58 protein-coding genes and 1 tRNA gene (1 of these 59 running past the window's edge) are annotated in these 56,875 nt (G+C 62.8%); 22 read left to right on the top strand and 37 right to left on the bottom strand.

The annotated features are described in order from the left end of the window. The first annotated feature begins 11 nt into the window (after window positions 1-11). The 4 genes from moaA (at window position 12) to ACODSO_RS04805 (ending at window position 3,161) form a co-directional block, all read left to right on the top strand. Window positions 12-1,025: a GTP 3',8-cyclase MoaA gene (gene moaA, locus ACODSO_RS04820; RefSeq protein ID WP_489035414.1), complete on the top strand. Its 1,014-nt coding sequence runs from the start codon at window positions 12-14 to the stop codon at window positions 1,023-1,025. Continuing rightward, window positions 1,026-2,222 (top strand): molybdopterin molybdotransferase MoeA, encoded by a 1,197-nt coding sequence (locus ACODSO_RS04815; protein ID WP_489035413.1) that lies wholly within the window; start codon window positions 1,026-1,028, stop codon window positions 2,220-2,222. Between the two features lie 409 nt (window positions 2,223-2,631). Continuing rightward, the gene (locus ACODSO_RS04810) at window positions 2,632-2,865 is read left to right on the top strand and encodes a hypothetical protein (RefSeq protein WP_489035412.1); all 234 of its coding nucleotides are present in this window, start codon (window positions 2,632-2,634) and stop codon (window positions 2,863-2,865) included. Next, entirely contained in the window at window positions 2,865-3,161 is a 297-nt protein-coding gene (locus tag ACODSO_RS04805) for a hypothetical protein (protein WP_489035411.1), read from the top strand. The genes ACODSO_RS04810 and ACODSO_RS04805 overlap by 1 nt, the downstream gene beginning before the upstream one ends. A gap of 107 nt (window positions 3,162-3,268) precedes the next feature. On the opposite strand, the gene ACODSO_RS04800 is transcribed toward ACODSO_RS04805, so the two are convergent. From ACODSO_RS04800 to ACODSO_RS04790, 3 genes are all read right to left on the bottom strand, one after another. After that, window positions 3,269-4,333: a hypothetical protein gene (locus tag ACODSO_RS04800; protein ID WP_489035409.1), complete on the bottom strand. Its 1,065-nt coding sequence runs from the start codon at window positions 4,331-4,333 to the stop codon at window positions 3,269-3,271. Between the two features lie 84 nt (window positions 4,334-4,417). Further along, the gene (locus ACODSO_RS04795) at window positions 4,418-5,326 is read right to left on the bottom strand and encodes a hypothetical protein (RefSeq protein WP_489035408.1); all 909 of its coding nucleotides are present in this window, start codon (window positions 5,324-5,326) and stop codon (window positions 4,418-4,420) included. Further along, window positions 5,326-5,586 (bottom strand): hypothetical protein, encoded by a 261-nt coding sequence (locus ACODSO_RS04790; protein ID WP_489035406.1) that lies wholly within the window; start codon window positions 5,584-5,586, stop codon window positions 5,326-5,328. Before ACODSO_RS04790 ends, ACODSO_RS04795 begins: the two co-directional genes overlap by 1 nt. A gap of 175 nt (window positions 5,587-5,761) precedes the next feature. Between ACODSO_RS04790 and ACODSO_RS04785 the strand changes: the two genes are divergently transcribed. Beyond that, entirely contained in the window at window positions 5,762-5,995 is a 234-nt protein-coding gene (locus tag ACODSO_RS04785; RefSeq protein ID WP_489035405.1) for a hypothetical protein, read from the top strand. A 146-nt stretch (window positions 5,996-6,141) separates the two neighbouring features. Here ACODSO_RS04785 and ACODSO_RS04780 read toward each other — a convergent pair whose 3' ends face one another. Continuing rightward, window positions 6,142-6,417, bottom strand: a complete 276-nt coding sequence (locus tag ACODSO_RS04780) for a hypothetical protein (protein ID WP_489035403.1) — start codon at window positions 6,415-6,417, stop codon at window positions 6,142-6,144. A 312-nt stretch (window positions 6,418-6,729) separates the two neighbouring features. On the opposite strand from ACODSO_RS04780, the gene ACODSO_RS04775 reads away from it, so the two are divergent. Beyond that, window positions 6,730-7,455 (top strand): DUF8168 domain-containing protein, encoded by a 726-nt coding sequence (locus ACODSO_RS04775; RefSeq protein WP_489035402.1) that lies wholly within the window; start codon window positions 6,730-6,732, stop codon window positions 7,453-7,455. Window positions 7,456-7,506: 51 nt separating this feature from the next. On the opposite strand, the gene ACODSO_RS04770 is transcribed toward ACODSO_RS04775, so the two are convergent. The 4 genes from ACODSO_RS04770 to ACODSO_RS04755 form a co-directional block, all read right to left on the bottom strand. Beyond that, window positions 7,507-8,157, bottom strand: a complete 651-nt coding sequence (locus ACODSO_RS04770) for a hypothetical protein (RefSeq protein WP_489035401.1) — start codon at window positions 8,155-8,157, stop codon at window positions 7,507-7,509. Between the two features lie 73 nt (window positions 8,158-8,230). After that, window positions 8,231-8,548 (bottom strand): hypothetical protein, encoded by a 318-nt coding sequence (locus ACODSO_RS04765; protein ID WP_489035399.1) that lies wholly within the window; start codon window positions 8,546-8,548, stop codon window positions 8,231-8,233. Window positions 8,549-8,900: 352 nt separating this feature from the next. Next, window positions 8,901-10,892, bottom strand: coding sequence for a hypothetical protein (locus ACODSO_RS04760; protein WP_489035397.1), 1,992 nt, complete (start codon window positions 10,890-10,892; stop codon window positions 8,901-8,903). Window positions 10,893-11,696: 804 nt separating this feature from the next. Then, complete coding sequence (locus ACODSO_RS04755; protein WP_489035396.1) at window positions 11,697-12,047, bottom strand: helix-turn-helix domain-containing protein; 351 nt, start codon at window positions 12,045-12,047, stop codon at window positions 11,697-11,699. Between the two features lie 128 nt (window positions 12,048-12,175). On the opposite strand from ACODSO_RS04755, the gene ACODSO_RS04750 reads away from it, so the two are divergent. The 3 genes from ACODSO_RS04750 to ACODSO_RS04740 all read left to right on the top strand — a co-directional run bounded on the left by ACODSO_RS04750 (window position 12,176) and on the right by ACODSO_RS04740 (window position 15,005). Beyond that, on the top strand, window positions 12,176-12,619 hold the full coding sequence (locus ACODSO_RS04750) for a helix-turn-helix domain-containing protein (RefSeq protein WP_489035395.1): 444 nt from the start codon (window positions 12,176-12,178) through the stop codon (window positions 12,617-12,619). 347 nt (window positions 12,620-12,966) lie between these two features. Further along, window positions 12,967-14,073 (top strand): site-specific integrase, encoded by a 1,107-nt coding sequence (locus ACODSO_RS04745; RefSeq protein WP_489035455.1) that lies wholly within the window; start codon window positions 12,967-12,969, stop codon window positions 14,071-14,073. Between the two features lie 245 nt (window positions 14,074-14,318). Continuing rightward, the gene (locus ACODSO_RS04740) at window positions 14,319-15,005 is read left to right on the top strand and encodes a hypothetical protein (RefSeq protein WP_489035393.1); all 687 of its coding nucleotides are present in this window, start codon (window positions 14,319-14,321) and stop codon (window positions 15,003-15,005) included. A 384-nt stretch (window positions 15,006-15,389) separates the two neighbouring features. Here the strand turns inward: ACODSO_RS04740 and ACODSO_RS04735 are convergent. Both ACODSO_RS04735 and ACODSO_RS04730 read right to left on the bottom strand, forming a co-directional pair. Further along, window positions 15,390-15,465: transfer RNA gene (locus ACODSO_RS04735), tRNA-Thr, on the bottom strand. Window positions 15,466-15,531: 66 nt separating this feature from the next. Continuing rightward, window positions 15,532-16,227 carry an SDR family oxidoreductase gene (locus ACODSO_RS04730; RefSeq protein WP_489035392.1) on the bottom strand — a complete coding sequence of 232 codons (696 nt, stop codon included), beginning with the start codon at window positions 16,225-16,227 and terminating at the stop codon, window positions 15,532-15,534. An 84-nt stretch (window positions 16,228-16,311) separates the two neighbouring features. On the opposite strand from ACODSO_RS04730, the gene ACODSO_RS04725 reads away from it, so the two are divergent. Then, window positions 16,312-16,827: a CGNR zinc finger domain-containing protein gene (locus ACODSO_RS04725; protein ID WP_489035391.1), complete on the top strand. Its 516-nt coding sequence runs from the start codon at window positions 16,312-16,314 to the stop codon at window positions 16,825-16,827. Window positions 16,828-16,914: 87 nt separating this feature from the next. Here the strand turns inward: ACODSO_RS04725 and ACODSO_RS04720 are convergent, their stop codons facing one another. The 6 genes from ACODSO_RS04720 to ACODSO_RS04695 all read right to left on the bottom strand — a co-directional run bounded on the left by ACODSO_RS04720 (window position 16,915) and on the right by ACODSO_RS04695 (window position 23,515). Next, the gene (locus ACODSO_RS04720) at window positions 16,915-18,102 is read right to left on the bottom strand and encodes a DNA polymerase III subunit delta' (protein WP_489035389.1); all 1,188 of its coding nucleotides are present in this window, start codon (window positions 18,100-18,102) and stop codon (window positions 16,915-16,917) included. A 37-nt stretch (window positions 18,103-18,139) separates the two neighbouring features. Further along, window positions 18,140-18,661 (bottom strand): DUF3558 domain-containing protein, encoded by a 522-nt coding sequence (locus ACODSO_RS04715; RefSeq protein WP_489035388.1) that lies wholly within the window; start codon window positions 18,659-18,661, stop codon window positions 18,140-18,142. After that, window positions 18,662-19,216, bottom strand: a complete 555-nt coding sequence (locus ACODSO_RS04710; protein WP_489035387.1) for a DUF3558 family protein — start codon at window positions 19,214-19,216, stop codon at window positions 18,662-18,664. A gap of 165 nt (window positions 19,217-19,381) precedes the next feature. Next, complete coding sequence (gene topA / locus ACODSO_RS04705) at window positions 19,382-22,393, bottom strand: type I DNA topoisomerase (RefSeq protein ID WP_489035386.1); 3,012 nt, start codon at window positions 22,391-22,393, stop codon at window positions 19,382-19,384. Window positions 22,394-22,558: 165 nt separating this feature from the next. Next, entirely contained in the window at window positions 22,559-23,146 is a 588-nt protein-coding gene (locus tag ACODSO_RS04700; RefSeq protein WP_489035384.1) for a hypothetical protein, read from the bottom strand. 165 nt (window positions 23,147-23,311) lie between these two features. Continuing rightward, complete coding sequence (locus ACODSO_RS04695; protein WP_005248460.1) at window positions 23,312-23,515, bottom strand: cold-shock protein; 204 nt, start codon at window positions 23,513-23,515, stop codon at window positions 23,312-23,314. Window positions 23,516-23,962: 447 nt separating this feature from the next. On the opposite strand from ACODSO_RS04695, the gene ACODSO_RS04690 reads away from it, so the two are divergent. Beyond that, window positions 23,963-26,341 (top strand): DEAD/DEAH box helicase, encoded by a 2,379-nt coding sequence (locus ACODSO_RS04690; protein WP_489035380.1) that lies wholly within the window; start codon window positions 23,963-23,965, stop codon window positions 26,339-26,341. 115 nt (window positions 26,342-26,456) lie between these two features. Next, the gene (locus ACODSO_RS04685) at window positions 26,457-26,999 is read left to right on the top strand and encodes an FAS1-like dehydratase domain-containing protein (RefSeq protein WP_489035378.1); all 543 of its coding nucleotides are present in this window, start codon (window positions 26,457-26,459) and stop codon (window positions 26,997-26,999) included. A 152-nt stretch (window positions 27,000-27,151) separates the two neighbouring features. Here the strand turns inward: ACODSO_RS04685 and ACODSO_RS04680 are convergent, their stop codons facing one another. Genes ACODSO_RS04680 through ssd form a run of 7 tightly spaced genes read right to left on the bottom strand, consistent with a single transcriptional unit; the run spans window position 27,152 to window position 31,745 of the window. Continuing rightward, window positions 27,152-27,469, bottom strand: a complete 318-nt coding sequence (locus ACODSO_RS04680) for an Rv3654c family TadE-like protein (RefSeq protein WP_489035376.1) — start codon at window positions 27,467-27,469, stop codon at window positions 27,152-27,154. Between the two features lie 20 nt (window positions 27,470-27,489). After that, on the bottom strand, window positions 27,490-27,780 hold the full coding sequence (locus ACODSO_RS04675) for a TadE family type IV pilus minor pilin (protein ID WP_489035454.1): 291 nt from the start codon (window positions 27,778-27,780) through the stop codon (window positions 27,490-27,492). Between the two features lie 20 nt (window positions 27,781-27,800). Then, window positions 27,801-28,001 carry a DUF4244 domain-containing protein gene (locus ACODSO_RS04670; RefSeq protein WP_068379066.1) on the bottom strand — a complete coding sequence of 67 codons (201 nt, stop codon included), beginning with the start codon at window positions 27,999-28,001 and terminating at the stop codon, window positions 27,801-27,803. Window positions 28,002-28,061: 60 nt separating this feature from the next. Further along, the gene (locus ACODSO_RS04665) at window positions 28,062-28,640 is read right to left on the bottom strand and encodes a type II secretion system F family protein (RefSeq protein WP_489035375.1); all 579 of its coding nucleotides are present in this window, start codon (window positions 28,638-28,640) and stop codon (window positions 28,062-28,064) included. Further along, window positions 28,637-29,434 (bottom strand): type II secretion system F family protein, encoded by a 798-nt coding sequence (locus ACODSO_RS04660; protein WP_489035373.1) that lies wholly within the window; start codon window positions 29,432-29,434, stop codon window positions 28,637-28,639. Before ACODSO_RS04660 ends, ACODSO_RS04665 begins: the two co-directional genes overlap by 4 nt. Further along, window positions 29,431-30,612, bottom strand: coding sequence for a TadA family conjugal transfer-associated ATPase (locus tag ACODSO_RS04655; RefSeq protein WP_489035371.1), 1,182 nt, complete (start codon window positions 30,610-30,612; stop codon window positions 29,431-29,433). The genes ACODSO_RS04660 and ACODSO_RS04655 overlap by 4 nt, the downstream gene beginning before the upstream one ends. Next, the gene (gene ssd, locus ACODSO_RS04650; RefSeq protein WP_489035370.1) at window positions 30,609-31,745 is read right to left on the bottom strand and encodes a septum site-determining protein Ssd; all 1,137 of its coding nucleotides are present in this window, start codon (window positions 31,743-31,745) and stop codon (window positions 30,609-30,611) included. The genes ACODSO_RS04655 and ssd overlap by 4 nt, the downstream gene beginning before the upstream one ends. A gap of 324 nt (window positions 31,746-32,069) precedes the next feature. On the opposite strand from ssd, the gene ACODSO_RS04645 reads away from it, so the two are divergent. Then, window positions 32,070-32,903 (top strand): HAD-IB family hydrolase, encoded by an 834-nt coding sequence (locus ACODSO_RS04645; protein ID WP_489035369.1) that lies wholly within the window; start codon window positions 32,070-32,072, stop codon window positions 32,901-32,903. 416 nt (window positions 32,904-33,319) lie between these two features. On the opposite strand, the gene ACODSO_RS04640 is transcribed toward ACODSO_RS04645, so the two are convergent. From ACODSO_RS04640 to ACODSO_RS04620, 5 genes are all read right to left on the bottom strand, one after another. Continuing rightward, entirely contained in the window at window positions 33,320-34,075 is a 756-nt protein-coding gene (locus ACODSO_RS04640; protein ID WP_489035368.1) for an oxidoreductase, read from the bottom strand. Window positions 34,076-34,103: 28 nt separating this feature from the next. Further along, window positions 34,104-35,819: a dipeptide ABC transporter ATP-binding protein gene (locus ACODSO_RS04635; protein WP_489035366.1), complete on the bottom strand. Its 1,716-nt coding sequence runs from the start codon at window positions 35,817-35,819 to the stop codon at window positions 34,104-34,106. Continuing rightward, the gene (locus ACODSO_RS04630) at window positions 35,816-36,778 is read right to left on the bottom strand and encodes an ABC transporter permease (RefSeq protein ID WP_489035364.1); all 963 of its coding nucleotides are present in this window, start codon (window positions 36,776-36,778) and stop codon (window positions 35,816-35,818) included. The genes ACODSO_RS04635 and ACODSO_RS04630 overlap by 4 nt, the downstream gene beginning before the upstream one ends. Beyond that, the gene (locus ACODSO_RS04625) at window positions 36,771-37,697 is read right to left on the bottom strand and encodes an ABC transporter permease (protein WP_489035363.1); all 927 of its coding nucleotides are present in this window, start codon (window positions 37,695-37,697) and stop codon (window positions 36,771-36,773) included. The genes ACODSO_RS04630 and ACODSO_RS04625 overlap by 8 nt, the downstream gene beginning before the upstream one ends. Window positions 37,698-37,854: 157 nt before the next feature. Beyond that, entirely contained in the window at window positions 37,855-39,483 is a 1,629-nt protein-coding gene (locus tag ACODSO_RS04620; RefSeq protein ID WP_489035362.1) for a peptide ABC transporter substrate-binding protein, read from the bottom strand. 432 nt (window positions 39,484-39,915) lie between these two features. Here ACODSO_RS04620 and acs point away from each other — a divergent pair, with 432 nt between their 5' ends. Beyond that, window positions 39,916-41,859: an acetate--CoA ligase gene (gene acs, locus ACODSO_RS04615; protein ID WP_489035361.1), complete on the top strand. Its 1,944-nt coding sequence runs from the start codon at window positions 39,916-39,918 to the stop codon at window positions 41,857-41,859. Between the two features lie 69 nt (window positions 41,860-41,928). Here the strand turns inward: acs and ACODSO_RS04610 are convergent, their stop codons facing one another. Next, entirely contained in the window at window positions 41,929-43,296 is a 1,368-nt protein-coding gene (locus ACODSO_RS04610; protein WP_489035452.1) for an MFS transporter, read from the bottom strand. 235 nt (window positions 43,297-43,531) lie between these two features. On the opposite strand from ACODSO_RS04610, the gene ACODSO_RS04605 reads away from it, so the two are divergent. After that, complete coding sequence (locus ACODSO_RS04605) at window positions 43,532-44,044, top strand: phage holin family protein (protein ID WP_489035359.1); 513 nt, start codon at window positions 43,532-43,534, stop codon at window positions 44,042-44,044. 24 nt (window positions 44,045-44,068) lie between these two features. Next, complete coding sequence (locus ACODSO_RS04600) at window positions 44,069-45,004, top strand: alpha/beta fold hydrolase (RefSeq protein WP_489035357.1); 936 nt, start codon at window positions 44,069-44,071, stop codon at window positions 45,002-45,004. Here ACODSO_RS04600 and marP read toward each other — a convergent pair. The 4 genes from marP to nth are packed head-to-tail and all read right to left on the bottom strand — an operon-like array spanning window position 45,001 to window position 48,339. Further along, window positions 45,001-46,191, bottom strand: coding sequence for an acid resistance serine protease MarP (marP, locus tag ACODSO_RS04595; RefSeq protein WP_489035355.1), 1,191 nt, complete (start codon window positions 46,189-46,191; stop codon window positions 45,001-45,003). The genes ACODSO_RS04600 and marP overlap by 4 nt on opposite strands. After that, a complete protein-coding gene (locus ACODSO_RS04590; RefSeq protein WP_489035354.1) occupies window positions 46,188-46,982 on the bottom strand; it encodes an NUDIX hydrolase in 795 nt (264 codons plus the stop codon). The genes marP and ACODSO_RS04590 overlap by 4 nt, the downstream gene beginning before the upstream one ends. Continuing rightward, a complete protein-coding gene (locus tag ACODSO_RS04585) occupies window positions 46,979-47,656 on the bottom strand; it encodes a TlpA family protein disulfide reductase (protein ID WP_489035352.1) in 678 nt (225 codons plus the stop codon). Before ACODSO_RS04585 ends, ACODSO_RS04590 begins: the two co-directional genes overlap by 4 nt. Next, entirely contained in the window at window positions 47,653-48,339 is a 687-nt protein-coding gene (nth, locus tag ACODSO_RS04580; protein ID WP_489035450.1) for an endonuclease III, read from the bottom strand. Before nth ends, ACODSO_RS04585 begins: the two co-directional genes overlap by 4 nt. A 161-nt stretch (window positions 48,340-48,500) precedes the next feature. On the opposite strand from nth, the gene ACODSO_RS04575 reads away from it, so the two are divergent. After that, window positions 48,501-48,752, top strand: coding sequence for a hypothetical protein (locus ACODSO_RS04575; RefSeq protein ID WP_489035350.1), 252 nt, complete (start codon window positions 48,501-48,503; stop codon window positions 48,750-48,752). Between the two features lie 255 nt (window positions 48,753-49,007). Then, window positions 49,008-49,682, top strand: a complete 675-nt coding sequence (locus ACODSO_RS04570) for a Crp/Fnr family transcriptional regulator (RefSeq protein ID WP_019662947.1) — start codon at window positions 49,008-49,010, stop codon at window positions 49,680-49,682. Here the strand turns inward: ACODSO_RS04570 and ACODSO_RS04565 are convergent. Then, a complete protein-coding gene (locus ACODSO_RS04565; protein ID WP_489035348.1) occupies window positions 49,679-50,458 on the bottom strand; it encodes an MBL fold metallo-hydrolase in 780 nt (259 codons plus the stop codon). The two genes, ACODSO_RS04570 and ACODSO_RS04565, sit on opposite strands and share 4 nt — an antisense overlap. 17 nt (window positions 50,459-50,475) lie before the next feature. On the opposite strand from ACODSO_RS04565, the gene ACODSO_RS04560 reads away from it, so the two are divergent. Continuing rightward, on the top strand, window positions 50,476-51,333 hold the full coding sequence (locus ACODSO_RS04560) for a Gfo/Idh/MocA family protein (RefSeq protein WP_489035346.1): 858 nt from the start codon (window positions 50,476-50,478) through the stop codon (window positions 51,331-51,333). Window positions 51,334-51,345: 12 nt separating this feature from the next. Here the strand turns inward: ACODSO_RS04560 and ACODSO_RS04555 are convergent, their stop codons facing one another. After that, window positions 51,346-51,801, bottom strand: a complete 456-nt coding sequence (locus ACODSO_RS04555) for a RidA family protein (protein ID WP_489035344.1) — start codon at window positions 51,799-51,801, stop codon at window positions 51,346-51,348. 2 nt (window positions 51,802-51,803) lie between these two features. Further along, the gene (gene sp36 / locus ACODSO_RS04550; RefSeq protein ID WP_089244091.1) at window positions 51,804-51,971 is read right to left on the bottom strand and encodes a Sp36 family protein; all 168 of its coding nucleotides are present in this window, start codon (window positions 51,969-51,971) and stop codon (window positions 51,804-51,806) included. Between the two features lie 87 nt (window positions 51,972-52,058). Between sp36 and bagA the strand changes: the two genes are divergently transcribed. Both bagA and bagB read left to right on the top strand, forming a co-directional pair. Then, complete coding sequence (gene bagA / locus ACODSO_RS04545; protein WP_068379133.1) at window positions 52,059-53,066, top strand: ATPase BagA; 1,008 nt, start codon at window positions 52,059-52,061, stop codon at window positions 53,064-53,066. Next, window positions 53,063-54,193 (top strand): ATPase BagB, encoded by a 1,131-nt coding sequence (gene bagB, locus ACODSO_RS04540; protein WP_068379136.1) that lies wholly within the window; start codon window positions 53,063-53,065, stop codon window positions 54,191-54,193. Before bagA ends, bagB begins: the two co-directional genes overlap by 4 nt. 35 nt (window positions 54,194-54,228) lie before the next feature. On the opposite strand, the gene ACODSO_RS04535 is transcribed toward bagB, so the two are convergent. Beyond that, window positions 54,229-54,552, bottom strand: coding sequence for a WhiB family transcriptional regulator (locus ACODSO_RS04535; protein WP_068379139.1), 324 nt, complete (start codon window positions 54,550-54,552; stop codon window positions 54,229-54,231). Between the two features lie 328 nt (window positions 54,553-54,880). Between ACODSO_RS04535 and ACODSO_RS04530 the strand changes: the two genes are divergently transcribed. Further along, window positions 54,881-56,875, top strand: partial view of a penicillin-binding protein gene (locus ACODSO_RS04530; RefSeq protein WP_489035449.1) — the 5' portion only. The gene runs 363 nt beyond the window's last position; the window shows 1,995 of its 2,358 coding nt (coding positions 1-1,995); it begins with the start codon at window positions 54,881-54,883; its stop codon lies beyond the right edge, outside the window.

Raw genomic sequence — 56,875 nt, 5'->3', positions numbered from 1 at the left:
GACGGTGCCCCGTGACAGCCCTCCTCGACGCCAGGGGACGTCCACTTCGGGATCTGCGGATCTCGTTGACCGATCGATGCAACTTCCGGTGCGTCTACTGCATGCCGCGGGAGACGTTCGGGCCTGACCATATGTTCCTCCCCACAGAACGCTTACTCAGCTTCGACGAGATCGAACGGGTCACTCGCGCCGCGATGCGCCTCGGTGTGCGCAAAGTGCGATTGACCGGCGGCGAACCGCTGCTGCGCGACGGGATCCATGCCCTGATCTCCTCTCTGAAGTCTCTCGACGGGCTCGAGGTCGCGATGACGACCAACGGCGCGCTGCTCGGAAGGCATGCCGACGGACTGGCCCGCGCAGGTCTCGATCGGGTCACGGTGAGCCTCGATTCCACCGATCCCGAGACCTTTCGCCGCATGAGTGACACCAGAGTTCCGGTAGAGCGGGTGCTCGACGGCATCGAGTCGGCCACGACCGCCGGCCTGGGCCCGGTCAAGGTCAACGTCGTCGTGCGACGCGGCGTGAACGATGCCTCGGTGCTCGACCTGGCTCGGACATTCCGAGGATCGCCGGTGACGGTCCGATTCATCGAGTACATGGATGTCGGGTCCACAAATCGATGGCGGCATGATCAGGTGATCGGCGCAGCGGAGATAGCGTCGACGATCGATGCGATGTACCCACTCGAGCCACTGCCCCCGAGGTACGACGGTGAGGTCGCGCGACGGTACCGGTACCGCGACGGCGGCGGCGAGATCGGGATCATCGGTTCGGTCACCCGTCCGTTCTGCGGCGACTGCACACGCGCCCGTTTGTCGGCCGACGGCCAGGTCTACACATGCCTGTTCGCCGGATCAGGTACCGACCTGCGGGGTCTGATGCGATCCGGTGCCGACGACGCGACAGTCGAGGCCACCCTGCGTCGTCTATGGTCCGCGCGCGTGGACCGCTACTCCGAATTGCGTTCGCAATCAGACGGTCCATCTCGCGGCGAGAAGGTCGAAATGTCCTACATTGGAGGGTGAATGAGATCGGTAGCCGAACACCGTCGGCAGATCGCAGCACTCGGCATCACCGCTCGGTCGCGGTCTGTCGAGCTCTCCGCTGCGATGGGGGCTGTGCTCGGCGAGGCGGTGCGAACCTCCGGACCACTTCCGGCATTCGATGTCTCCGCCGTCGACGGATTCGCCGTTCGTCACGATGACCTCCGGGTCGACGCCGAGCTGTCGGTACGTGGAACGTGCGTTGCCGGCCCGATCGCGACGGCGATCTCGGTGTCACCGGGCCAAGCTGTGCAGATCATGACGGGAGCTCCCGTACCTCCTGGCGCCGACACTGTCGTACCGGTAGAGGAGACCAGTGGATTCGTCGAAGATTTCGCAACTGCCCGGGTACGAATTCGAACTTCGCCGAAGCGGGGCGCCAACATTCGCGCACGTGCCAGCGACATCGGTGCAGACGAAGTCATCCTATCCAAGGGGACCTCGCTGTCGCACAACCACATCGGTGCACTGTCCGCACTCGGCCTGACGCAAGTCCAGATCCGATCCTGCCTGCGGGTCGCGGTCGTCCCCACCGGAAACGAGCTGGTTCGGCCTGGCACACCGCTACGCGCCGGACAGATCCACGAGTCGAACGCCCCGATGATCGTCGCCGACCTGCAGCGGTGTGGAGCCGAGGTCCGTCGCGAAGACGTCGTGGGTGACGACGTCGAATCGCTGCGCGCGACGCTGGGCCGATGCGCCGACTGGGCGGACCTCATCGTGACAACCGGCGGAGTCAGCGCCGGTACCGAGGATGTAGTTCGTTCGGCGCTCGACGGCGCGTACGCGGAGTTCGTGTCGGTTGCGATGAAACCTGGAAAACCCCAGGGAGCAGGTCACTTCGACGGCGTTCCGATCATCTCCCTGCCTGGCAACCCGGTGGCTGCTTTCGTGTCCTACGAGATGTTCGTCCGCCCATTCGTCCGGGGAGCGCTGGGCTGCGACACCGTCGACCGCCCGACCTGTGAGGTGGTGCTGGACTCCCCCACCATCGCCGGCCGCCCAGGAATGACGCAGTTCCGCCTCGGTCGGCTTCAAAGTTCATGCGTCGTCGTCTCAGGTTCGGCGTCCTCGGGCTCGATCAGTTCGATGGCGTCGAGCGACTGTCTCGTCGTCGTCGGCGAAGGCGGTATAACGCATGGGTCAGCGGCGACGGTCTGGATGACGGGTGTCGGCTGAGACGTGTGCAAACAGCGACAGCGGCTATGCCGTGGACATAGCCGCTGTCGCGGGCCTAACTGAGCCGCCTAAGAGAATCGAACTCTTGACCTTTTCATTACGAGACAGCCATATGTCGTACAACGCAGTGAAGTCCTTTGCACGCCTGACTACACTTTTCCCAGTTCAGGACCGGTTTAGGGTCTGTGCGATGCAACCGCGTACAACGACGTTTGATGTCACACTCGATGACACATCGACACCCTGCCGTACGCGCGTCTGAGCGCGAGTGTGGACGCCTATCGAACGCGTGACGTGTTCGCGTATGTCGTTGCACCACAGAAGGTCTACACGCTGACCTGCGGCCTTTTGGACTCGCGCCTGAAGTCTCTTACGTTGCTGTGGAACACCACCCGACCAGGAGGACACGATGGCAACCGCCAAGAAGATCGAAACCTTGACCACACGCGAGGTAGCCGACACGTTGGGCACCACACCTCGCGAGCTGCGCGTGTTCCTGCGTGCGAGCAAGGACTACGAGGCGTGTGGTGCTGGGTCGCGCTACGTCTTCGTTGCAGCCGACCTCACCACCATGAAGACTCGGTTCATGACGTGGACCAAGGAACGCGCCGCGAAGGCCACCGCCGAGGCTGATGCCAAGTGATGCCCGACTACCCACTCGCGATGCGTTGGCTCCCGGACAACGGGTCCGAGCTGACCGACGAACTCGTCAACGCCTACAAGCTTGAGGGTTACGACCGCACACCCTCGAACCTGGGTCGCTCGTTCTTGTTCAACGACGCGGGCCTGATCTGGACCGACGACGAAGAGGCACTGGGCATGTACCTCACCCCCGGCGCTGACCCCACCGCGTACACGACCGCCTACCTGATGACGCGCATCCTCAAGCAGATGGGCTTCACCGCTACGCAGACGTTCGACCGTATGACCAACGCTTGAACTAGAACGCCCACATCGCACAATCGGTGTAGGCATTCTTGTGAGCGCCTCAGGTCGTTCGTAAGGGCCTGAGCGTCACACGTCGCATGATCGTGCCCGTGACCGTGTCAGTAATCCGGCGATTCGTCGAGCTCATCCCCATACTTCGCCCGAAAGTGCATCTCTTCAAAGTCAGTGTCGGAGGGCTCCCATGTGTCCGCCTCTGGGGGGTCGACCTCCGGTTCCAACTCCTCGTCGTCATCAAGGCCGAAATACTCCAGCTCATCTGGATTCAGACGCAGGTTGCACACCGAACAGCTAAAGGCCATTGGCAAGAAGATCCGCTCAAGATGAGTAGGTACGTCGCCGTCCCCCCAGACGACTGCCCCCCGAGTTACCTCACCCCCCAGCCATCCGGGAAACCCGCAAACCGGGCAGGGCTTCTCGACCGACAGCTTATAAATGCCGTTGACACGCAACGCAATAGACCTTAGGAACTGCGTAGATGTCGACTCCGGTAAACCGGCTGTGAGTGACTCAAGATGCGCGCGTGCCCGAGCAATCTTAGATTCAATCCGTTTTGCGAGGTCGTTCACTGCCGCATCCACGAGTCTATTCGCCACATCGAATGCATGTTCGCCCCAAAACATTCGACGAGTCTGCGATGGCTGCACGAGTGGTTGCAGATGGTCGATGACTCGAACCATGACAGGCAAGGCAGCCGACAAGTCGTCGACGTCGACCATCCCGAAGTGAAGCGCAGAGTTTCGCACGTTCAGGACCCCGCGGTCGATTTGATCTCGCCACACCATTGTTGGCTGAAGCTTTTTGACGATCGTCATGACGTCAGACGCGCTGCGAGTCTTCACGTACGACGGCTTCACTTTGGTCAGGTGGGCATTACCGCCCATGATCAGCAGTGAGTCGACATCACCCTTGTCTGCGAGCAACGATGGCTGCACGGATGCCAAGTACGCCTTGGCCATCAGCTCGACGGCCGACCCGACCGATGCCGCCGCCACCTGACATTCGAAGGGATCACTTGATGCAAACAGTTCGATGGCGCGCCTCGCGTGTAGCTTGGCGCTACCAGCGAGATTTAGCGACAGCTGCCCGTACGGAACGAGCTTCCCGCCAAGGGGCCAGTATCCATCGCTTGTCCCACTGCGTTCATCACACGCACCATTGCTCACCCCCTAAGTGTCTCCTACGGCGATGTCATCACCTACGCACACCCCATCCGACGTGCACCGAAGACCCCGCCATCTGATGTGCAATCAGCCAATTTTCGGCGCCTGATAATCAGATCCTATGCACAGCTCATTCCACAATCGATCAGGCCAGAGTTTATAAAGGTACTTGTCTCTATCTTTTTCAAAGGTGCAGAATTCACGACTGACAACCTGTGAGCCTTCAACAACTTCTACTGGACCTCGGTGCCACTGAATAGTCATATCTTTTTCTTTTTCCTCGATGACGAAGCCTGTTCTCGCTCCACCAGACTCCATATCGATGTTCTCCGCAGGCAACCAATGATCACTAGAAGCAGTCAGAGCTTGCAAAACTGAGAACACAACGAGCGCACCACCGAAAAGCACAAGTCGTGGCGCCCCGATCTTCCTCACGAAATAACTGAGCACAAGCGCAAGAATGACGAGTATCCCAAGCCCGATCGCAACCCAGTTAGCTGCGAACCGGTTCATTAGGATAAAGCCAACAAATGTAGAGGCGATTCCCAGACCTAGGGACCAAGCGGGAAGGTTTTCCCCAGGTACATCAAAAAGTACTCGCTCGATTATCACTAAGCCCGCGTAGAAAAGCCCAACGGGAAGCAGAGAGAGAATCGTTACTATTGCGATCTGAACAACATCCAGATTAGTAACGAGCACTCTCAAGGAGATCGGGTCTCCTCCAGAGACGTAGAAGATGCGATAGCAGGCAAGCGCAAGCGGTGTCACACCAATCAGCCAAACGATGTTCTCGCGCACCCATGGCCATTGCAGAACCCTCGACCACTCGTGCGTATCGATACTTGCCTTGGCGACGCCAACATCAACCGGCACGGTCGGCCCGGCATTGTCGCTTGACTTATCCCTGCCGCCGAACCATTCGTCAAGCTTCTTGATCGCCAGGAAAAGTATTACAAGATCGAGGAGTCGACGAACCCACCGAGGTCGGTCGCCCACTACTGCCCCGCATCCTCTTTGAATACCTGACCTGCAAGACGGTTCATAACCTCAAGGCGCTGCTGATAGGGCAAGCGCGCCCAGTCGTTAAAGATGCGCTCCATGTTGGATGTATCGCAACGACCCGCCTGCATCCGCGAGTAGAAGGTCTTCTTCTCCTTCACACCGCCCCTGACGTCCTGGGCGTCGTTGAACACTTGATCGGGGTCCCAGGGATTCTGCGTCACGTTGCGGCCAACTCGTTCCAAGCTCTCGATCACAATGCTGGCCCTCCCGTTAATGTGGACTTAGCTACACATCAGTAGCACATCGCCTGGGCTGACACTCGCGCAGCGAGCTTCTGGACTACGTTCGACTTGCGAACAGCCCTCCAGTTCTTCTGTTGCACAACAGTTTTCTTACGGACTCGGGTCCGAAGTCTCTTAGAATTGGGGTATGACGAACGCAACGACCACCCTGCCCGATGCCACCTCCTACGTCGCCGATCTGCTGGCTGACGCTCGTGGTCTGTCCGATGTCTTGATGGCCGCCCACACCTTCGAGGCCCATGAAGCCGCTGAAGACCTCGCGATGTCATGTGGTGACATGCTCGACACGTACGGTCTGAACATCGAAGCCGCGATCTGCGCCACGCTCGCCCTGATGCTCGATCACGATGTCATGTTCTGATCGATACAACTAAGCCCCACACCGCCGAATCCTGCGAGTGGGGCTTCTTGGGCTCTCAGTTCGTCCGTGTGCTTTTCACTGTGCATGTCATCACGCGACGCTTGCTCGGATCGTTGCGGCGTCTCTCAGACACCGGTACGCCGTCTCTATACGTCCTCGATGCGCACGCGTTCGCTTAGCACCTCCTCACGCACCGCACGTTCGATGTCGCACAAGTGAATCGCGATCCAATCCAACTCCTTCGCTTCGTCTCGCGTCAGCGGAGCGTTCGCCAGTAGCTTGCCTGCGGCATCGAGAAGTTGGTACGTCTGGCGCATCAGGTCGTTGAACCGTGCGCTTCGATTCGGTAGGTCCTGCCACTGCATCCCGTTCGCCCCGCTCTCCATGTGCGGAACAGAATGCACCTGCGAAACGACAGCCACAACGCGACCTGTGGATGAACCTGTGGATAGATTGTGGATAGCTGTGCACAGCGGTCGCGGTTCTTGTGCGCAACCTGTGTATAGACAGATCAGTTTGGCCTTGACCAGCAGCTCAAGGCCTGTGTATCGAATTACATTCGTGTGAGTAACGCCTGTCTCGGCGTGTCGTGAGGGAATGCATCTCGGGCGTGTTGACTGATCATGGTCAGAACACACACATTCTGACGTGCGACGGACCACAGTAGATCTGATCTGCAATCAGATTGTCGGTCTGACTGAGTATGGTCAACTCGAATCGACAAGAGGATAACCATGACAGGTACCCAACAGAGCGAGAACCACGTCGTCCACTTCGTTGGAATCGTGCATCCTCAATCTGGCTCATGGTATTTCGATGGCCCGATCGAGTTAACACGTGATGGTGCGGCGGTGACAATCACGATTATGAACTCGACCTTCCGCGCGAGTGTCAGAACTCAGGCGATTGCGGACCTCGACTCCCTGTGGAACCAGACGGCGTCTGACGTTCGCACTGCGCTTGATTCGCTGTCGTACCTACGCGCTGCGCCTATCAACATCGAGCTCGTCGGTGGCACCATGGACGACCGCGCGCACATCGGGATTGCCCTTGCGTGGGATGCGCTAGCGGCTAACGCTGAAGGCCACTTCGACGGGTCAACCACCGGTCCTGTTCTCAAAGCTGCTTATGCGGACGCCCAGGTAAGGCACGCGCTCGCAGACCTGCGAATGGCGCTCGAGTATGTGGACGACACGGGGTTTTACTGCTATCGGGCTATCGAGAGCATCCGTCAGTGTTACATCGCAGAAGGCCAGGGAGATGAGGGCTCCGCACGGCGGATGTCGTGGTCACGGATGCGCGATGAGCTATCCATCGAACGATCCGAGATCGACGTGGTGACGGACCTTGCTAAGCCAAGACGCCATGGACAGCACAGTGCAATCTCGTCGGACGAGCGTTTCGAGGCGCTTGCTCTCGCTAGGCGCATCGTCCGTGCGTACATTGACAAGACGGCCTAGCGCGTCCACCACTCAGCCCGTCATCCTCAAGACAGGCGACGGGCTGTGCGGCTACGCGTTGACTGGTTCGACCCAATGCTGCGCAAGATTGCGGCTGTACTTCATGCCAGCCTTGGTCCGAGACTCAGCGACGTTGAGGTTGTGCCACACCTGCGCGGCTGCTTTCCTGTCGTCCGTCAGGTCGTCGAGCGCCTTGGCGAACTCGGGGAACAACGGGCGAAGGAACAGCTTGTCGATGCCCTCCTGCGGAAATCCCTTGGTCAGCAGGTACGGCACGATCTCCTGCACGAGGATGGGCTTGACCGATGCATCCGCACCTTGGACCTCGTTGATCGCAGCTTCGAGACGATCCCCGCCTGCGGCCTTCTCAAGCTTGGCGAGGATGCGAGGCCACACCCGAGCAATGCGAGTCTCCGCGAGCTGTTGATCCGCAGTCGACCCATTAGGTGCAGTGAGCTTGGCGCGCTGTGTGTCGACGTTCGCCTCCGCCTCACTAAGTTCGGTGTCGACGGTCTTGCGTACCTCCGCGAGGGTCTCGTTCCACCCGTACGTGGATTCGAGGTTCGCGAACTGTTCGTCGGCTCCTTTCTCCGTGATCGTCCCGTTGGTGAGCTTGGCCTGCACCGTCTGCGCCTTCGTGTCGTGCAAAGTGCTGGCGAGCTTGATGGTGGCGAAAAGGTCTGCGGTGTCGATGTTTCCCATGATAATCTTTCTGTTGGTTGGTGATGTAGTAGGTGCCTGAAGTGGCAATCTCGCGTGTACGTAGTACGTGCCCCTACGTTTGCAAACTCGCCGCCTCCTTCACTTCTTGAAACTGCGTCATCTCGTCGTTGGTGACGATCCTCCGTCCGTAGATCAGATCTTCTGGGTCGCAATTACGTTCGTAAGGTTCGACATTCCGACACGTTGGGTCGTGAAGGAATATCTGGATAGTCATCTTGATCGGATCAATCGTGAGACCGGGCGACGAGCAATCTTGGCAGATGTGTTCGTCTTTGGCTGGGTAGGCCTTGCCAGTCTCCGCGTTGAGAAACAGCGCCCGCCCGTTCACGTCTGGATTCTCGATGTGAACCAGCGTGACCAACTTCGTCATCGTTTCGTTCCTTTCGCGTCGCATTGACGAATCGTAAGCGATATCGGCGAAATCCCCGAAGAGTGAGTTCGACCCACTCGCACGTAGGCGCGACGGTAGACCAGTTGCAGTGCAATTACTTTCGTCATTCCCACACCGCCCGAGTTCGTCACGAACCAACCGCACATCTCGATGATTTACACGGGTGTAGCGGGTGTAGGGGTGTAGTGGCACGCAACATCAAAACATGTCTCACGTAGCAAAAAAAGAAGAAGAAAACTTCATCTACGTACGGCAAGGCGTTGAATTTTTGTCGCAGACCGCTACACCCGCTACACCCCTACACCCGTTGTGGCTTAGAGGCGTACACCCGCTAGGTGTTCAGCCGGTAGCGCTTGCCGCCTTGCTTAGCCGACAGCTCGACAACCTCACCCGAATCGACAAGCTCTTCGATAGCCTCGTCGAACAAGTCGCGCTTGTTGGCCGCAAGTTTTCCTCGCAGCGCGGCGCTTCCGATCGCCCGGTCCTCCGCAGCCAACAACCTCAGCAACCGCCTTCGCACCAGATCGAGATTCGTCTTGTGGGTGTGGTCGTCACCGATCACTCCGAGGCGTGCGCGTCGCTTTTGTCCCCTGACTTCGTTCTCCCATTCGTACTTGCGATAGAGGGCGCGAACGTACTCACGAGTTTGATCGCTGACGCGCATGACTACCCCTGCAAGCCTCCAATCATCCAACGTCACGACATCTGTGCGCCCGTCGATCCACATGAGCCACGCTGCAACCTTGGCGCGAGTGAGCAATGCGTGACCGTCCAACGCATCGTCGAGCGCTTCCCCTCGAAGCTGCTTGCGCCTTGTCACCTTCATCAGATCGATGGCCTCAGAGGGAATCTCCAATGGGTGAAGCTCTTCCTGATCTCGCTCTTTGTCCAAAGCCAACTCCGCAAGTTCCTCCTCGTCGAGTTCGCGAGGATCGAACCCCGGGACGCTCCAAGCCCACCGATCGGGTACATCGGGCTCGTCGTCTGGCGCGTCAGGGTCGTTTGCAGGCAGCCAAAGCATGCGCTGCGGCGTTCCGCCCTTGGCGTCATTCAGCAATACACCGGAGTTCTCAGGCTGAATGCCAACGACCACCGCCGCACGGTAGCGATGCTCTTCGACGGGCACGCGCTTCGTCGGATCCGAGTTCGCCATACCCAAACGCTCACCCATGATGAGCTTGCGTATCTCGCCCAGCAACGTCGACCCGCCTCGCTGCGCTATCGCAGCCATCGTGTCGATCTCAGCCGCAGACAGGATCGCTGAATCGCGAATTATCCTGTACTCCCCCTTGTTTGTACGGTAGGCGTAGGTTTTCGCGAAGCCCTCGCCGCTACCGATGTTCTCGATATGTGTGGACGTGCCGAAGTCGATCGCTCTCTTCCCTGCACCCTCACACGCGCCCTTGCCGATACCCGACGCTCCACACAGCCCTACGAACCCATTTAGGCTAGCCTCACTGCCAACCGTCGCAGGCAATACGATGTCCGTGGGTATCGACGCCGATGCACGCATGAGTACCACCCCCAGAGTTCCCCACGGTGACGCCAACAGGCCCCGCGCAGTGTCTCTGATTGCCGCATGGACGGATCGCTCATCCCAGAACGCCTCGATGTCAGAGTCGAGTTCAAGGTCCCGTGTCGTCGCTACAGCGGATGTGGAGTTCTCCTTTGCCGCCCGTCTCGAGTAGCACGTCGCAACCTGCGCAGGAAGTCCTCCTACGTACATGTTCTCGTGCTCGAACTTGTCGAGTCCAGGCACGTAGTCCTTCATCAGCCACAGCGTTTCCGGGAGTGAGAACCCATCTTCGAAGCACTGACTCACAACGCCGTAGGTCTTCTTGCCCCGTTCCGACCCATCCCCGACCGAGTCGTCGTCGAGCAACGAACGCAGGTAGTCTGAGGGACGCTTACGCGGCTTCACAGCGTCTAGCGATTCCGTCGTGACCGACTTGTCGATTGTGTACTCGTCAGCGCGCACAGCCTCCCTCAGGTCGTCCACGTCGTATCCGCGTCGCGTGTGGGAGCGAACGGTCACTTTCACTGCAGGTGACTTCTTGCGATTGAAGGTGCCGGGCAGTCGAAACAGATCGTTGTCAGTCACCTTGTCGTTCCCACACCCAAGCGTCTGACCGATACCCCAGCACATCTGCTGGTGTTCGTCGACGGTCAGGTCTCGCCTACTGGGTGCACGATTGGTTCGCCAGAATCGTTGCGTGTGGCCTGGGGTTCCCGAATCCACAATGATCGTTGCGGGAAACTCAGCCAACACCGACTCGTCGTCCACGGCCGCATCTTGGTCGAGATGGACCCATTGACGCTTCACTGCGTTGCCCTTCGTCCGCCTCCTTGTGCGCAGAACGTTCGGGCAGTAGAAGCAATGGTGCGTGTCGAGCCGATTCGAAACGGCCTCAGCGACCGTATCCTCTTGACGTGGCCAGCTATAGAATTGTTCTTCCCATCCCTCACCATCGACAGCTTTGAATGCAAGGCACACATAGCCTTTCACATTCCCCCACAACGTGCGCAGATGTGACATTGCCATCTGCTCCTCAGTTGACCCGAGGTCCGTGAAGTCGACGTTGACTGGCATTACTGTTCCCTCTCGTGTGGCGATCATCGCTTGGACCCCTTGTCTTCTTTGATCTCTTCAGATGTGAGTTCGACCTGTTGGGCTTTATGTTCCTCTTGCACAAGCCATTCGGCTTTATCCTTTGCAGTGATCGTTTGCGCGAGACCTATCCCCCGTCGTCGCGTTGTCCACGGTCGAACGCCATGCATGCCCGATCGTTGACGGGCACGCTGTAGCTCGTCCCCGGAGACACGCTGAGCGCCTGTCGCATATTCGTCGCGTGAATGTTCACGGCGAGTCATCACGGACCCCCTAACGCACGTTGAGCGGCTCGTGCTTGTCGCTTACGGCGTTCGCACTTCTCGTCAGAGCGCCAACTCCGACGATGCGTGCAATCCACATGCCGCAGGTCTGGAGGGACTATAAAGTCGTCGTCGTCGTCCAGGTCGTCGTCGGATATCCCGTCGTCCAGGGACGTCAGCTCGTTCGCGCAACCAAAGTCGTGGATTATCTCGTCGACCGTGTCTGCACCCTCGCCGCACAGACAGCACCACTCGCTCACCAGGTCCCCGCAATCAGGTCAGCGCCCAGCACCGCACGATCACCTTTGCGATACCACTTCTCCGGGTCGATTCGATCGCCGTTCTTCTTGAATCTGATAGATCGTCGGATGGAGGTCTCCCCGCCCGATGTCGGAGCAGGTGTGTCATCGCTGTGTTCAGACGCGTCACGGTTCAGCCATCGCAGGAACGGCTCAGACGGGATCTTGTAGCGCGTTCCGATCCTGACGACAGGGAATGGTGGCTCAGCTTGCCCCACCAATTTGTAAATCGTTGGTAGGGATACCTCCAGCATCCCCTGCACGTCCTTGACGCTTAACACCCTCGGTGTGGTGATGGTTCGTGCCACTGTAACTCCTTAACTTACGTGTAACTCGTTGATTTACGTTTCGTACGATTACACCGGCGCGAGCAATTGTCAATACGCAGCGAACGTGGTAAGTTTCCTGATTACAGGGCAGACAAACGGGAGGCTACATGCAAATCGAACAGGTCATTGGGACGCGCATCGCGACGGCGCGCGAACAAAGCGGAATAACGCAGGGCGAGTTAGGAAAGCGTGTCGGTGAGTGGCTTGGGCAGGACTGGACACGACAAGCAATCTGGGCCGCGGAGAAGGGCAAGCGGTCCTTCACAGCCGCCGAGCTGATCACTTTTTCCTATGCACTGAACGTTGCACCCGACTTCTTGCTGACACCGCCTGTCGAGGTCCGCGAGGTACATCTACCGAGCGGTGCCGTCATCAGTCGCCATGAGTTCAACAACCACACGTTGCCGAGCAAAGAGTCAAGCGAGGTCTTCCAGGACATGGAGACAACGCTGTCCGACCTTCATGAACGCGCCCAACAAATGATCGACGACATCGGCACACTCGCCATCAACGTGGCTGAGGCACGGGCATTGGCAGAGCACACCGACTGACCCACACCCCGCACTTTGGGCCCTGAGACTCCGGTCTTGGGGCCTGACTTGTATCTCCGTCCAGGAAGGCTAATACATTGGCGCAAGGCACGATTCACAAGAGATGTGGTTGCACGTTCGTCGACCCCGATACGGGTAAGCGCAAGCAGGTGGGGCGCTCATGCCCACAGCTGAAGCGAGCCAACGGCAAGGGTTGGTCCCCCAACCATGGCACGTGGGGCTACACACTTGGCATCACCGATCGACAGGGAACTCGAAAGCTCTAGTCCGCAAGTGGGTTCAAGACGAAGGACGAGGCCGTTGCTGCACTCGACGCACTAAAAGCCAAAGCTGCCCGAGGTGTCGACATCACGAAACGCGTCACCGTCGCCGAGTTCATCGAGACGTGGTTGGTGGGCAAGGCGCACGAACTCAAGCCCAACACGCTCGCCCACTATCGTCGCTACGCGGACCGCATCTGGATACCCTCGATTGGCAACGTACTTCTCGACGATCTCCGCGTCAGACATCTGAACGACGTGTTCGAAGCCCGTCTCGAACGAAACGAGTTGATCCGACGAGGCAAGATCAAGGCTCGTCAGACTGGCCCGACCGCCATGCAGAGGATGCGCGCCATGCTGCGTTCATGCCTGAACGACGCGCTTCGTGAAGGTCTGGTGACTGTGAACGTCGCAGAGCTGGTCAAGCTGCCCTCAGGTCGCGCACCAAGGGCTGTCGTATGGACTCCGCCCCGTGCGCTCGCATGGCGTGATGCAGTCGCTCAGATTGTCGCACAGGGCCTCTCAGAGGCACGCGCACGACACGACGCACCTCGACCGTCGAGCGTGATGGTGTGGACAGCCGGGCAACTTGGCCAGTTCCTCGACGCAGTGGGCGACGACCGGCTCTACGCGCTCTGGTTCGTCTTGGGCACACGCGGACTTCGACGTGGTGAGGTTCTAGGTCTTCGTTGGGTCGATGTCGATTGGGACGCCGCCACACTGACCATCGATCGCCAACTCGTCAACGTGGTGGGCACAGTCATGGAGGACAAGCCAAAGTCTGACGCAGGTGGGCGCGTCATCGCGTTAGGTCAGGAAGGTGTGGCCGTACTCAAAGCTCACCGCAGCGCTCAAGCTCGCGAGCGCCTTGCAATGGGCGAGGTATACCACACCACCGATCGCATCTTCACAACCGAAGACGGGTTCGACCTCGACCCGACACGGTTGACGAAACACTTCGCCCGTCTGCTTCTCGATCACGACCTACTACCCATCCGATTGCACGACGTGCGCCACACCGCCGGCAGTCTCATGATCGCGTCAGGCTCCGACCCGAAGACCGTTCAGGCGACCCTTGGCCACTCCGACCTCAAGCTCACGTTGGGTGTGTACGTCTCGCTGTATGAGGAAGTGGCGCAGACGTCCGCCGATGCCGTCGCGTCGTTCATCCCGAGGCGCGCTAAGAGCGTCTGAGTTCGTCCGTAAGTGCCCACAGTTTCAGTGTCATTCAAACGATCGACGCATGATACTCAGAGGCATGCGAGCAACCAGAGTTCGAGCTTGAGCACTTCGAGCGCAGCGACGACGCGAGGATCGTCAGGGTTGAAACCCGCCTCTATCCACACCGCCCGCTCAATCTCGACCATATCTATTCAGACGGCATTGCCTGTTCATTGGTTCCAAGGCCAACTGAACTACTTGCAGTTACGATCCTGTCCGTGGCTAATCAAGATCGTCGTCCAGCGAAGTCGTCAGGGAACGAAGGGCGACCGTTTCATCTTCCCCAGATCGAACCAGCAGGCCGAGTCGCCTTGGGCGTGGCCGGACTCGCCCTCATTCCTGCCAGCTTTGTTCTACTCGAAGGCAACGCAATCTTGGGTGGGCTCGTGCTCGCTGCGCTCCTGTTGCTGGCCGCCGTATTTGCCAATCGCATGGAAGGCGAGTTCTCCGCCACCAAAGAAGGTTTGAAAATCAACCTGGCAAAGGTCGTTCAAACTCGCGAGGTCGAGGTCATCGAAGGCAAAGTCGTCGACATCAAGAACGTCATGTCCGAGATCGACCCCATAATCCCCTCAGGTTCGATTGAACCAAGCGCTCCGGGCGAGCCGTCGTTCAGTAAGGTCTTGCCCTACAACACCCGTATTGAGCTGACCCGCACCGCTCAGGAAGAGCTTAGGAATTTCTTTCCGGACGACGCTCGCGCCATCATCGAGGGTTTGCTGCACCTTCCCGCCGCGCTGGAAACCAAGGACGGCATCCGCCTAATCGAGCAACCCACCAGCGTTGACTACTACACGTACTCACCTGTCGCAGGGGTTCAAGTGTCATTCAGGCAAGTGGATGGGAAGGCCAGCGACGGTAAGACCACCTACGTCGTTCTGAGTGTGATCCCGCAGAGCGACTGACGAATCGCGCGCGTACGTCACGTCCGGCGTGATTTCTCAGTCGACGCTCGACCGCTCTCAGCGACCGATCTCGGCGTGTTTCGATCCCTCTTACGATCGCCGCATGGCGCGCAAAGGTAGTCACAGCAACTGCTCTCACGACAGGACGCAAGCCGCGATGAGGCGGTGCAGATACCGGCGCTCGTTCCAGCCCGACAGACCGCCTAGGAACAAGTGGTGCGTGGTGTGTGGGTTCAAGAAACTTCGGGGCCAGTTCGAACAGGGAAGCGATGTCTGCCGAGATTGCCGTGGCGACGCTTGATGTCACAGTGATGACACACCACGTCTAGAATCGACCAACCAAAAAGGTCCCTGACACATTGGTGCATGTCAAGGACCTGCTGGTGGAGCCGCCTAAGAGAATCGAACTCTTGACCTTTTCATTACGAGTGAAATGCTCTACCGACTGAGCTAAGGCGGCGTGCCTTTCGGCGTTGATGAGTCTAACGGAGCATCCCATCGAAACTGAAATCGGCCACCCGCGAGCTCAGGCTGTGATGGCCAACCCCTCGACCGGACCTGCAAGAACCGACTTGAAGTACCTGGTCACGTCGTCGGCGAGCACTTCCGTCTCACCCGACTCGACGGCGTCGACGATGGCTTTTGCTACATCCTTCGGGTCGTTCTTCGGTACATCCAAGTCTGCGACCATGTCGGTGTCGGTGTACCCGAGGTGGACGCCGGTGACGAGGGTTCCCTGGGGCGCGAGTTCGAGCCTCAGCGAGTTCGTCGCGGACCACAGCGCAGCCTTCGACGCTCCGTAGCCGCCTGCGCCACTGACCCAGGACAGCACCGAGTGGACATCGACGAGCGCTCCGCCACCGTTGCGAGCGAGTATCGGCGCGAATGCCTGGACGATCCGCAATGCGCCGAAGAAGTTCGTTTCGAAGATCGCGCGGACATCCTCGATCGACGAGTCCAGCAACGGGCCCGTCCCAGGAGCACCTGCATTGTTGACGACGATAGCTACATCGCTCAGCTCCTCGGCAAGTGCAGCAACGGAATCCGAGTCATCGACATCAAGTGCCTTCGCCACTACTCGCGGGTCATCCGCCGCCTTGGGCACGCGAGCCGTCGCGTAGATCTTCGCAGCACCGCGTGCCAGCAACTCGTCGACGATCGACTTCCCCAATCCACGCTGTCCGCCGGTCACCAGCACCACTGCACCCTCGATTGTCACCATGTAACTCTCCTTGACATAGATGTAACGCTTTCGACTATGTCAGTCATACTTGCTAAGACAGACATAGTCAAATACTGTTTACTTATGTCAACGCGTCCTACTGCACGGTTCCACATCGCACCCGCACCAGTCGGGCTGCACCGCGTCCAGGACTTGCTCAACACGCGCGCACTGGCAGCCAAAGGCTTCCCCGACCTTCTCGCCGACGGGGTGACTGCGTCACAGTCTCTCGATGCCGACCTCACCGACGCCGATGCGCGAGAACTTCGCGGCCTTCGTTCCGCACTCGAAGAACTGATTGCAGGTACGTCACCGTCGATCAATCCTGTCGGCGCGGAACTGAGCGTCGACGCCACAGGCGTGGTGCGGCTATCGCCCTCGGGAGTCGGCTGGGAGTACGTGGCATCACAAGTGTGGGCAGAGGTTCTGCTCTCCCAACGGACCGATACGTGGCGACGACTCAAGCGATGTCGAAACGAACTGTGCGGCACAGCGTTCTACGACCGATCCCGCAACAACAGTGGAGTCTGGCACGACGTCAAGACCTGCGGGAATACGGCGAACCTGAGGGCATCCCGGGCAAGGAGGCGGTCCGAATGACGTTGCCGCCCATCGCTTGAATGGTCCATCGACGCTATCTGATCGTATGAATGGACCTTTCAAGCGATCGTGACCTGACGGCCCAAGTTAGCGCAGCGCCGCACCCAGCTGCGCGACCATCGCGTACACCGCGAACTTGGGCTTGGCGTTGAGCGCCAACGCTTCACGGCACACGAGGATCGCCTCGATGCTCTTCAGCAAAGCCTCCGGGGATGCACCCCGCGCCATACGTTCGATCTGCTCGGACATGTCCGGATGATTCAGGACGGCGGTCGATCCGTACGACCGCGCAAGTGCGTCTCGGTACAGTCCCGCAAGGTCGATCAACGCGCGATCGAAGGAATCTCGAAGATTTCGGGTACGCCGCGACTTCTGCCGAGCTTCCAATTCCTTGATCACGCCCGCCGACCCGCGCAGCGCACCTGCCGCACCTTTACCTGTACCGCCTGCCCCGAGAGCGGTCCGCAATTCTTCCATCTCGACGCCGTCGAGCGCGGCACTGATCTCAGCGGCCTCGGTCTCGGCGGCCTTCACCATCTCCTCGGCTGCGAGGTACGCCTGGTTCGGCCGGGCTGCAGCGGAAGCGAGGCCGAGCGCGCGGATGCGTCGGGCACGCGCGTCTTCGTCTGTCGCCAGTCGACGGGCGCGGCCGACGTGACCACCGCTAACCGACGCCGCCCACTGCGCGGTCTTCTCGTCGAGCTTGTCCCTGGTCTGCAACACCTGGGCGATCGCCGACGCCGTGGGCGTAACGAGGTGGACGTGACGGCACCTGGATCGGAGCGTCACCGACATGTCCTCGGGATCGGTCGACGGTGCACACAACAGCATGACGGTCCGCACGGGCGGTTCCTCGACAACCTTCAACAGCGCATTTGCCGCGGCCTCGCTGAGTCGATCCGCGTCCTCGATCACGACGATCTGCCAACGCCCGGTGCTCGGCCGACGGGCCGCGATCTGCACGATCTCGCGCATCTCCTTGACGCTGATGCTCAGTCCCTGCGGGATGATGCGTCGAACATCGCCATGAGTGCCTGCCATCGTCGTCGTGCACGCGTGGCACTCGCCGCAACCAGGCACACCCTCGGTGGTGCACTGGAGTGCTGCGGCGAAGCACAGTGCTGCGATCGATCGACCCGATCCGGGAGGGCCGGTGAACAGCCAGGAGTGTGTCATCGCCGATCCGGGCGCGCCGGTGCGGGCTCCGACGGCTGCGCCCGTCAATTCTGCTTCGACGTCCTCTTGGCCGATCAGTCGATCGAATACTCCAGCCATGACTGAGCAGCTTAGTCGGCGGGTCCGACTCGGATTCTCAGCGAGGTGGGGGGAAGTAGGGCGCGATCACGTCGAACCTCTCCAACAACGACTGACGCTCATCGGCCAGGGAGGCATCGCCGGCTTCGGAGATGTACATCGAGACTGCGCCCGCCTCCGTCATGGTCTGCGTCGCGTACATGTCGTCGTCGAGGACATACAGGTACGTCGTGTAGTCCTCGAATGGCAGCATCTCGACATCCGATACCTCCGGGTTCGCATACGGATTCTCGATGAACGCGATGTCCTCGATGAGGAGGATCCCGATCGCGAAGGAATCGTTCGCCCAGAGGCACCCAGGGGTCCCTGGCAGTTCGGTGGGACCAGCACCGGGCAGGTCGAGGTCCTCCAACAAGTCCGCGGGCAGGTCGCAGGGATCGAACGACGCCGGCATCGACCTCGATGCGGTCGAATCCTGTTTTGCGGCGGTAGCATTTCCCTGAACGTCTGACGAGCAGCCGAGAACGGTCACCAGGAATGCGACGATGATCCCGCCTAGAAGTGCAGTCGAGGTTCGCATCTACACGTCACCTAGGATCAGTCTTGTTGCAAGCCTCAAATTGAAGCAGTAGGAGTCGAACTGCACTTCGGACATCGTGAATTGCACTGTCCGATTGTCGATCTCGGACAGGGAGATGCACTTGTCTCCCTCGAAGACGAACAGCTGCACAATTTGCCCGTGGGCCTCGAATTCAACCAGGTCGGTGACGCCAGGGGTAGTCGCGATCGACTCCCGATTCACCTCGCCGTTGATTCCCGCGGTGAACCGCAGGCCATCACCGGTCCACGTGCATCCACCTCCTCCCGGGATATCCGATCTCGTCTCCGGATCGACGCCCACGAATACTCTCAGCGAGATATCGTCCAATTGGCACGGATCGAACGACGCCGGTTTCGGCGCGGACGGTGTCGGCGCCGTAGCGCGAGGACGCGTGCTCGAAGTGGGTGCGCTCGACTGACTTTCGCTCACCCCTAGGCCCTGCCACGAGTCCTCGACGACGGCCTTGCCCTCGACCGTCTGGGCGCACCCCGCCAGCGCCAGTACACACAGGGCTATCGTCAGTTTCTTTCCCACATGGACTTGGACGCGCCTGAGCCCCCATCGGTTCCCGACGCCCCATTTCCGACCGCTTGAATGGTTCATTCATGCTGCCAGACAACATGGATGGACCATTCAAGCGATCAGGGGGCCAGGCCGACCCAACCCACCAGGCCGACCCACCAGGCCAACCCGCCGAACCTACTCGGCCGGCGGAGCCTTCTTCGCCGCAGCCTTCTTGGCTGGAGCCTTCTTCGCCGGCGTCTTCTTGGCAGCGGTCTTCTTCGCCGCAGCCTTCTTCGCCGGCGCCTTCTTGACCGCCGTCTTGGTAGCCGTCGCCTTCTTGGTGGCTGCCTTCTTGGTGGCCTTCTTCTTCACCGGCCCGCGAGCACGCCGGTCCGCCAACAGCTCCGACGCACGGTCGTCGGTGATGGTTGCGACGTCGTCGTCCTTGCGCAAGCTGGCGTTGGTTTCGCCGTCGGTGACGTACGGACCGAATCGGCCGTCCTTGATCACCATCGGCTGCTCGCTGATCGGGTCGACGCCGAGTTCGCGCAGCGGCGGCTTCGCCTCACCTTGACGTCCACGACGTTTCGGTTCGGAGTAGATCTTCAATGCCTCTTCGAGAGTGACGGTGAACAGCTGCTCCTCGTCCGCCAGCGAGCGAGAGTCGGTGCCCTTCTTCAGGTATGGACCGTAGCGGCCGTTCTGCGCCGTGATCTCTTCCTTGGATTCCGGATCGAGGCCGACGACCCGCGGGAGCGAGAGCAGCTTGAGTGCATCCTCGAGCGTGATGGTCGCGAGATCCATCGACTTGAGCAGAGAACCGGTACGCGGCTTGGGGCCGGTGGCCTTCTTCGCCGCCTTCTTGGCAGGGGCCTTCTTCGCGGCAGCCTTCTTGACCGCCGTCTTGGTGCCGCCGCCGCCATCACCGCCATCACCGCCGTCGCCGGTGGGGATGGGGACGATGTCCGGCTCGGGAGGAGTCGGTTCCGGCTCGGGTTCAGGCAGGATCTCGGTGACGTACGGCCCGAATCGCCCTTCCTTGGCAACGATCTCGTTGCCGGTCAGTGGGTCGGCGCCGAGCTTGCGGCCCTCCTGCGGGGTCGCGAACAACTTCTCGGCGAACTCGATGGTGAGCTCGTCCGGTGGGAGATCGTCGGGCAGATTGGCACGCTGCGAGATCGGATCCCCGTCCGGATCATCGTCGTTGACAACCATGCGCTCGAGATATGGGCCGTAGCGACCGACACGAACGTGGATCTCGCGGCCCTGATCGTCGTCGAACAGCCTGATCGAGTTGATGACACGAGCGTCGATGTCCTCGAGGTTGGTACCGACCATCTTCTTCAGGCCACCCGAGCGTGCGACGGACCCCTCGGCGCCGGTATCCCCGCCGAAGTAGAAGTTCTGCAGCCAGTTGCCCCGTCGCTCACGGCCTCCCGCGATGGCGTCGAGATCGTCTTCCATGCCTGCGGTGAAGTCGAAGTCCACGAGCCGACCGAAGTGCGCCTCGAGCAGAGCGATGACCGAGAACGCTACCCACGACGGCACGAGGGCACTGCCACGTTTGTAGACGTAGCCGCGATCGAGAATCGTCTTGATGATCGAGGCGTACGTCGACGGGCGGCCGATGCCGAGTTCTTCGAGCGTCTTGATCAACGACGCTTCGGTGTAGCGCGCAGGCGGGTTGGTCGTGTGACCGTCGGGATCGAGCTTGGTGGCGACAACCGCAGCGCCGGCCTTCAATGCCGGAAGGCGTGACTCGGCGTCGTCGGACTGCCCGCCCGCCTCGTCGTCGACGCTTTCCACGTAGGCCTTGAGGAAGCCTGCGAAGGTGATCGTCCGGCCCGAAGCGGAGAAGGTGCACTCTTCGCCCGTACCGGCGGTGCCGGTGATGCGCAGTGTCAGCGTCGTCCCGCGAAGATCTGCCATCTGCGAGGCTACGGTCCGCTGCCAGATGAGCTCGTACAGCCGGAACTCGTCGGTCTGCAATGCCGAATGCAGCTGACCCGGGGTCTGGAAGACGTCACCGGAAGGCCTGATAGCCTCGTGCGCCTCCTGGGCGTTCTTCACCTTGCGCGTGTACTGCCGCGGTGACGGATGCACGTACTCGGGACCGTACAGCTCCGTTGCCTGCGAGCGGGCAGCAGCGATGGCAGACTCCGACAGCGTCGTCGAGTCCGTACGCATGTAGGTGATGTAGCCGTTCTCGTACAGACGCTGCGCGACGCGCATGGTCCGCTCCGAGGAGAACCGCAGCTTGCGGCCGGCTTCCTGCTGGAGCGTCGACGTCATGAACGGCGGGTACGGCTTGCGCGTGTACGGCTTGTCCTCGGCGGACGCAACGGTGAGGTCGACGCCTTCGAGCGCCTCGGCAAGGCGCCTGGCACGTGGCTCGTCGATGACGGTGACGCCGTCGGACTTCAGCTTGCCGTCGGCACCGAAGTCACGACCCGAGGCGATGCGGGAACCGTCGACGTTGACCAGACGTGCACCGAAACTGCGCGGCGACGCGTCGGCGCCGGCATCGAGGGTGGCGGAAATGTCCCAGTACTCGGCGCTGCGGAAGGCCATGCGATCGCGTTCACGCTGGACGATGATCCTGGTGGCGACGGATTGGACGCGGCCCGCCGACAGCTTCGGCATGACCTTCTTCCACAGCACGGGGCTGACCTCGTAGCCGTAGAGACGGTCGAGGATGCGTCGTGTTTCCTGCGCGTCGACGAGATCTTGGTCGAGCTCGCGAGTGTCCGCAGCAGCAGCGAGGATGGCAGGCTTGGTGATCTCGTGGAAGACCATCCGTCGGACGGGGATCTTGGGGTTCAGGGTTTCGAGGAGATGCCATGCAATGGCCTCACCCTCGCGGTCGGGGTCAGTGGCGAGGAAGAGTTCGTCGGCGTCCTTGAGCAGGCTCTTGAGCTCGGCGACCTTGCCCTTCTTCTCCGGTGACACCACGTAGAGCGCCTCGAAGTCGTGATCGACGTCCACGCCGAGGCGCGCCCATGCCTCACCTTTGTACTTGGCCGGTACGTCCGCTGCGCCGCGTGGCAGGTCGCGGATGTGACCGACCGACGCCTCGACGACGTAGTTCTTGCCCAGGTACGGGGCGATCTTCTTGGCCTTGGTCGGGGACTCGACGATGACAAGGCGCCGCGGCTCGACAGATCCGCCGGTGGTGGTGTCCCCCGTGCCGTTATTGCGTGCTGCCACCTTGCTGCCGAACCTTCCCTCGTTGCGTTCCCGATAGCCGTCCACTGCTCTCGACAGGCCCTTCGCGGATACTTCCTACCCGCCGAAACCGACATTTTTGCCGGTCCGCCTGGTAACAGAGTGGCATACGCCGTCAAAATACTCGCAGATCAGCTGCTTACCCTCCTACTCTGCAGTCGGCCAACTGGTACGTGCGTCCGGATTCTCCGGAGCTGGGCCGACGTTCTCGACCAGCCGCAACATCCGTCTGCGGCCGGTGATACGCAGACCCGGCATCGATCCCCTCGTGCCGATCAGCGTCGGAGCGATTCCCGCGCGCATCAGAGCTTGAGCGAGCGGAGCGTGGGTGTCCGGTGCATGCGGGTCCAGACCGAGAACATACCGTTCGCCCTCTGCTTCTGGCCGCCCGGCTGCGAGTACCCAGGCGCGCAACTCGCGCGCACCGGGCACCCACCCCGGCGGCATCGCCTTCACCGCGCCCTTGGTCCACTGGGAAGCCAAGGCAGACAGTTCGGGCACGGACGCGGTACGTACGAGTGGTCGATTTTCTTCCGACCGACCGAGCTCGGAGACCAAACCGCACTCGGCGATCAGATCCGAGATCGCTTCGGCTCGCCAGAGCTGTTCGACGACGACCGAGATACGAGCACCGGACGCAGACAGAACTACCTGGCCGGTGGCCGCCAGCAGCCCACTCAAGTCCGTCACCGACGGCGGCAACGACTCGGCAGAGAAAAAGGACAACTGGTTCACAATGTGGACAGTAGGACATCTCTTGGGCAAACGTCCCCCGTCCGAGTCCTGTGTCTGCAACGGATACACAGAAACGACTCATCCCCCTCTGCGAACGGGCGAGCCCGGGTGCAGAGGGGGATGATGTTGTGTCGGTTCCTCACACGCACGTGGGAGGAAACTCGATCAGACTGCGCGAACTCCGGTCGCCTGGGGTCCCTTGGTTCCCTGGCCAACCTCGAACTCGACGCGCTGGTTCTCCTCGAGGGTGCGGAAACCGCTGCCCTGAATCTCGGAGTAATGAACGAAAACGTCAGCGGAGCCGTCTTCTGGTGCGATGAATCCAAAGCCCTTTTCGGCGTTGAACCACTTCACAGTTCCCTGTGCCATGCTTTTCCTTCTCTTTCTAACACCGGATGCGGTGGGCAGCACTTACAGTCCACCGGGCCGGTTCCGACCGTTGTACTTCCTGAATTCCCCCTCAGGCGGAACCCCACCCCGACTGAACCGTCGGACGCAAGACCCCTTCAGGAAACGCTCCAAAAGCACACCGCTCGCAACAATAGATCCTGCGAGCGTGAGAACGAACACAGAAGCTGCGACCAGTTCAAGTGAACCACGACTTGGGCATTTCCAACAGTCGAAAAGTGAGTTTTCGGCACATTCGGTTGATCTTGAAACAAGGCGTGGATGACTGTTACACCGTTCGCCCGTCCCCACCAGCGTCGATACCCGGCCGCTGCATCCGCGAACCCGACCGCCCGATAGCATGAAAACTGCAGGTCGCGGCCCCTTCCAGAGCACGCGGCAACGTCAGCAGAATCTTGGAGAGCAGCAGTGACCCAACCGGATCCGTCGAGCGAGGGTCATGCAACCAGCTACGGACGATCGCTTCTGGACCGTGTCCTCGCTGGTACTCCGTCCGGTGAGCACCCCCTCACCCACGTTGCCGAACTGCCGGCACGGATGGCCCAATTCACCGACTGGCCAACATGGTTGAAGCCGGAAGTAAGGGCCGTACTACAGTCTCGCGGAATCCCGAGACCGTGGAGCCATCAGGCCCGCGCAGCATCCCTCGCCAACGACGGTCATCACGTTGTCCTGTCAACAGGCACGGCGTCGGGAAAGTCTCTGGCATACCAGATGCCGATCCTCTCCAGCTTGCTCGGCGACGCCCGTGCAACAGCTCTCTACCTTGCCCCGACCAAAGCGCTCGGTGCCGATCAACTCCGCAGCACGATCTCGATCACCGACGAGTTGCGCGGCGATGCACCGGAACTGGCCGAGGTATTCCCGAGCGCCTACGACGGAGACACACCGATCGAGATTCGGCAGTGGGCACGCGCGAATGCGCGATGGATATTCACCAACCCCGACATGATTCACATCGGAATCCTGGGCGCACACGAGAGATGGGCACGATTCCTGCGGAATCTGAGATTCGTCGTCGTCGACGAGTGTCACTACTACCGCGGTGTCTTCGGCTCCAATGTGGCGCTGATACTTCGGCGCCTGCGTCGCGTCTGCGCTCGCTACGGTGCGAGTCCGACGTTCGTCCTCGCGAGTGCGACGACGTCGAATCCGGGACTCGCCGCATCCCGACTCGTCGGAGCTCCGTGCGAGGAGGTCACCGACGACGGTTCACCCCACGGGCCGCGAACCGTCGCACTCTGGGAACCACCGCTACTGAAGGAGATCACCGGCGAGAACGGCGCTCCGGTACGCCGCTCTGCGGGAGCGGAAGCCTCACGCATCATGGCCGATCTGATGATCGAGGGCGCTCGCACACTGACTTTCGTACGTTCGAGACGCGGCGCGGAGGTGACCGCACTCGGCACGCAGCGGCTGCTCGCCGACGTCGATCGCGATCTGGCGACACGCGTCGCCGCCTACCGTGCCGGATACCTGGCCGAGGATCGAAGAACGTTGGAAAAGAACCTGTCCGACGGCACACTCCTCGGCGTCGCCACGACGAACGCACTCGAACTCGGCGTCGACATCGCCGGTCTCGACGCCGTCGTCGTCGCAGGTTTTCCCGGCACAGTCTCGTCCTTCTGGCAGCAGGCAGGCCGTTCGGGAAGGCGCGGCGAAGGCTCTCTGGTGACCCTCGTCGCGCGGGACGATCCACTCGATACGTACCTCGTCCACAATCCGTCGGCTCTGCTCGACAAACCGATCGAGGCGACGGTCACCGATCCGACCAATCCCTATCTTCTCGGTCCCCAATTGCTCTGCGCTGCTGCGGAACTGCCGATCACCAACGACGAGGCCGAGGAACTCGGGGCGATTGTCGTGCTGGAGAACTTGGCGGCCGACGGTCTCGTACGCAAGCGGCCGCACGGTTGGTTCATCACGCCCGAGGGACAGAAGTATGCTCCGCACGCATCGGTGAACATTCGCGGTGGAACAGGCACGCAGATCGCCATCGTCGACGGTGAATCCGGCCGCATGCTCGGAACGGTCGACTCCGGAAAGGCCCCGGCCACAGTCCATCCGGGCGCGGTCCACATCCATCAAGGGGAGAGCTTCGTCGTCGACGAACTAGACCTGGAATCCGGCCTTGCGCTCGTACACGCTGAGCACCCCGACTGGCACACGTCCGCCCGCGAAACCACCGACATCGCGATCACCGAGGTTCATTCCAGTCGGGTCCTCGGCGAGGTTACCGTCGCTCTCGTCCAGGTGAATGTCACACACCAGGTCGTCGGGTACCTTCGTCGACTGCATTCGGGTGAAATTCTCGATTCGATCGAGCTCGACATGCCGGAGCAGACGTTGGACACACGCGCCGTCATGTACACCATCACGCCGGAGACACTCCTCGACCGCGGAATCCCCACCGAACGGTTTCCTGGATCCCTGCATGCTGCCGAACACGCTGCGATCGGCCTGCTGCCGCTCGTCGCCACGTGCGACCGCTGGGACATCGGCGGCGTCTCGACTGCCCTACACCCGGACACGGGCCTCCCGACGGTGTTCGTCTACGACGGTTACGACGGCGGCGCCGGCTTCGCGGATCGGGGTCACCGAGCGATCGTGGAGTGGTTGGAGGCCACGAGGGACGCGATCACCTCGTGCGAGTGTCCTACCGGTTGCCCCTCGTGTGTGCAGTCCCCCAAATGCGGCAACGGAAACGACCCTCTCGACAAGGAAGGGGCCGTCGTCGTTCTGCAGATCGTGCTCGATGCGGCGTCGCCTCGATCTGCCGTTTCGTGACCGAGCACATCCGATCGCCGACGTCCTTGTAGGTTGACGGAGACTTGGTCTCGCCACGCTGCGGCATCGCCTCACACCTGGTGAACTTGGCTCCTGCCGACGAACAGAGGTGGCCATGTCGACGATCTACGTGAACGAACCCGAAGTCTCCGGCCCCAAGAGCATCCGAGACATGGTGGGCGCACATCACATCGTGGGATTCACCTACGAGATCGGTCGCCAGAAGATCGTCGAATTCGCACGATCGGTCCATGACGACCATCCAGCACACGTCGACGATGCAGTCGGCCGCGAGCTCGGGCACGGCGGGGTCATCGCCCCGGTCACGTTCGTCAGCGTCGTCGGGACGGCGGTGCTGCCGGAGCTGTTCGCCAACCTGCTGATCGGATACGGACTCGGCGACATTCTGCATACCGATCAGCAGATCATTCTGCACCGACCCATGCGAGTGGGAGACGTCCTCACCAGCGATCTCTGCCTCGAATCGTTTCGCCAGTCCGGTGGCAGCGACATCATGGTTACCGTGAATCGAATCACCGACGCGTTCGGCGAGCCGGTGGCTACTACCGCCACTACCTTCGTCGCCCGCACCGGCGGACGAGGAGGCGGCACCGGATTCGGCGAGATGCTCGACGGGATCATGCGCCGGGGTGGTTAGGGGGGTCTGGGGGAGCTCGCACCCTTTCTGCCGACCTAGCGCCCTTTTTGCCGACCTAGCACACCGGCTATGACGCGAGCAGAGGTGCCAGCTTTGCAGAAACGGTGCTAGCTCCCGGCGACCAGCACCCAGCGACCAGCTCCCGGCGACCCCTACGGCCCCGCCCTCGCCGACGCCACGGCATCACGGACTCCGAACCGACCGAGCGGCAGCGTGATCGACACCTCGACGACAACGTCCCAGTCCTCGACCGCACACGAAGTGACGGCTCCGCCCATCCGCTCGGCGATCGTGTCGGCAGTCGCGCACGCGTCGGGCACCCCTCGGTCCAACGCACCTGCTGCGGCCAGTGCGGCCAGATCCGCTGCGGACTGCGCCCGATGACGCCCACTCACCGCCGACCCGACCTGCAACACCGCGATCACAACGACGAGCAGCGCCGTCAACGCGCACGCTGCAAGGACACTCATGCTCCCGTCCTCGTTGGCACTCACTCCACGACCTCGGGTTCGACCGCCGCCACCGCTTCCGCACCCACCGTCAGTCCCGGAAGCGCCGTGCTCACTTCGACTCTCGCGAGCACGAAGCCGTCCTGCTCCGACACGCTGACGACAGCACCTTCGGGCATCAAGAAGTCCGATACCTCTCCCCCACGAGCCACCAATCGGGCGGCTTCACGCGCGGCGTCGACGCACCGAACATGTTGCGTCACTGCCAAGATCGCCCCGATACACGTGACGACGACGGTGACGATGGACGCCAACGCGATCGCAGCCTCCACCGTCACCGAGCCGTCGTCCGCTACACGGACGTGGCGAGCGCTCGATCGATGATGCCCGTCAACGCATCGACGATCGAGCTTCCGGTCACGACGGTGTACAGAATCGCCCCGAACGCGGCAGCGGCGATGGTGCCGATCGCGTACTCGGCAGTCGACATTCCGTCGTCCTCCACTACTGCCAGCAGCAGCCGAGTCTTCACCCGAGAAATCGCATTGCTCATTGTTGTTCCCCTCCTCGTTCTCCGAGACGGCGGCCCCGCCCCGGAAGCATCGTCGAACTGTCACAGCAGTCCCCCGCCCAGGACGTTCCCCGCCAAACCCACTACCACCGGCACGATTCCGAGGCAGATGAATGCCGGCAGGAAGCACAGTCCCAGCGGCCCGCTGATGAGCACTCCTGCCCGTTCGGCCGCCGCAGCTGCCGAGTCCTCGGCCCGCAACCGTTCGGCTTCGGCAAGCTCGGCTACCGCGTCGGCGAACGATGCTCCCGATCGCGCCGAACGTGCCGCCATCCGCGCGAGTGACTCGATCTCGGGCGTCGCTGCCACCGGTGCCCACGCCGCGTCCGGGGCTGCGCCGAGTGTCAGTAGGTCAGCTGTCGTGCGCAGGGCGATCGAGGTAGCGCCAGGAGCGATGGCGGACACCGCACTCGCGGCCGCTCCAGCGGGGAGCCCACCGCGCAGGCATGCGGCCATCATGTCGAACGTGGTTGCGGTGGCGTGTGGATCGGCGACTACCTGTGTCTGCTCCTCGGCGTCCTGCCCGGCGCGAAGTACACCGAACACTCTGCCGAGCGGCCCGGGGCCGACCGGGGCGAGGACGAGTGCCGCCGCCACGCACATCAACGCGACCCCGATCATCGACACACCCTGTCGGTGATCGCATCCGTCCACAACAGTCCGGCACAGACGAGCGCAACTCCGATCACGAGGAGCACACCGCCGAGGCCTCCGCCGAGCAGTACCCGTATCGGTGACGCCCCCATCGCCTGCCCGAGCCCGACGCCCACGAGGGGGAGGCACGCCAGGACTGTTCCCGTCGCCCGTGCGCCCGCCAGCGAAGCCTGCGTTCGTGTGCGGAACCGCCTGCGCGCAAGCATGTCGCTTCGCGCCGCGGAGAGTAGACCCACGAGGCCGAGGCCATGGTCGTCGGCGATACGCCAGGCGCCCGCCACGATCGCCAGCTCTTCGGACACCGGCGAATCGGCAACGCGCAGACCGTCGTGTGCCGTCCCTCCGAGACGCGCTCGGCCGCAGGCTCTTCCGAACGCTGTCGCTACAGTTCCCGAGCACTCGGACGCAGCAACACCCGCAGCGATGGCCGGGTGCGCCCCGGCGCCGAGTTCGCCGACCACTGTCTCCAGCCCGGCGACGAGCGAGTCCACTTCCGTGTCGTGCGCGCGGCGACGGCGGACCGCGCGGCGTCTGAACGCGAACGTTCCCGCCACGATCGCCGCAGCCGACAGCAGATACACACCTCCCACCGACGCGAGAAGCATCGCGACCACCGCCGTAGCCGCGAGAAGAACACCTGTGTGGGAGCGCTTTCCCATACGAAGCGAGACCCTCTTCCTGCGCAGACTCTGCAGCCGCACCCGTCGACCCGGCAACGCCAGCAGCGCCGTCGCCCATAGAATCATCCCGAGCGCCGTCACGAGTTCTCCGTGCGAGAAGCGAGCAGTTCGTCGAGTCGCGCTCTCTCCGAGTGCTTGTCGCCGTTCGACGTCCACGCAGGTGCGACCCGAACCCTGCCCGACGCGTCCGGAACGACGACCGCAATCTCGCGGAGTCGTCGCTGCCCGTCGGCGCCCCGGTGGACGTGAAGCACGATCTGCACGGCCGCACCGAGCTGACTGTGCAGAGCGGATCGACTCATTCCACCCAGTGCCGCAAGGGCTTCGAGTCGAGCCGGCACTTCCGCAGGCGAATTGGCATGGATGGTTCCTGCACCGCCGTCGTGCCCGGTGTTGAGAGCAGTCAACAAGTCCACTACTTCCGCGCCACGCACCTCGCCGACGACCAACCGATCCGGTCGCATCCGAAGAGCCTGACGGACGAGTTGCCGAACGGTCACCTCGCCTACCCCTTCGACGTTGGGAGCGCGCGCAACCATCCGCACGACGTGAGGATGCGACGGCGCCAACTCGGCAGCGTCCTCGACGCAGACAATTCGTTCGACGGGTCGAACCTCTCCCAGAAGCGCCGCGAGAAGCGTTGTCTTCCCCGCACCTGTCCCGCCGACGACGAGGAAGGCAAGTCGGGCGTCGATGATTCGACGAAGCAGGTCCAACGCCTCCGGTTCGATCGCGCCCCGACGAGCAAGTGCGTCGAGACCCTGCGTGGTCGGCCGGAGAACGCGCAGCGACAGACAGGTGCCTCCTCGGGAGACCGGAGCGAGGACTGCATGCAACCGGACACCGAACGTGCCGTCCCCGACACCCGGAAGCTGCCCGTCGACCCAGGGTTGCGCATCGTCGAGTCGACGACCGGCCGAGAGCGCCAGCCGCTGGCACAATCTGCGAACCGACGATTCGTCGGCGAACCGGATCCCGGTGCGTTCCAGACCGACACCCCGATCGACCCAGACCTCGTCGGGCGCAGTGACCAGAACGTCGGCGACCGAGGGATCATGGAGGAGCGGTTCGAGCGGCCCGGCACCGGTCAGTTCGGTCTGAAGCACCCGCAGTGCAGCGAGCAGGTCCGAATCGCTGAGTACTCCGCCTGCCTCGATGCGGATGGCTGCGGCGACCATGTTGGGCGTCGGATCGTCGATCGAACCCGCGAGGCGATCTCGGACCCGATCGAGGAGTTCGCCGGTGACGACCGCACTCATGCTGCCCACCGTCCGCCCTGCGGTTTGCGGGCGAACGTGCCGAGGACGGCCGAAGCCGCCGACCCGAGTGGCGAGCGCCGCCCCAGCCGAAGGCCGCTCTTCTCCACCCGTCGTGCCAGCCCCGGCTCGGGCCGCATACATGCCAGCAAGGGCAGCTGCAGCGCGTCGACGATGTCGGCCACCCGCAGGCCTCCCGGCGCCGGCCCTCTGACAACGAGTCCCACGTTCGAATTCCTGGATGTCAGATAGCCGGCGATGTTCTCTCCCGCCGCCACCGAGCCGAGATCCGCCGGCACCACGAGCACGACGAGGTCTGCGGCGTCGTGGAAGACGTCGGTTTCGGGTCCGGGCACCCGCGGCACGTCGCACACCACCAGATCACCGGCTCGACGGCCTGCGTCGACGACTGCGGCACTCGATACGACGCCCGGGCCTCCGGCGAGTGGCCCCGACGCGGCCCGACCGGACGACAGCACCGCCGCGTCGCCGTGGGATGGCAGCGCCCGATGCAGTGCATCACCTGATATTCGGCCGGCCTCGACGACGAGTCCAGGCCACCTCAACCCGGGAATGTCCTCCCACCCGAGCAGCAGATCGAGGCCGCCACCGTAGTAGTCGCCGTCGACGAGCAGCGTTCGGACCGATGCCGACGCCGCGGACAACGCAAGGGCAGCGGCGAGGGTGGAGGCTCCTGCACCTCCTTTCGCGCCGACCACCGAGATGACACCTCCCCCGGGGGCCGCATCGTCGACGTCGGATCCGAGAAGCCGGATCAGTTCCTCCTCGTCACCCGGTAATTCGAGGACTCGCGATGCGCCGACTGCGGTGGCCGAGCGCCAATCATCGACGGTCGCGTCATCGGAGGCCAGCACGACGACTCCGCTGCGGCGCGGCAGCCCGAGAGTTTCGATACGTCGGGCTGTACCGGCGTCGAGCAGGACGACTCGTGCATCCTCCCAGTCCAACCGCATCGCCGCGTCGGAGCGATCGAACTTACCGACTGGTAGGTTCTGCTCTTGCACAACACAATCCGCCGCTGCGGCCACCCTGAAAACCTCGGCTCGCAGCTGCGCGTCGTCGGTCAGAAGCAGGCACGCTCGGCCGTTGCCCGGCTCGGTTCGGTCGATATCCATGCACAAAAGCCTCGGCGCGCACTCGCTTCGAGGAAAGGGCCATCTGCGAAATGTGGATGAACCGAAGGGATGTGGATGAATTACTGGACGGTCGTACCAGATTGCCTGCCCCAGAAAAGAGGACGACCCTCGCCAGGGGGGGAGGAGGCGAGGGTCGTCTGGTTCAGCCCCGGGGGGTCGGGCTGAACACGTCCGAACGAATCGGACTGCACCGATACTACACCCGCTGCGCGCACCGTTTGCAAGTTCAACATTCGGCATTTCACGCACTGATCTGCATGCCACAGCCCCGGGTCGACATCTCGGGCCTCTATCCTGTAGACCGTGACCACCAGCGCCAGCATCGATGACGGAGAATCCGCCCGTCCTGTCGGAAGAATTGCAGCGTTCTTCGACTTGGACAAGACAATTATCGCCAAGTCGAGCACACTCGCCTTCAGCAAGCCGTTTTTCGATCAGGGCCTCATAAACCGGCGAGCCGTACTGAAGAGCAGCTACGCACAGTTTCTTTTCCTACTCTCCGGTGCCGATCACGATCAAATGGAACGGATGCGCGCGCACATCGCAAACATGTGCGCGGGATGGGACGTCGAACAAGTCCGCTCGATCGTTGCAGAAACGTTGCACGACATAGTCGATCCACTCGTCTTCGCCGAGGCCGCGGACCTCATCGCGGACCACAAGCTACGCGGCCACGACGTAGTTGTCGTGTCGGCGTCCGGTGAGGAGATCGTCGGGCCCATTGCCGACGCCCTCGGTGCCGATTTCAGTACTGCGACCCGAATGGAGGTCGAGAACGGACGATACAACGGGACCGTCGAGTTCTACTGTTACGCCGAAGGGAAGGTCGAGGCGATGAACATCCTCGCCGAGGCCCGAAACTACGACCTCTCACAGTGTTTTGCCTACTCGGACTCGATCACCGATCTACCCATGCTGAGCGCGGTCGGTCACCCCACCGCGGTCAATCCCGACCGTGCACTGCGCAAGGAGGCCGCGTCGGTGGGGTGGCCGATTCTGACCTTCTCCAACCCGGTGTCGTTACGTTCGCGAATCCAGTCGCCGTCCGGGACAACCGTAGCCGCAAGTGCCGCAGTCGGTTTCAGTGCTCTGGTCGCCGGAGCGGTCACCTACGGACTACTTCGTAGAAAACATTGACCCCACCCCTTGATGTGAGGGGCCACACGGGGTACAAAGGACGTACGGAAGAACGGAAGGCCAAGTTCGAACCGGAAGAGAAGGTTCGTTTCTCCCGACCAGGATTCCCAGCACGGACATCAGGCACCCACGCGGAGCGCGCCGCTGACAGGGCAGAAGCGCTGTGGGCCTGCGAGTTTCGGGAAGTAGCAGCAAGAACCCTGCACCGGTTGCAGGGATGACCTCCTACTCCACCGGACCTACGCCGAGGCCTCGCGATCGTCAGATCGCCACAGCCCACTTTGCACGCTTGGTAACCGGATAGTCCGTGCTAACGGGCGGCGAAGTCGACTCACGTCGGCGGCGTCGCCCTTTTGCTTGCCAGCCCTTTTACTTGCCAGCCCTTTTACTTGCCAGCCCTTTTGCTTGCCAGCCCTTTACTTGTCAGCGCCTGCAGCGTCGGCGATCGACGTAGCTTCCACCGCACCGGCCTCGATCGCGCCGCAGCAGTACATGATCCAACTGCCGACGCCGGATGCGCTCCCGGATGCGAAGCCCTCCACACCGCTGCGGTAGAGCTGGGGACGGCGCATCCAGCTGACCTCGGGGACACCCAGGTTGTGCGGATCGAGTCCCGACGAGGTCGCCACCAACCTCGATGCGGCGCGTGCGACGACTCCGTCCGCACTGCCGAACGGCTTCAAGGTCAACAACTCACCATGAACGATGGCTGCGATCACCGGAGCCGGCGCGGCCGTTCCACCGGTGACGAGCTGCGCGAGAAGGTCGAGACGTTCGCCGACTCCGTCGGCGTCTCGCGGGCGGCCGAGGAGTGTGTGGTCCTCGACCAGGTCCGCCGCGGCAAGCAGATGGAGCCGGGCGAGCGCCTGCAGCGGAGCGCGCTTCCACACCGGAAGCATGTTCTGCAACGCGTCACCGTCCAATGCGGCGCCGACACGGAGGCATCCCGCCAGAATGGGATCGCCGTCCTCACCCTCGCGAGGGAAATCCATCGAACCGCCCTCGAGAGCCGACGACGATCTTGCCGCGCGCACGGCGGCTTCCGCCGCAGTGGCAGGCCAACCGCGGCGGTTTGCTTTATGACGGTGAACGCCGCCGAGAGCGTCACGTGCGCGCTCGGCAGCGTCGAGGATGCCGGGCAATTCCAGAAGCGGTGCGAGGGGGTCCGTCACGGACGTCGACGCTACCCCCTCGCCCCGGTCACGCACCCAGCGGAATGGATCCACCCGGGATGGCCGCCAGCAGCCGCTGCGTGTACTCCTCTTTCGGGTTGTCGAAGACCTCGTCGGTCTTCGCCGCCTCGACGATCTCACCGGAGCGCATGACGAGGACGTCGTCGGCGATCTGCCGTACGACGGCGAGGTCATGGGTGATGAAGAGGTACGTCAGCCCCAACTCGGCCTGCAGATCGTTCAGCAACGAGAGGATCTGGGCCTGCACGAGAACATCGAGTGCGGACACGGCCTCGTCGCAGATGACAACCTCCGGCTGCAACGCAAGCGCGCGAGCAATGGCCACACGTTGCCGCTGGCCGCCGGACAACTCGTTCGGGAATCGCCGCATGACCGACGTCGGCAACGACACCTTGTCCAGTAGATCCCGCACGCGAGCTTCGCGTTCCGCTTTGGTGCCGACGCCGTGGGTCCGCAGAGGCTCCTCGATTGTCCGATAGATCGAGTACATCGGATCGAGCGAACCGTACGGGTTCTGGAAGATCGGTTGGACCCGACGCCGAAACGCGAACGCTTCCTTGCGGTTCAGACCGACCACGTCTCGACCGTCGAACAGCACCGATCCTGCCGTCGGTTCCAGCAGACCCAGCACCATTTGAGCCACAGTGGATTTACCGGACCCCGATTCACCGACGATGGCCGTCGTCGTTCCGCGTTCGACTGCGAACGAGACGTCCTTGACGGCGGTGAACACCGTCGACTTGAACGGGCTGGAGCCACGAAGTGTGAACTGCTTCGTGAGCTTGTCGACCACGAGGACAGTGTCTTTCGGTTCGAATCCATCGGACGTCTCCGCGGGGATAGCCTCCTCGGCCACTTCCTTGGCATGCGCGACGATCTCCTTGCGCACAACCGACGACTTCAGCCGCTGCGAGGCCAGTGACGGCGCCGCCGATACCAGCTTCTTGGTGTAGGGATGCTGCGGATCCTGCAGGATCTCCAGTGCCGGACCGGATTCGACGATCCTGCCCTTGCTCATCACCACCAGATGCTCGGCGCGCTCGGCAGCGAGACCGAGATCGTGAGTGATGAGCAGCACGGCGGTACCGAGTTCCTTGGTCAAGCCTTCGAGATGATCGAGGATCTGACGCTGAACCGTCACGTCGAGAGCCGAGGTCGGCTCGTCGGCGATCAGCAGCTTCGGGCGTGCGGCAAGCCCGATCGCGATCAGTGCGCGCTGGCGCATACCGCCGGAGAACTCGTGCGGGTACTGGTTGACGCGCTTCTCCGAGTCCGTCAGACCCGCCTCGTCGAGAAGTTCGATCGCCCGCGCCTTTGCGGCCTTGCCCTTGGCGATGCCGTTGGCCGCCAACGCTTCCTCGATCTGGTATCCGATCTTCCACACCGGGTTCAGATTGGACATCGGATCCTGCGGAACCAGACCGATCTGGCTCCCACGGACGTCGACGAACTCCTTCTCCTTCGCGTTGGCCAGATTCTTGCCGTCGAACCAGATCTCACCCGCCGTTACCGTGCCGGTGCCAGGAAGCAGATTGATGATGGCGTGTGCCGTCGTCGACTTGCCGGAACCCGACTCGCCGACGATCGCGACCGTCTGGCCCGGATACACCGTCAGGCTCACACCTCGAACCGCAGGCACCGGTCCGGAATTGGACTGGAACGACACCTCGAGGTTCTTGATGTCGAGGAGCGGCAGCTCGTGCTCGTCGTGCTCGATGCTCATCGCTTTCTCGCTTTCGGGTCGAGAGCGTCACGTAGCGCGTCGCCCATCATGATGAATCCCAGCACCGTGATCGCCAGTGCCGCAGCGGGATAGAACAGGATGGTCGATCCCTGACGCAGCGTGACCTGAGCGGCACTGATGTCGCCGCCCCACGAGACCTCGGTCGGCGGGAGTCCGATACCGAGGAACGACAGCGTCGCCTCGACGACGATGAACGTTCCCAGCGAGATGGTCGTGACGACGATGATCGGCGCCATCGAGTTGGGGAGGACGTGTCGGATCAGCGTGCGCACCTTGGACACTCCCAGTGCGCGCGAGGCCATGACGTAGTCGTTGTTCTTCGCCGACAACACTGCACCACGCGAGATGCGGGCCATCTGCGGCCAACCGAACAACGCGAGTACGAGAATGACCGTCCAGATGGTGCGGTCGGTGAACAGCTGCATCAGCACGATCGCGGCCAGGATCAGCGGAACGCCGAAGAAGATGTCCGTCAGGCGCGACAGCAACGAGTCGGCCCATCCGCCGTAGAACCCGGCGAACGCGCCGAACAGCACTCCGATGACGAGCACAAGGAACGTCGTGCCGACGCCGGTCACCACGGACGCCCTGGCGCCGTAGATCGTACGGGCGTAGATGTCGCAGCCCTGACGGTCGAATCCGAAGATGTGACCAGGCTGCGGTCCCTGCATGCTGAAGTCGAGATTGCAATACCGAGGATCAGCGCTCGTGAACAAGCTCGGGACCGCCGCAACGACGACGACCGCGAGGATGATCAGCGCCGAGACGATGAAGATCGGACGCTTGCGGAGGCTGTGCCAGGCGTCCTTCCAAATACTGGCGGGTGCTTCGTCGATGTTGACGGCGTCGGTCTGACTGACGTCGATGACCTCGTCCTGTTCGACGAAGCGCGCTTGCCGAACCGCGCGTCCGGTGTCGGGTGTGGTGGGCTCAGGCATAGCGGATCCTTGGGTCGAGCGCTGCATAGAGGAGGTCGACGACGAGGTTGGCGACGAGGTACACCACGATCAGAACGGTCACGAACGACACGACCGTCGGTGCCTCGCCTCGGATGACGGCCTGGTAGATCGTTCCACCGACGCCGTTGATGTTGAAGATGCCCTCGGTGATGATCGCGCCGGCCATCAGACCAGCAAGATCGGTGCCGAGGAACGTCACGACCGGGATCAACGAGTTGCGGAGCACGTGTGTGTTGACTACGCGCTGACGCGAGAGTCCTTTCGCCGTCGCGGTTCTGACGAAGTCGGCGCTGAGGTTCTCGGCCACCGAGGTGCGGGTGAGACGAACGATGTACGCGAACGACGTCGATGCCAGTACGAAAGCCGGCAGCAGCAGGTTCACGAAGCTCGTATTGCCTCCCACCGTCGGCGGCACGATGCCCCATTTGATACCGACGAAGAACTGCGCGAGGAAGCCGATGACGAAAATCGGCACTGCGATCAGGACGAGGCTGAACACGAGGACCGTGCTGTCGAACAGCTTGCCCTTGCGCAGTCCGGCGATGAGACCGAAGCCGATGCCGAGGATCCCCTCGATCACGAGTGCCATGGCGGCGAGCTTGATCGTGATCGGAAACGCTTGTGCGAGAACTTCACTGACCGGCCTGCCGGAGAACGACATTCCGAAGTCGAGGGTGAAGATGCCCTTCATGTACAGCAAGTACTGCACGATGAACGGTTGGTCGAGGTTGTACCGGGCGCGTAGCTGATCTGCGACGGCCGGGCTGATGGCTTTGTCTCCGGCGAGCGCGGCGATCGGGTCGCCGGGAAGCAGAAAGACCATGGCGTAGATCAAGAATGTTGCCCCGATGAAGACGGGGATCATCTGAAGTATTCGGCGTCCGATGTACCAGAGCATCGGATCACCTCCTTTGGAGGAAGGTGGACATCATCGCCGCGTCGAACTCGATCGCAGTGTGGCGTCGTACGAGACACGAAGGAAGAGGACACGAGCAGGGCGGTAGGTGCGAAGACCTACCGCCCTGCTCGGTCTCGTGAAGATGTGAGGAAAGAGATCAGTTCTTCTCGATCTCGTTGTAGATCGGGATGCCGTCCCAACCGATCTTCACGTTGGTCACGTTCTCGGACCAGCCGCTCGCTGCGTTGCGGTACCAGGTGGGCACTGCAGGCAGATCGTTCAGCAGGATTTCCTGAGCCTGGTTGATCAGTTCCTGTGCGGCTGCGGGGTCGGTCTCGCCGGCCGACTCACGGAGCAGACGGTCGAACTCGGGGTTCGAGTAGTCACCGTCGTTGGAGCTGCCGCCGGTCTGGTAGTTCTGCGCCAGGAAGCCGTAAAGCTGCGGGTAGTCACCTTGCCAGCCCGAGCGAAATGCCGTCGGGATGGTGCGGTTGGTCGCCTCGGTACGAAGCTGCGCGAACGTCGGGTACGGCGCTCCCTGGGCTTCGATGCCGAGGGTGTTGCGGATGCTGTTGGCTACGGCGTCGACCCATTCCTGGTGTCCACCATCGGAGTTGTACGCGATGGCGAAGGTCCCGGTCCACGGCGCGATGGCGTCGGCCTGAGCCCACAGTTCCTTGGCGCTTTCCGGGTCGTACTCGACGTTGGCAACGTCGCTGAGGTCGCCGGTCCAGCCGTCGATGGCCGGGCTGGTGAAATCCTTTGCAGGCGTACGTGTGTTGTTGAAGATCTGCTCGGTGATCTGGTCTCGGTTGATCGCCTTGGAGATCGCCTGACGACGCAGAACGCCCTCTTCGCCACCGAAGTGCGCGAGGCGCCCCGGAATGGTGAAGGTCTCGATGCTGGCAGACGGTTGGTTGACCGTGCGGCCCGGCAGATCGGTCTCGAACGTCGTGACGGCCGAGGACGGAACGTTGTCGAGGACGTCGACGTTGTTCGAGAGCAGGTCCGTGTACGCGGTGTCGAGGTTGCTGTACAGAATGAAGCTGACGCCACCGTTGGCCGGCTTACGATTCCCGTCGTAGTCCGGGTTGGTGATCAAGTCGATGCGGACGTTGTGCTGCCATGCACCTTCGGACGCGAACTTGTACGGTCCGTTGCCGATCGGGTTCTCGCCGAATGCTGCGATGTCGGTGTACGCGACCTCGGGCAGCGGGTAGTACGCGGCGAAGCCGAGACGATCGGGGAACGCTGCCTCGGGCTGCTTGAGCTCGATCGTGAACGTCTTGTCGTCGACGACCTTCAGGCCGGACATCGTCTGCACAGTCGGGTTCTCGGCCGCGACCTCGTCGTAGCCCTGGATGGGATCGAAGAACGAGCCCTGGAGCTGAGCGTTGGTCGAGAGTGCGCCGTAGTTCCAGGCGTCGACGAACGAGTTGGCGGTGACGGGAGTGCCGTCGGTGAAGGTCCAGCCGTCCTTCAACGTGACGGTGTAGTTCTGGCCGTCAGTGGTGTCGATGGACTCAGCGACCTCGTTCTCCACGCCGCCTTCCGGCGTGTAGGAGACCAGACCGGCGAAGATCGAGTCGACGACTCGTCCACCGGTGTTCTCGCTGGTGTTCGTAGGAACAAGCGGATTCTGGGGCTCGCCGCTCCATGCGTTGATGATGGCGGAACCGTCTCCGGATCCTCCACTGCTGGACGAGTCGCTCGATGAGCACGCTGTGACCAGCGCGGCTCCTACGACAACCGCTACCGCAGCTGCCGCAATGCGTGTTCTACGCAAAACAAATCCTCTCTTAGTGTGACCACGGGTTCGCCGTGATCGACCCGCGGGCGTCACGCCCACGGGGTTCATGTGGGGCGACCGCCGGCCACAACCCGAGGTTGTCGAGGAGTGGCAACGATCTCAATACCGAGGACTTTAGACACATCCTGAAAGGAACATGCGCACTCCCCCGTAATTCAGCTGACTGCCGAGTAGGCACGAAACATGTTCGAAACTTTTCGGCAAGTCATTTCCCGGAGAGTGAGACCCTCCCCGGCTGCGTCCGTCCGCGGCGACCTACCGTGGTACCGCCTACCGCGCCAAACCAACCGATCACCGCAGATCAGCGGGTTGCACAGCGCTGCAACGGTGCGACCGCGCTCACATGTGACTACCCTCACTAAGGCCGCAACAGCACGGTATTTGACGGACGAAAGCGAGCTATTCGAGATGACGACCAGTACCTCTGGAGCCCCGGAGATCACGGGAAACGCGTACCCGCCCTCGGCCGAATTCGCGGCGCAAGCGAACGCGCAAGCGGATCTCTACGACGAGGCCGAGAAGGATTTCCTCGGATTCTGGGCCGAACAGGCCCGCCGGCTCCACTGGCACACCCCGTTCACCGAGGTGCTCGACTGGTCCGATGCCCCCGTCGCGAAGTGGTTCGGCGACGGTGAACTCAACGTCGCCTACAACTGCGTCGACCGTCATGTCATCGACGGCCACGGCGACCAGGTCGCCATCCACTGGGAAGGCGAGCCCGGCGACAGCCGCGACGTCACCTACGCCGACCTGCTCGCCGAGGTATCGCAGGCAGCGAACACCCTCACCGATCTCGGGCTCGTCGCCGGCGACCGCGTCGCGATCTACATGCCGATGATCCCCGAGGCCATCGTCTCCATCCTCGCGTGCGCCCGCCTCGGACTGACCCACTCGGTTGTCTTCGCCGGATTCTCCGCAACCGCACTGCGCTCACGCATCGACGACGCCGAAGCCAAACTCGTCATCACCACCGACGGCCAGTGGCGACGCGGCAAGCCCGCTCCCATCAAGTCCACCGTCGACGAAGCGGTCGACGGGGCCGCATCCATCCGGAACGTGCTGGTGGTCAAGCGCACCGATTCCGACGTCGACTGGACGTCGGGACGCGACCTGTGGTGGCACGAAACCGTCGCACAGGCATCGAAAGAGCATGAGGCCCAGCCATTTCCGGCCGAGCACCCGCTGTTCATCCTGTACACCTCCGGCACCACGGGCAAGCCCAAGGGCATCATCCATACTTCCGGTGGCTACCTGACCCAGACCTCGTACACCCACCACAACGTCTTCGACCACAAAGCAGGTAAGGACGTCTACTGGTGCACCGCCGACATCGGCTGGGTCACCGGACACTCCTACATCGTCTACGGCCCCCTCTCCAACCGGGCGACGCAGGTCGTCTACGAGGGCACCCCCAATTCGCCTGACGAGCACCGACATTGGAACGTCATCGAGAAGTACAAGGTCTCGATCTACTACACCTCCCCCACCCTGGTGCGCACGTTCATGAAGTGGGGCAAGGAGATTCCCGAGGCTCACGATCTCACGTCGATCCGCCTTCTCGGATCCGTCGGTGAGCCGATCAACCCCGAGGCGTGGCGATGGTTCCGCGACGTCGTCGGCGGCGGCAGCGCTCCGATCGTCGACACCTGGTGGCAGACCGAGACCGGCGCGATCATGATCTCCCCGCTCCCCGGCGTCACCGCCACCAAGCCGGGCTCCGCGATGACTCCGCTTCCCGGTATCTCGGCGAAAATCGTCGACGACGACGCCAAGCCACTCGGAAACGGTGGCAGCGGCTACCTCGTCCTCGACAAGCCATGGCCGTCGATGCTCCGCGGCATCTGGGGCGACATGGACCGATACAAAGACACCTACTGGTCGCGGTACGCCGAAGAGGGTTGGTACTTCGCCGGTGACGGCGCCAAGTACGACGACGACGGCGCACTGTGGGTTCTCGGACGCGTCGACGACGTCATGAACGTCTCCGGCCACCGAATCTCCACCTCCGAGGTGGAATCGGCGCTCGTCAGCCACCACGGCGTCGCCGAAGCAGCGGTCGTCGGTGCTGCGGACGAGACCACCGGACAAGGCATCGTCGCGTTCGTCATCCTGCGGGCGGGAGTCGAGAACACCGGCGACGAGCTCATCGCCGAGCTCAAAGCCCAGGTATCGAAGGAGATCTCACCGATCGCGAAGCCGCGCGAGATCTCCATCGTCCCCGAGCTCCCGAAGACACGCTCGGGAAAGATCATGCGACGCCTGCTCCGCGACGTCGCCGAGGGCCGCGAACTGGGCGACGTCTCCACCCTCGTCGACCCGAAGGTCTTCGAGTCGATCAAAAAGGGTCGCTGACGCTCCGCGCCCAGTGGCGCGGTTGAGTGCACTCCAGCACACTTGACCGCGCCACTGGGGCCGGAGGCCTCAAACGTCTTCGAGCTGCTGATCCCGCGTTTCCTTCATGACAAGGAGCGCAATCAGCGTCAGCGCGGCGACGATGGCGAGATACACGCCCACCCACCCGACGCCGTACGAACTGACGAGCCACGTCGCGATGAACGGTGCGACCGCGGCACCGAGGATCGACGACGTGTTGTATGAGATTCCGGAGCCCGTGTAGCGCACATTCGTCGGGAACAGCTCCGGCAGAACCGCACTCATGGGACCGAACGTCAGACCCATCAGTCCGAGTCCGACGCACATGAAGACCAGCATGCGTCCCGCGCTCGCGTTCTCGGGAGCCGCGAACCAGTGGAACGACAGTCCGAACAGCACGATCGCGCTCGTGATGACGATCAGCGTCGGGCGTCGACCGTACTTGTCCGCGAGCAGCCCGGCGACCGGAATGAGTACGGCGAAGAACAGCACCGCGATCAGCTGCAGTTCCAAGAAATCGGTGTAGGCGATGGTGATCTTCGGGCCGTCGACGTCGGAGACCTTGCCGGTTCCGTAGCTGACCACCCACGTCGTCATGATGTAGAAGAGCGTGTACGTCGCGAGCATGACGAACGTGCCGATGATCAGCTGACGCCAGCTGGTCTTGAAGACCTCGGCGAGCGGCGTCTTGACCTTCTGGCCGCGTTCGACGGCCAGCTTGAACACCGGCGTCTCCTCCAGCTTGAGACGCACGTACAGGCCGATGAGAACCATGACCGCACTGAGCAGGAACGGAACGCGCCAACCCCACGTGAGGAACGCATGGTCGGTGCCGGAAGTTGCCGCGTCGTAGCCGGTGATCACGACGATCAGTAGGAAGATCCCGTTGGCGAAGAAGAAGCCGATCGGTGCACCCAACTGCGGATACATCGCCGCCCAGGCGCGCTTGCCCGGCTTGGCGGTCTCGGTGGCCAACAGTGCGGCACCGCTCCACTCACCGCCCAGGCCGACACCCTGGGTGAAGCGCATGATCGCCAACAACGCCGGCGCCAGCAGGCCGACCGAGTCGTAGGTCGGCAGCAGACCGATCAGGAAGGTCGCGACGCCCATCGTCAGCAGGGAACCGACGAGAGTCGCCTTGCGTCCGATGCGGTCGCCGAAGTGGCCGAACAGGATCGATCCGATGGGCCGTGCGACGAACGCAAGCCCGAACGTCGCGAACGACGCCAGCAGCGCAGTCGTGTCGTTGCCTGCAGGGAAGAACAGCGCGGGGAAGACGAGAACAGCTGCAGTTGCATAGATGTAGAAGTCGAAGAATTCGATCGACGTACCGACCATGGAAGCGACGACGATCCGGGATCGTGGCACCTCCGGGGCCGCTGCAGTCGAGCCGTCTCCGGGGACGGCCGAGGTGATACTCACGGTGGTGCTCCTGGCGATTGCACTGGGGGAAAGGGGGTATGTACGCGCAGGGAAAGTTACCTGAGGACAGCTAAGAAGATCGACGGATGTGGCCGTTCGCGTGCCGTGTCCTACGCCGGAAGTCACCGATCGGACGGCCATCGAGCACGGCGCCGTCGATCGGCACTAGTGTTACTGCGAAGATCGGACGAAGTGCAATGGAGAACCAGCAAGTGGAGGGGTCGAGAAGTTGAGCGAGACCAATCGCGGCAATGGTAGGAGCGGTTCCGGCTACCCGGACGGCGTACCGAACACCATCTCGTCGATCCCGCTGTCGGATGTCGACTACCGCGCGCCGGGAACCGGGAGCATAGGCAATCTCGTCAAGGATGCGACGACCCAGGTCTCCACGCTGGTACGTGCCGAGGTCGAGCTGGCGAAGGCCGAAGTCACCGGCGAAATCAAGAAGGGACTGCAGGGCAGTCTCTTCTTCGTGCTCGCGCTTGCGGTGCTCATCTTCAGCGCGTTCTTCTTCTTCTTCTTCGCGGCCGAGACGCTCGACATCTGGCTGCCCCGCTGGGCGTCGTTCCTCATCGTCTTCGTGTTCATGCTGCTCGTGGCCGGGCTGCTTGCCTTGCTCGGCTATCTGCGTGTGAAGAAGCTGCGGAAGCCGGAGAAGACCATCGACTCGCTCAAGCAGGCGTCGACGGTGTTTCCGAACCAGCACGATTCCACCCCGGGCCTCCCCGGCTACAAGAAGTAACCGAGCCTCGCGCAGACCGAAGAGATGAGCCAGCCAGACCCGTCCACCGTGCGTTTCGCTGGTCCGTGGACACATCGCGACATCCACGCGAACGGTATTCGGTTCCACGTCGTGGAGGCGGACAACGCTCCCTCCGACGGTCCGCTCGTTGTGCTCCTACACGGCTTCGCCGACTTCTGGTGGTCGTGGCGGCATCAACTGACTGCGCTGACAGCTGCGGGATATCGGGCAGTGGCCGTCGATCTACGCGGCTACGGCGACTCCGACAAACCCCCACGCGGCTACGACGGCTGGACTCTGGCCGGTGACGTGGTCGGTCTCATTCGCGCGCTCGGCTACGCCCAAGCCACTCTGGTGGGGCACGCCGACGGTGGTTTGGTGTGCTGGGCGACGGCGGCGCTACACCCGCGCATGGTCGGGTCCATCGCATTGGTCGGCTCGCCGCACCCGATTGCGCTGCGGCAGGCGGTTCTTCGCAACAAAGCCCAGCGACAGGCACTCCTCCCCTACTTTTTGCGGTACCAGGTCCCCTTCTATCCCGAGCGAGCTCTCACCAAGAACGATGGATCCGCCGCCGAGCAGATTTTGCGAATGCGTTCGGGTCCGGCGTGGCAGGGGACCGAAGAATTCGCGGACGCAGCCAAGCAGATGCGGTCGGCGATTCGCATCAAGGGAGCCGCGCACAGTGCACTGGAATACCAGCGTTGGGCGTTCCGGAGTCAGCTCCGCTCGGACGGTCGACGGTTCATGCAGGCGATGGATGTTCGACTGACGATCCCCGTCGTCCAGATTCGCGGCGAACTGGACCCGTACGTCCTCCCCCGTACCGTCGACGGTGACGTCCGCTGGGCGCCCGAGCGACGGCTGCACACCGTGCTCGGCGCCGGACATTACGCACATCAGGAAGCCCCCGACGAGGTCACCGAACAGCTGAAAGCGCTGGCAGAGCGGGCAAACTAGACGATGCAGGCGCCTGTCCCGACTGGGACGGCGCTGTTCGTGCTCAGCTGCAGTTCGTCGGCTACCTCGTCGGCGGTGAGAACGAAGCCGGTGTCGGGGTCGTCGACGGCTGCACCGAAGACGAGTCCGAGGACCTGCCCATCCTGGGCTACCAGTGGGCCACCCGAATTGCCTTGCCGCACAGTTCCGCGGACGGTGTAGACCTCACGCTCGACAGTGCCGGTGCGGTAGATGTCGGGCCCGCTGAGGTTGAGCGTCTCACGCACCCTCGCCGGGCTTGCGGTGTACGGTCCGCCACCCGGGTAGCCGAGAACGATCGCGCTCTCGCCGGAGACCGCTGAGGACCCGGCGAAGTTCAGAACCGGCGCCTGCAGACCCGGAACACGCAGTATCGCAACGTCTTCCTCGGGATCGAAGAGAACGACTTCTGCGTCGAACACCGTTCCCAGCGAATCGATCGTGACACCGTCGGTGCCTGCGACGACGTGCGCGTTGGTCATCACCAGCTCGGGTGCGACCACGAAGCCGGATCCTTCGAGCGCCTTCTGGCAACTCGGCGCGACGCCGCTGATCTTGAGGACGCTCTGGTGGAGTTGTTCGACGACCGGGCTGGCCTGCAGCGCCGGATCGGGCGCTTCGACGGTGGCCACCGGGGTCCGGCCGAAGGGCCCGATGACATCGGGAAGACCCGACGTGTCCAGCAGTGCTGAGAATTCTTTCGGCACCTCGCGGAGCCACTGCGGGGCCACCTCGTCGACCTTGCCCAGCACCTGCGACCCGCGGACCGCGCTGGCAACCTCCGGCTGCGAGGACGACGTCAGTGGGATGGCGAGCAGCCATGCCGCCGCGAGTACTGCAGCGGCCTGCAGCGCTGCTCCGACCACACTGTCGACCGATCGTGCTCCGCGCGAATGCATTCCGCTGCGCAGTGCCCGGCCGAGAACCATGCCGGACACTTCACCGACGATGACCAACACCACGATGAGAGCGATACCGACGAACACCCGCAGGCGTGCTCCGTCGACATGTTCGAGAACGTGTGGGGCGATGAGAATTCCGGCTACCGCGCCGAGCACCACACCCAGAAACGCCATCGCCGACGCCACCGCGCCCTGCCGCCAACCCGAGGTCGCAGCCAGAAGAGCGACACCGACGACGACGATGTCGACCCACGTCGAGCCGCTCACCGATCCATCCCCACAGGAGTGGAGCCTGCGGAATGACCGTCGGTAGTCACAGGAGTGGAGCCTGCGGAATGACCGTCGGTACTCGCGCCCACAGCAGCCAAGCTCGCCTCCAGATCGCGGATGTCACTCGTGTCCCATTCGGTTTCCCAACCGGAAACCGCGAGCAGGCCTGCCAGGATACCGCCGGTGAAACCCCACACCAGCATTCCGTCGACGGCGAAGGCCGGGCCCTGGTAGCCGGCGGGGTGTCTGACCTGGAAGCGGTTGTCCGGATCGAGCAACGAACGAAGAGGTACGCGCACCACGCGCGCCGCCTCGGCTGTGTCGACCACGCCGATGACGCTGGGTGCGCGCCAATAGGCGAGCACCGGTACGACGTCGAATTTCGACGGCGGAACGTAGATCCCGGGTAGCGTCGCGAGCGGCTGTACGCCTGCCGGATCGAGGCCGGTCTCCTCCTCGGCTTCGCGAAGCGCAGTGGCAATGGGTGACTCGTCGCCGGGGTCTGTTGCTCCGCCCGGAAACGCGACCTGCCCGCTGTGTTGACGCAACGTCGCGGCCCGTTGCGTGAGCAGGACGTCAGCGTCGGCCGGTAGGCCGCCACGACTGGTCGGATCGGACTTCTCGGGTCCGCCGAACAGTACGAGCACCGACGCCTGTCGTGTGATCACCCCGTCGGGAGAGGTTCGTTCCAGCACCGGATTCGTGCCTGCCGACTCGGTGATGCCCTTGCCCCCGGCGGCGTCGACGACACGGCTCAGCCACCGAGGAGGAGGCGGCGTCGGAGTCATCGAGCTATACCGAGAGTCGAACGGACTGCGTCGTCGATCTCGTCGACACTGCTGAAAGGTTGTGGCAGCACCTTGGCGACATTGCCATCCGCGTCGATCAGAATCGAGACCGGGAGGACACTCGGCGCGCCGACGGCTGCTGCTATGCGTCCCGCCCCGTCTTGGACACCGGGCAATGTGACGCCGTACTCGGCCAGTTTGCTCAGCCCGTTCGCCTCGTTGCGATCCTGGTGCACCGTCAGGACTCCGATTCGGCCTTCCATGCGATCGGCATAGTCCTGCAAATACGGAAGCTCCTCCGCACACGGTCCGCACCAGTACGCCCACAGATTGATCAGCGTCGGTGTGCCCGCGAGCGCTTGCCCCACGTCGACCCGACTGCCGTCACCGATGCATTCGAGCACGAGCCCACTCAAGGGACCGGAAGAACTCAGGGGGCCGGAAGATTCGGCCGCCGGCTCAGGCGTCGGACATCCGTCGAGCCCGGCGCTCGCGCGGAGTGGTGCCAGTGCTTCGTCTGTATCGGCCGACCGCCGCTCCTCCGCGATCGGTGCACCCTGGCCGGGCCGGCCGGCCGACGGCTCCGGGTCTTCCCCGCGCGGCCAGATCGCGAACACCAAGGCGACGACGACAAGAAGAGCGGCCAACGACCACCGAGCTGCAGATCCGGTCACGAGTCGATTCCGGCGAGCGACAGCAAGTGCTCGGTTTCCGGCCCCTTGACCAACGCTGCTGCCGCTGCCTTGTCGGTCGGGCCGAGGCCGTACGACGGGCAATCCTTGGCGAGGATGCAGACACCACAGGCCGGTTTGCGCGCGTGACAGACACGCCTGCCGTGAAAGATCACCCGATGGGACAGCAGCGTCCACTCCTTGCGCTCGATGAGTGCGCCGACTGCGTGTTCGACCTTGACCGGGTCTTCCTCCTCGGTCCACTGCCAGCGCCGTACGAGCCTGCCGAAGTGGGTGTCGACGGTGATGCCGGGCACGTCGAACGCGTTGCCGAGGACGACATTGGCGGTCTTGCGACCGATTCCGGGCAGTGTGACGAGATCCTTCAGATTCGCGGGCACCTCCCCGTCGAACCGCTCGAGAAGGGCCGAGCCGAGTCCGATGAGCGAGTTCGCCTTGTTCCGGTAGAAGCCCGTCGTCCGGATGTACTCCTCGAGCTCCGTCCGGTCGGCTTCGGCGTAGTCCCGCGCAGTGCGATATCTCACGAACAGACCTGGCGTGACGATATTGACGCGCTTGTCGGTGCATTGAGCGGACAGGATGGTCGCGACGGCAAGTTCCAGCGGATTCGTGAAGTCGAGTTCGCAGTAGACGTGCGGAAACGCCACGGCCAACTCCCGATTCATACGTCGCGCTCGCCGGGTGAGCCCCAGTTTCGTCTCTTCGCGTTTGCGCACGTCGAGCGCGGGAGAGGCTGTCGATTTCACTCCACAACTGTACGGACAAGAATCAGCAACGAATCGGTCCTGTGTTCTTATCGAGACCTTTCCGGTGTTTACTGCTCCGTATGCAAGGACTCGCCGTTGTGCTCTTTCCTGTGCTCCTGATGCTGTTCGCGCTCGCCATGGAGCGCGTGGAGTTCCGCCTGAGCACGCTGGGTGTCCGCGAACAAGAGGTGCAGGAATTTCTGGATCAAGCCAGTACGTCCGAGGTCGCGACGCTCGCCAACGAGGGCATGCCGCACGCACTGGCCCGCTTCAACAGCCGAAGGCGTCGCACTCCTCTGGCCGAGGAGATGGCCGACCAGCGCGCCAGCTGACACCACCGAAGACCGAAATGTCGCATTTTGCATGAATATGCGGTGAACAGCGATTTACGTACGATTCCTTCACGGCGCTCCGGTGGCGTCGATCACTCGGTTTGGATCTCGGCGAAGTAGACTTCACCGAGATAATTGTCATGTTTGATTACTTACGTGAGTCGGTGGGCCGTGAGGCTCGACGAGGCACGGAAGCGAGAAACGCCTTTCGTCGACGCGGGTAACCGTATCGACGACATCCCAAAAGGAGCGCAAGTGGACGACGTCCTGGCACGGGCCGGCATCTTCCAAGGAGTCGAACCCTCTGCGGTAGCAGCGCTGACGAAGCAGCTGCAACCGGTCGATTTCCCACGGGGACACGTGGTCTTCAACGAGGGCGAGCCAGGTGATCGGCTCTACATCATCGTCTCCGGAAAGATCAAGCTCGGCCGTCGCTCCCCGGACGGACGTGAGAACCTGCTGACCATCATGGGCCCGTCGGACATGTTCGGTGAGCTCTCCATCTTCGATCCCGGCCCGCGTACGTCCACGGCCACGACGGTCACCGAGGTCCGCGCGGTCAGCATGGACCGCGACGCGCTGAAGGCGTGGATCGATCAGCGCCCGGAGATCGCCGAGCAGTTGCTGCGCGTGTTGGCCCGTCGCTTGCGCCGCACCAACAACAACCTTGCGGACCTCATCTTCACCGATGTTCCCGGACGTGTCGCGAAGGCTCTGCTGCAGCTCGCTCAGCGCTTCGGCACCCAGGAAGCCGGATCACTGCGCGTCACCCACGACCTGACTCAGGAAGAGATCGCCCAGCTCGTCGGCGCCTCTCGCGAGACTGTCAACAAGGCGCTGGCCGACTTCGCACATCGCGGATGGCTACGGCTCGAAGGCAAGAGCGTGCTGATCTCCGACTCCGAGCGCTTGGCTCGACGGGCTCGTTAGTTCTCTCGAAGGTAGGCCAGCTGCGCCTTGACGGACATGCGCGCGGCTGGCCATAGCTTCTTGTCGACGTCCGAGTAGACGTGCTTGACCACCTGTTTCGGCTTGGCGTCGTGCCCGATTTCGTCGAGCGCTGCCTTCACCTGAGCCAACCGCGCGTGCCGATGCTGACGGTAGAACCTGGCGACCTCCGCGGTATCGGCGACTTCAGCCCCATGCCCCGGTAGTGCGAGCTTGCCCGCGCCGGCGGCTTCGAGGCGGTCCAACGTCGTGAGGTAGTCGGCCAACGTGCCGTCCGTGGGGTCGAGCACGGTCGTGCCGCGTCCGAGAATCGTGTCACCCGTCAGGATCGCGTCGTCGAGCACGAAACTCAACGAGTCCGCCGTGTGCCCGGGCGTCGCGAGGACGGTGACCGTCAGTCCTGCGGCCTCGATCACCTCGCCGTCGGTGAGAGTCGTACTGCCGAACACGTACTCGTCCGACATCGCGCGAATCGGTGCACCGGTCTTGTTGTGGAACCTCTTCAGCCCGGCTGTGTGATCTCGGTGCCGGTGTGTCACCAACGCCAGAACCACGTTGCCGGTCGCGGCCACCGCGTCGAGATGCGCGGAATCCTTGGGCCCCGGGTCCACGACCACCACATCGTCGCTGCCCGGTGCCCGCAGAATCCACGTGTTCGTACCGTCGAGCGTCATCTTGCCCGGGTTGTTCGCGAGCAGAACCGCCGCCGTCGGCGTGACCTGTCGAAGCTGACCGTAAGCCGGATGCGCGAGAGTCATAGTCGTACCTTAGGAGCATGAGAATCGGTCTGGTAGGCGCGGGTCCGTGGGCACGTGCCACACACGCACCGTCGTTGGCAGCGCATCCGGGCGTCGAGTTCGCGGGAGTGTGGGCTCGGCGTCCCGACGCGGCGGCAGGCATGGGTGCTGCGGTCGTCGAAAGTTACGACGAACTCCTGGCAACTGTGGACGCGGTGGCGTTCGCAGTTCCGCCCGAAGTGCAATCGGGTATGGCGGTTGCTGCGGCACGCGAGGGAAAGCATGTGCTCCTCGACAAGCCGATCGCCGGGACGCTCGGCGACGCCACCGAGCTGGCCGAGGCGATCGGTCATGCCGGGGTCGGATCGATCGTCGCGTTGACACGCCGGTTCGCGCCGGAAACGCGGGCGTTCCTGGGCGACGCCGCCGGCAAGCACTGGAGTGCGGGGGCGGGAACGTGGTTGTCCGGTGCCGTACTCGGTGGGGAGTACTCGAACTCGGCCTGGCGTCACCGCGAGGGCGCCCTGTTCGATGTGGGTCCACATGTCTTCGATCTGCTCGACGTCACGCTCGGGCAGATCGTCGACGTCGTCCTGTGTCGTCGAGAGGACGCGTCGGACACCTGGACGGTGGTGCTCGAGCACGAGAGCGGCACGTTGAGTACCTCGCAGCTCTCTCTGGCGACACCGGTCCGGCCATCGGTGTTTCGGGTCGAACTCAGCGGCAACGACGGGGTAGCGACTCTGGCGGACCGATCCACCAGCGCGACCGACTGCTTCTCAGTCCTGCTCGACGAGTTTCTCGAATCCGTAGCGACCGGCACCGAGCACTCGTGCTCGGCGAATCGAGGGCTTCACCTGCAGAAGGTGCTCGCTGGCGCTCAGGCGGCTCGGTAGCGCTCTGCTGCGCTAGACCTCGACTATCAGCTCGACCTCGACGGGCGCGCCGAGCGGCAGCTCGGACACCCCGACAGCCGAACGTGCGTGCACGCCCGCGTCACCGAAGATCTCGCCCAGAACGTTCGACGCCCCGTTGATCACACCGGGCTGACCGGTGAATCCGGGTGCCGACGCCACGAACCCGACTACCTTGACCACGCGCTTGATCGCGTCGACTCCGACGAGTGAATCGATGGCAGCGAGAGCATTCAACGCACAGACGCGCGCGGCGTCGGTCGCCTGCTCCGGCGTCACCTCGGCGCCGACTTTGCCGGTCGACGTCAGCTCGCCGGACACGAGCGGCAACTGACCGGCGGTGTAGACCAGGTTTCCCGTCTGCACTGCGGGCACATATGCCGCAAGCGGTGGAACGACGGCAGGCAGCTCGATCCCGAGCTCGGCGAGGCGCTCACTCCATGCAGCCACTTTCAGCCCTTCGGACGCTTGAAGTAGGCCACGAGCGTGTCGCCGCCGTTGGGGCCGGACATGATCGTGACGAGTTCCCAGCCCTCGGCGCCGTAATTGTCGAGGATCTGCTTGGTCGCGTGGATCAGGACAGGCGCGGTGAAGTACTCCCAGGTGATCTTTTCGCTCATGCTCGTGAGCCTAGTCGGAGGCGGCGCGAGCGTGTGCGATCGATGGTTCCTCGCCAGTCGTGCACGATTCGTCTATATGGTCGTGTTGTGGGCACATCGAGTTTTGAAGGCTGGCCGAGCAAGGCGGACAGGGCACGACTGCACTTCGTCTCCGGCAAGGGCGGGACCGGCAAGTCGACGGTCGCTGCTGCACTGGCACTTGCTCTCGCCTCGGACGGCCGACGCGTACTGCTGGTCGAAGTCGAGGGCAGACAGGGCATCGCGCAGCTGTTCGACGTCCCTCCGTTGCCACCGGTCGAGACACGCGTCGCAAGCGCAGACGGCGGTGGCGAGGTGTACGCGCTCGCGATCGACATCGAAACGGCGTTCCTCGAATACCTCGACATGTTCTACAACCTCGGTTTCGCCGGCCGCGCGATGCGCAAGATCGGCGCCATCGAGTTCGCGACGACCATCGCCCCCGGCCTGCGGGACGTGCTGTTGACCGGCAAGGTCAAGGAATGCGTCGTGCGCACCGACAAGAACGGGAAACGCGTGTACGACGAGGTCGTCGTCGACTCACCGCCGACCGGCCGGATCGGCAACTTCCTCGACGTCACCAAGGCGATGGCCGACCTCGCCAAGGGCGGTCCGGTGCGCTCCCAGAGCGAAGGGGTCGTGCGACTCCTGCACTCGGCGGACACCGTCGTACATCTGGTGACGTTGCTCGAAGCACTTCCGGTGCAGGAAACCACAGACGCAGTCCGCGAACTGGAGGCAGCCGATCTGAATCTCGGCACCGTCATCGTCAACCGAACCGAACCGACCTACCTCACGCCCGAGTCGCTGCAGCATGCGGCGGAGGGCACCATCGACGCGAACGCGTTGAAGTCCGGCCTCGAAAAGGCCGGAATCACGTTGTCGGACAGCGACTTCGCGGGACTGCTCACCGAGACGATCGAACATGCCTCGACGCTGGCCGCGCAGGTAGAGAGCGGCACTCAGCTGGACGAACTCGATACCGCGCGAATGCACTTGCCGATGCTTGCCGACGGCGTCGACCTCGGTGGCCTCTATGAACTTGCTGCAGAACTCAGAGAACAGGGTGTGAAATGACGCCGAAGGCCGCCCCGATCCTCGACATCGAGAAGATCTTGCTCGACGCGTCGTCGCGCATCGTCGTCGTGTGCGGAGCCGGCGGCGTCGGAAAGACGACGACTGCCGCATCCATGGCACTACGCGCTGCCGAACAGGGCCGAAAGGTCGTCGTTCTGACCATCGATCCGGCTCGACGACTCGCGCAGGCCCTCGGCGTCGACGAGCTCGACAATTCGCCGCAACCGGTGAAGCTGCCGGCGGGGGCGACCGGTGAACTGCACGCGATGATGCTGAACATGCGCCGGACGTTCGACGAGATGGTCATCGAGCATTCGACGCCCGAAAAGGCCGAGCAGGTCCTGGCCAACCCCTTCTACCAAACCGTCGCGTCGTCGTTCTCCGGCACACAGGAGTACATGGCGATGGAGAAGCTCGGCCAGTTGGCGGCGGACTCGACGTGGGATCTGATCGTCGTCGACACCCCGCCGTCGCGCAATGCACTCGATTTCCTCGACGCCCCGCAGCGGCTGGGGTCGTTCCTCGACGGGCGCTTCATTCGGCTGCTGATGGCTCCTGGTCGCGGACTCACCCGAATGGTGACGAGCGCGATGGGACTGGCGCTACGCGGTGTCTCGACGGTGATCGGCAGCCAGATGCTGAGCGATGCTTCGGCTTTCGTGCAGTCTCTCGATTCGATGTTCGGCGGATTCAGAGAACGTGCAACACGTACGTACCAACTTCTCCGGGAGAGCGGCACCAGCTTCATCGTCGTTGCCGCTGCGGAACCGGATGCTCTGCGCGAGGCAGCGTTCTTCGTGGACCGGCTGAGCGGCGAAGGGATGCCATTGGCAGGTCTGGTTCTCAACCGAACCCACCCGACGCTATCCTCGTTGCCTGCCGACCATGCGGCCACTGCAGCCGATCAACTCGCCGAGTCGGAGGACGACGCAGCGGTACTCACCGCTGCAGTACTCCGAATTCATGCCGCTCGCGCAGTGACAGCCGCCCGCGAACTCCGGTTGCTCCGACGCTTCACCTCGGCGCACCCCCGGGTCCCGATCGTGGGTGTCCCGTCGCTGCCGTTCGAGGTGTCGGATCTGCACGCGCTACGGGCCGTCGCGGATCAGCTCACCCGGTCGGCCTAGGGGCCCCGAAGCCCGGTCGGCAGGTCGGCGTCGGCTCAGATCGCGGCCTGCTGCTGGCGCTGCGATTCGAAGAACTCGGACCAGGAGTCCACCTCCGGGTGCTGCTTGAGCAGCGCACGCCGCTGACGTTCGGTCATTCCTCCCCAGACCCCGAACTCGACGCGGTTGTCGAGCGCGTCCGCTCCGCACTGCATGAGCACCGGGCAGTGCCGACAGATGGTCGCAGCCTTACGCTGCGCCGCACCTCGCACGAAGAGTTGGTCTGGATCCGCCCCCTTGCACCTCGCCTGCGCAACCCAGGCGATACGAGCTTCTGCTTCTTCCACATCTAGCCGCGTCGGCGCTGCTGTCATATGCATTCCGGATACCCCTTCGCAGTACGAACGTCCTTGCTGAACGTTCCAGAAGCTCTTCGACCTTTACTCCACTGCTCGAAGCACACGGATCTAGGAGCTGCCCCACATTCATATACAAGTGTTATGTGAATCACACCGTGCTCATAATTTAGGTAAATCCGGCGGCGAACGCAAGACGAGCGAGCCAACTTTCTGGTACGGACGTCCCGACCTGCGGTTCCGCATATCGCCCACGGGCTCGGGCCGGCTCGAAGTCGACACATCCGCTCGCGACCGCTGGGACTGCCGCCGTCGTCCACGTACGCTGTGCTTCGTGTCCGTTGGAAAAACCGTGGCGAAGCTCGCCGGATGTTCCGCACTTGCAGGTGCGCTGTTGGCCGGAGTGATGTTCCCGTTGGCAGGTGGGTTCGGCTACGCCTCGAACCGCGCCGCCGACACCGTCGACAATGTCTCGGCCGAACTCGTCGAAGGAGCAGTTCCCGCTGTCTCCACGATGGTCGACTCCGCGGGCAACCCCATCGCGTGGCTGTACGAGCAGCGCCGCTTCGAGGTACCGAGCGACCAGATCTCCAACGAGATGAAGCTCGCTATCGTCTCCATCGAGGACAAGCGCTTCGCCGAGCACCAGGGCGTCGACTGGCAGGGCACCCTGCGCGCCTTCCTGACGAACACCACCAGCGGCCAGGTCGAGCAAGGTGCATCCACGCTCGATCAGCAGTACGTGAAGAACTACCAACTGCTCGTGGTCGCCAAGACCGACGCCGAACGACGCGCAGCCATCGAGACGACGCCCGCCCGTAAGATCCGCGAGATCCGGATGGCGCTGACGCTCGACAAGGAACTGACCAAGGACGAAATCCTCACCAGGTACCTCAACCTGGTTCCGTTCGGCAATTCCTCGTTCGGCATCCAGGACGCCGCGCAGACCTACTTCGGAATCGACGCGAGTCAGCTCGACGCCAAGCAGTCCGCGATGCTCGCGGGCATGGTGCAGTCCAGCTCCGCCCTGAACCCGTACACCAACGAAGAGGGCGTTACCGAACGCCGCAACATCGTGCTGGACACGATGATCCAGAACATCCCCGAACGCGCCGACGAATTCCGTCAGGCCAAGACCGAACCGCTCGGGGTTCTTCCGGTGCCGCAGACCCTCCCCCGCGGCTGTATTGCTGCGGGTGACCGCGGGTTCTTCTGTGACTACGCACTGCAGTACCTGGCCGATGCCGGTATCAGCCGCGAGCAGATCGACAAGGGCGGCTACCTGATTCGCACCACGCTCGACCCTGCGGTCCAGAACTCCACCAAGGCTTCGCTCGTGTCGAACTCGAGCCCGGGTCTCGACGGCGTTGCCACCGTCATGAACGTCATCGCGCCCGGTCAGGACTCGCACCGCATCCTCGCGATGGGGAGCAGCCGAACGTACGGCCTCGACGCCGACGCCGACCAGACGGTCCAGCCGCAGCCCTACTCGCTCGTCGGACACGGTGCCGGGTCGATCTTCAAGGTGTTCACCACCGCCGCGGCGATGGAACGCGGTCTCGGCACGAGTGCGACGCTTCAGGTTCCGCGGCGAGCAGAGGTCAAGGGACTGGGCGACGGCGGTGCGCGTGGTTGCCCGGCCAACACCTACTGCGTCGAGAACGCAGGCAACTACCCGGCGTCACTGTCCATGACCGACGCGCTCGCCCAGTCGCCCAACACTGCGTTCGTGAAGCTGATCGAGTCGGTCGGTGTGACGCCGACCGTCGACATGTCGGTTCGCCTCGGGCTGCGCTCCTATGCGGAACCCGGCACATCCGGTTTCGACGAGCAAAGCATGGCGGACTTCCAGAAATCGCAGAACCTCGGTTCGTACACACTCGGTCCGACCTGGGTGAACCCCTTGGAGTTGTCCAACGTCGCGGCGACGCTCGCGTCCGGTGGCAAGTGGTGCCCGCCGACACCGATCGACTCCGTCTTCGACCGCGAAGGCAAGCAGGTTCCAGTCACCCAGCAGGCATGCGAGCAGGTCGTGGAACCAGGTCTGGCCAACACTCTCGCCAACGCGATGAGCAAGGACGATCAAGCCGGCGGCACCTCCGCGGCGGCTGCAGGTTCGGTCGGTTGGACGCTCCCGATGTCCGGCAAGACAGGAACCACCGAGTCGCACATGTCGTCCGGATTCCTCGGCTTCACCAACCGCTACGCGGCTGCGGTGTACACCTACGGCGACTCCCCCACCCCCGGTGAAATCTGCTCGTTCCCGCTCCGGCCGTGTGGCTCCGGAAATCTCTTCGGCGGTAACGAGCCGGCCCGCACCTGGTACGACGCGATCGACCCGGTAGCC

The organism is Rhodococcus sp. FG69 (assembly GCF_057808915.1).
The sequence above is the reverse complement of the archived record's forward strand: the minus strand, read 5'-3'. Positions and strand labels throughout refer to the sequence as shown.

Bases quoted from the DNA above. Each gene is read 5' to 3' on its own strand.
- ACODSO_RS04565 (WP_489035348.1), bottom strand. From the start codon at position 50,458: ATGACTCTCGCGCATCCGGCTTACGGTCAGCTTCGACAGGTCACGCCG.
- ACODSO_RS04575 (WP_489035350.1), top strand. From the start codon at position 48,501: ATGCAAGGACTCGCCGTTGTGCTCTTTCCTGTGCTCCTGATGCTGTTC.
- sp36 (WP_089244091.1), bottom strand. From the start codon at position 51,971: ATGAGCGAAAAGATCACCTGGGAGTACTTCACCGCGCCTGTCCTGATC.
- ACODSO_RS04720 (WP_489035389.1), bottom strand. From the start codon at position 18,102: ATGGCTGGAGTATTCGATCGACTGATCGGCCAAGAGGACGTCGAAGCA.
- bagB (WP_068379136.1), top strand. From the start codon at position 53,063: ATGACGCCGAAGGCCGCCCCGATCCTCGACATCGAGAAGATCTTGCTC.
- ACODSO_RS04805 (WP_489035411.1), top strand. From the start codon at position 2,865: ATGCCCGACTACCCACTCGCGATGCGTTGGCTCCCGGACAACGGGTCC.
- ACODSO_RS04810 (WP_489035412.1), top strand. From the start codon at position 2,632: ATGGCAACCGCCAAGAAGATCGAAACCTTGACCACACGCGAGGTAGCC.
- ACODSO_RS04725 (WP_489035391.1), top strand. From the start codon at position 16,312: ATGTCAACGCGTCCTACTGCACGGTTCCACATCGCACCCGCACCAGTC.
- ACODSO_RS04785 (WP_489035405.1), top strand. From the start codon at position 5,762: ATGACGAACGCAACGACCACCCTGCCCGATGCCACCTCCTACGTCGCC.
- ACODSO_RS04815 (WP_489035413.1), top strand. From the start codon at position 1,026: ATGAGATCGGTAGCCGAACACCGTCGGCAGATCGCAGCACTCGGCATC.
- ACODSO_RS04685 (WP_489035378.1), top strand. From the start codon at position 26,457: ATGTCGACGATCTACGTGAACGAACCCGAAGTCTCCGGCCCCAAGAGC.
- ACODSO_RS04750 (WP_489035395.1), top strand. From the start codon at position 12,176: ATGCAAATCGAACAGGTCATTGGGACGCGCATCGCGACGGCGCGCGAA.
- ACODSO_RS04670 (WP_068379066.1), bottom strand. From the start codon at position 28,001: ATGAGCAATGCGATTTCTCGGGTGAAGACTCGGCTGCTGCTGGCAGTA.
- ACODSO_RS04775 (WP_489035402.1), top strand. From the start codon at position 6,730: ATGACAGGTACCCAACAGAGCGAGAACCACGTCGTCCACTTCGTTGGA.
- ACODSO_RS04665 (WP_489035375.1), bottom strand. From the start codon at position 28,640: ATGATCGGGGTCGCGTTGATGTGCGTGGCGGCGGCACTCGTCCTCGCC.
- ACODSO_RS04630 (WP_489035364.1), bottom strand. From the start codon at position 36,778: ATGCCTGAGCCCACCACACCCGACACCGGACGCGCGGTTCGGCAAGCG.
- ACODSO_RS04625 (WP_489035363.1), bottom strand. From the start codon at position 37,697: ATGCTCTGGTACATCGGACGCCGAATACTTCAGATGATCCCCGTCTTC.
- acs (WP_489035361.1), top strand. From the start codon at position 39,916: ATGACGACCAGTACCTCTGGAGCCCCGGAGATCACGGGAAACGCGTAC.
- ACODSO_RS04715 (WP_489035388.1), bottom strand. From the start codon at position 18,661: ATGCGAACCTCGACTGCACTTCTAGGCGGGATCATCGTCGCATTCCTG.
- ACODSO_RS04765 (WP_489035399.1), bottom strand. From the start codon at position 8,548: ATGACGAAGTTGGTCACGCTGGTTCACATCGAGAATCCAGACGTGAAC.
- ACODSO_RS04635 (WP_489035366.1), bottom strand. From the start codon at position 35,819: ATGAGCATCGAGCACGACGAGCACGAGCTGCCGCTCCTCGACATCAAG.
- ACODSO_RS04590 (WP_489035354.1), bottom strand. From the start codon at position 46,982: ATGACTCCGACGCCGCCTCCTCCTCGGTGGCTGAGCCGTGTCGTCGAC.
- ACODSO_RS04600 (WP_489035357.1), top strand. From the start codon at position 44,069: ATGAGCCAGCCAGACCCGTCCACCGTGCGTTTCGCTGGTCCGTGGACA.
- nth (WP_489035450.1), bottom strand. From the start codon at position 48,339: ATGAATCGGGAGTTGGCCGTGGCGTTTCCGCACGTCTACTGCGAACTC.
- ssd (WP_489035370.1), bottom strand. From the start codon at position 31,745: ATGGATATCGACCGAACCGAGCCGGGCAACGGCCGAGCGTGCCTGCTT.
- ACODSO_RS04680 (WP_489035376.1), bottom strand. From the start codon at position 27,469: ATGAGTGTCCTTGCAGCGTGCGCGTTGACGGCGCTGCTCGTCGTTGTG.
- ACODSO_RS04730 (WP_489035392.1), bottom strand. From the start codon at position 16,227: ATGGTGACAATCGAGGGTGCAGTGGTGCTGGTGACCGGCGGACAGCGT.
- ACODSO_RS04535 (WP_068379139.1), bottom strand. From the start codon at position 54,552: ATGCATATGACAGCAGCGCCGACGCGGCTAGATGTGGAAGAAGCAGAA.
- ACODSO_RS04695 (WP_005248460.1), bottom strand. From the start codon at position 23,515: ATGGCACAGGGAACTGTGAAGTGGTTCAACGCCGAAAAGGGCTTTGGA.
- ACODSO_RS04770 (WP_489035401.1), bottom strand. From the start codon at position 8,157: ATGGGAAACATCGACACCGCAGACCTTTTCGCCACCATCAAGCTCGCC.
- ACODSO_RS04655 (WP_489035371.1), bottom strand. From the start codon at position 30,612: ATGAGTGCGGTCGTCACCGGCGAACTCCTCGATCGGGTCCGAGATCGC.
- ACODSO_RS04560 (WP_489035346.1), top strand. From the start codon at position 50,476: ATGAGAATCGGTCTGGTAGGCGCGGGTCCGTGGGCACGTGCCACACAC.